54 protein-coding genes and 1 pseudogene (2 of these 55 running past the window's edge) are annotated in these 57,671 nt (G+C 44.9%); 9 read left to right on the plus strand and 46 right to left on the minus strand.

All coding sequences use genetic code 11. The annotated features are described in order from the left end of the window. Window positions 1-92: the 5' end (the start) of a GumC domain-containing protein gene (locus tag KXD93_RS21070; RefSeq protein ID WP_258139329.1), read on the minus strand. The gene continues 985 nt to the left of window position 1, outside the view; the window shows 92 of its 1,077 coding nt (coding positions 1-92); it begins with the start codon at window positions 90-92; its stop codon lies beyond the left edge, outside the window. 32 nt (window positions 93-124) lie between these two features. Further along, window positions 125-2,602: an SLBB domain-containing protein gene (locus KXD93_RS21075; RefSeq protein WP_258139330.1), complete on the minus strand. Its 2,478-nt coding sequence runs from the start codon at window positions 2,600-2,602 to the stop codon at window positions 125-127. 700 nt (window positions 2,603-3,302) lie between these two features. Here KXD93_RS21075 and KXD93_RS21080 point away from each other — a divergent pair. The 4 genes from KXD93_RS21080 to mobC all read left to right on the plus strand — a co-directional run bounded on the left by KXD93_RS21080 (window position 3,303) and on the right by mobC (window position 7,421). Next, complete coding sequence (locus KXD93_RS21080) at window positions 3,303-3,458, plus strand: hypothetical protein (RefSeq protein WP_258139331.1); 156 nt, start codon at window positions 3,303-3,305, stop codon at window positions 3,456-3,458. 182 nt (window positions 3,459-3,640) lie between these two features. Beyond that, window positions 3,641-4,066 (plus strand): mobilization protein, encoded by a 426-nt coding sequence (locus tag KXD93_RS21085; RefSeq protein WP_258139332.1) that lies wholly within the window; start codon window positions 3,641-3,643, stop codon window positions 4,064-4,066. Then, on the plus strand, window positions 4,033-5,325 hold the full coding sequence (locus tag KXD93_RS21090) for a relaxase/mobilization nuclease domain-containing protein (protein ID WP_258139333.1): 1,293 nt from the start codon (window positions 4,033-4,035) through the stop codon (window positions 5,323-5,325). The genes KXD93_RS21085 and KXD93_RS21090 overlap by 34 nt, the downstream gene beginning before the upstream one ends. 2 nt (window positions 5,326-5,327) lie before the next feature. After that, window positions 5,328-7,421, plus strand: a complete 2,094-nt coding sequence (gene mobC / locus KXD93_RS21095) for a conjugal transfer protein MobC (protein WP_258139391.1) — start codon at window positions 5,328-5,330, stop codon at window positions 7,419-7,421. A 525-nt stretch (window positions 7,422-7,946) separates the two neighbouring features. Here the strand turns inward: mobC and KXD93_RS21100 are convergent. Both KXD93_RS21100 and KXD93_RS21105 read right to left on the minus strand, forming a co-directional pair. Next, window positions 7,947-9,494: an IS630 family transposase gene (locus KXD93_RS21100; RefSeq protein WP_258139334.1), complete on the minus strand. Its 1,548-nt coding sequence runs from the start codon at window positions 9,492-9,494 to the stop codon at window positions 7,947-7,949. Continuing rightward, window positions 9,491-11,119 (minus strand): IS630 family transposase, encoded by a 1,629-nt coding sequence (locus KXD93_RS21105; protein ID WP_258139335.1) that lies wholly within the window; start codon window positions 11,117-11,119, stop codon window positions 9,491-9,493. Before KXD93_RS21105 ends, KXD93_RS21100 begins: the two co-directional genes overlap by 4 nt. 225 nt (window positions 11,120-11,344) lie before the next feature. Here KXD93_RS21105 and KXD93_RS21110 point away from each other — a divergent pair, with 225 nt between their 5' ends. From KXD93_RS21110 to KXD93_RS21120, 3 genes are all read left to right on the plus strand, one after another. Beyond that, window positions 11,345-11,860, plus strand: coding sequence for an FkbM family methyltransferase (locus KXD93_RS21110; RefSeq protein ID WP_258139336.1), 516 nt, complete (start codon window positions 11,345-11,347; stop codon window positions 11,858-11,860). A 56-nt stretch (window positions 11,861-11,916) separates the two neighbouring features. Further along, window positions 11,917-12,210 (plus strand): hypothetical protein, encoded by a 294-nt coding sequence (locus tag KXD93_RS21115; RefSeq protein ID WP_258139337.1) that lies wholly within the window; start codon window positions 11,917-11,919, stop codon window positions 12,208-12,210. 580 nt (window positions 12,211-12,790) lie between these two features. Next, complete coding sequence (locus tag KXD93_RS21120; RefSeq protein ID WP_258139338.1) at window positions 12,791-13,129, plus strand: hypothetical protein; 339 nt, start codon at window positions 12,791-12,793, stop codon at window positions 13,127-13,129. A gap of 98 nt (window positions 13,130-13,227) precedes the next feature. On the opposite strand, the gene KXD93_RS21125 is transcribed toward KXD93_RS21120, so the two are convergent. The 4 genes and pseudogenes from KXD93_RS21125 to KXD93_RS21145 all read right to left on the minus strand — a co-directional run bounded on the left by KXD93_RS21125 (window position 13,228) and on the right by KXD93_RS21145 (window position 17,721). Next, entirely contained in the window at window positions 13,228-14,814 is a 1,587-nt protein-coding gene (locus KXD93_RS21125; RefSeq protein WP_258139339.1) for a hypothetical protein, read from the minus strand. Between the two features lie 7 nt (window positions 14,815-14,821). Next, window positions 14,822-15,556, minus strand: coding sequence for a hypothetical protein (locus tag KXD93_RS21130; protein ID WP_258139340.1), 735 nt, complete (start codon window positions 15,554-15,556; stop codon window positions 14,822-14,824). A gap of 134 nt (window positions 15,557-15,690) precedes the next feature. After that, entirely contained in the window at window positions 15,691-16,254 is a 564-nt protein-coding gene (locus KXD93_RS21135; protein ID WP_258139341.1) for a WcaF family extracellular polysaccharide biosynthesis acetyltransferase, read from the minus strand. Further along, window positions 16,241-17,721 (minus strand): annotated as a pseudogene (locus KXD93_RS21145) (glycosyltransferase). Before KXD93_RS21145 ends, KXD93_RS21135 begins: the two are co-directional and overlap by 14 nt. Window positions 17,722-17,907: 186 nt before the next feature. Here KXD93_RS21145 and KXD93_RS21150 point away from each other — a divergent pair. After that, a complete protein-coding gene (locus KXD93_RS21150; RefSeq protein ID WP_258139344.1) occupies window positions 17,908-18,573 on the plus strand; it encodes a hypothetical protein in 666 nt (221 codons plus the stop codon). Between the two features lie 47 nt (window positions 18,574-18,620). Here KXD93_RS21150 and KXD93_RS21155 read toward each other — a convergent pair whose 3' ends face one another. From KXD93_RS21155 to KXD93_RS21345, 38 genes are all read right to left on the minus strand, one after another. Further along, window positions 18,621-19,244 (minus strand): class I SAM-dependent methyltransferase, encoded by a 624-nt coding sequence (locus tag KXD93_RS21155; protein ID WP_258139345.1) that lies wholly within the window; start codon window positions 19,242-19,244, stop codon window positions 18,621-18,623. Then, window positions 19,241-20,380 (minus strand): XrtY-associated glycosyltransferase XYAG1, encoded by a 1,140-nt coding sequence (locus KXD93_RS21160; protein WP_258139346.1) that lies wholly within the window; start codon window positions 20,378-20,380, stop codon window positions 19,241-19,243. Before KXD93_RS21160 ends, KXD93_RS21155 begins: the two co-directional genes overlap by 4 nt. Further along, window positions 20,377-21,783 carry an exosortase Y-associated Wzy-like protein gene (locus KXD93_RS21165; protein WP_258139347.1) on the minus strand — a complete coding sequence of 469 codons (1,407 nt, stop codon included), beginning with the start codon at window positions 21,781-21,783 and terminating at the stop codon, window positions 20,377-20,379. The genes KXD93_RS21160 and KXD93_RS21165 overlap by 4 nt, the downstream gene beginning before the upstream one ends. After that, window positions 21,773-22,942 carry a glycosyltransferase family 4 protein gene (locus KXD93_RS21170; protein WP_258139348.1) on the minus strand — a complete coding sequence of 390 codons (1,170 nt, stop codon included), beginning with the start codon at window positions 22,940-22,942 and terminating at the stop codon, window positions 21,773-21,775. The genes KXD93_RS21165 and KXD93_RS21170 overlap by 11 nt, the downstream gene beginning before the upstream one ends. Further along, complete coding sequence (locus tag KXD93_RS21175) at window positions 22,943-23,827, minus strand: FkbM family methyltransferase (protein WP_258139349.1); 885 nt, start codon at window positions 23,825-23,827, stop codon at window positions 22,943-22,945. After that, entirely contained in the window at window positions 23,814-25,037 is a 1,224-nt protein-coding gene (locus KXD93_RS21180) for a glycosyltransferase family protein (RefSeq protein WP_258139350.1), read from the minus strand. The genes KXD93_RS21175 and KXD93_RS21180 overlap by 14 nt, the downstream gene beginning before the upstream one ends. Window positions 25,038-25,094: 57 nt before the next feature. Continuing rightward, window positions 25,095-26,312: a glycosyltransferase family protein gene (locus KXD93_RS21185; RefSeq protein WP_258139351.1), complete on the minus strand. Its 1,218-nt coding sequence runs from the start codon at window positions 26,310-26,312 to the stop codon at window positions 25,095-25,097. Beyond that, complete coding sequence (locus KXD93_RS21190; protein WP_258139352.1) at window positions 26,309-27,337, minus strand: glycosyltransferase family 4 protein; 1,029 nt, start codon at window positions 27,335-27,337, stop codon at window positions 26,309-26,311. The genes KXD93_RS21185 and KXD93_RS21190 overlap by 4 nt, the downstream gene beginning before the upstream one ends. 89 nt (window positions 27,338-27,426) lie before the next feature. Continuing rightward, window positions 27,427-28,380, minus strand: coding sequence for a glycosyltransferase family 2 protein (locus KXD93_RS21195; RefSeq protein ID WP_258139353.1), 954 nt, complete (start codon window positions 28,378-28,380; stop codon window positions 27,427-27,429). Then, a complete protein-coding gene (locus KXD93_RS21200) occupies window positions 28,362-29,168 on the minus strand; it encodes a hypothetical protein (protein WP_258139354.1) in 807 nt (268 codons plus the stop codon). Before KXD93_RS21200 ends, KXD93_RS21195 begins: the two co-directional genes overlap by 19 nt. 145 nt (window positions 29,169-29,313) lie before the next feature. Next, window positions 29,314-30,372, minus strand: a complete 1,059-nt coding sequence (locus KXD93_RS21205; RefSeq protein ID WP_258139355.1) for an acyltransferase family protein — start codon at window positions 30,370-30,372, stop codon at window positions 29,314-29,316. An 18-nt stretch (window positions 30,373-30,390) separates the two neighbouring features. After that, window positions 30,391-31,326 (minus strand): glycosyltransferase, encoded by a 936-nt coding sequence (locus KXD93_RS21210; protein WP_258139356.1) that lies wholly within the window; start codon window positions 31,324-31,326, stop codon window positions 30,391-30,393. Then, window positions 31,319-32,533: a glycosyltransferase family 4 protein gene (locus tag KXD93_RS21215; RefSeq protein WP_258139357.1), complete on the minus strand. Its 1,215-nt coding sequence runs from the start codon at window positions 32,531-32,533 to the stop codon at window positions 31,319-31,321. The genes KXD93_RS21210 and KXD93_RS21215 overlap by 8 nt, the downstream gene beginning before the upstream one ends. A 7-nt stretch (window positions 32,534-32,540) precedes the next feature. Next, window positions 32,541-33,518, minus strand: a complete 978-nt coding sequence (locus KXD93_RS21220; protein ID WP_258139358.1) for a glycosyltransferase family 2 protein — start codon at window positions 33,516-33,518, stop codon at window positions 32,541-32,543. Further along, complete coding sequence (locus KXD93_RS21225; protein ID WP_258139359.1) at window positions 33,518-34,633, minus strand: alginate O-acetyltransferase AlgX-related protein; 1,116 nt, start codon at window positions 34,631-34,633, stop codon at window positions 33,518-33,520. The genes KXD93_RS21220 and KXD93_RS21225 overlap by 1 nt, the downstream gene beginning before the upstream one ends. Next, window positions 34,633-36,021, minus strand: a complete 1,389-nt coding sequence (locus KXD93_RS21230) for an MBOAT family O-acyltransferase (protein ID WP_258139360.1) — start codon at window positions 36,019-36,021, stop codon at window positions 34,633-34,635. The genes KXD93_RS21225 and KXD93_RS21230 overlap by 1 nt, the downstream gene beginning before the upstream one ends. Then, entirely contained in the window at window positions 36,011-36,949 is a 939-nt protein-coding gene (locus KXD93_RS21235) for a glycosyltransferase family 2 protein (RefSeq protein WP_258139361.1), read from the minus strand. Before KXD93_RS21235 ends, KXD93_RS21230 begins: the two co-directional genes overlap by 11 nt. Further along, window positions 36,946-37,770 (minus strand): class I SAM-dependent methyltransferase, encoded by an 825-nt coding sequence (locus tag KXD93_RS21240; protein ID WP_258139362.1) that lies wholly within the window; start codon window positions 37,768-37,770, stop codon window positions 36,946-36,948. The genes KXD93_RS21235 and KXD93_RS21240 overlap by 4 nt, the downstream gene beginning before the upstream one ends. Before the next feature lie 44 nt (window positions 37,771-37,814). Then, window positions 37,815-38,750, minus strand: coding sequence for a glycosyltransferase family 2 protein (locus KXD93_RS21245; protein WP_258139363.1), 936 nt, complete (start codon window positions 38,748-38,750; stop codon window positions 37,815-37,817). Window positions 38,751-38,764: 14 nt separating this feature from the next. Continuing rightward, window positions 38,765-40,312, minus strand: coding sequence for a hypothetical protein (locus KXD93_RS21250; RefSeq protein ID WP_258139364.1), 1,548 nt, complete (start codon window positions 40,310-40,312; stop codon window positions 38,765-38,767). Next, window positions 40,309-40,863: a glycosyltransferase family protein gene (locus KXD93_RS21255; RefSeq protein WP_258139365.1), complete on the minus strand. Its 555-nt coding sequence runs from the start codon at window positions 40,861-40,863 to the stop codon at window positions 40,309-40,311. The genes KXD93_RS21250 and KXD93_RS21255 overlap by 4 nt, the downstream gene beginning before the upstream one ends. Before the next feature lie 189 nt (window positions 40,864-41,052). Further along, window positions 41,053-41,913: a hypothetical protein gene (locus KXD93_RS21260; RefSeq protein WP_258139366.1), complete on the minus strand. Its 861-nt coding sequence runs from the start codon at window positions 41,911-41,913 to the stop codon at window positions 41,053-41,055. Further along, the gene (locus tag KXD93_RS21265; protein WP_258139367.1) at window positions 41,891-42,931 is read right to left on the minus strand and encodes a glycosyltransferase family 2 protein; all 1,041 of its coding nucleotides are present in this window, start codon (window positions 42,929-42,931) and stop codon (window positions 41,891-41,893) included. Before KXD93_RS21265 ends, KXD93_RS21260 begins: the two co-directional genes overlap by 23 nt. 12 nt (window positions 42,932-42,943) lie before the next feature. After that, window positions 42,944-44,059 (minus strand): glycosyltransferase family 4 protein, encoded by a 1,116-nt coding sequence (locus KXD93_RS21270; RefSeq protein ID WP_258139368.1) that lies wholly within the window; start codon window positions 44,057-44,059, stop codon window positions 42,944-42,946. A 42-nt stretch (window positions 44,060-44,101) separates the two neighbouring features. Next, complete coding sequence (locus KXD93_RS21275; RefSeq protein ID WP_258139369.1) at window positions 44,102-44,647, minus strand: hypothetical protein; 546 nt, start codon at window positions 44,645-44,647, stop codon at window positions 44,102-44,104. Then, the gene (locus tag KXD93_RS21280) at window positions 44,634-45,185 is read right to left on the minus strand and encodes a hypothetical protein (protein WP_258139370.1); all 552 of its coding nucleotides are present in this window, start codon (window positions 45,183-45,185) and stop codon (window positions 44,634-44,636) included. Before KXD93_RS21280 ends, KXD93_RS21275 begins: the two co-directional genes overlap by 14 nt. After that, the gene (locus KXD93_RS21285; RefSeq protein WP_258139371.1) at window positions 45,178-46,278 is read right to left on the minus strand and encodes a DegT/DnrJ/EryC1/StrS family aminotransferase; all 1,101 of its coding nucleotides are present in this window, start codon (window positions 46,276-46,278) and stop codon (window positions 45,178-45,180) included. The genes KXD93_RS21280 and KXD93_RS21285 overlap by 8 nt, the downstream gene beginning before the upstream one ends. Further along, on the minus strand, window positions 46,275-46,832 hold the full coding sequence (locus KXD93_RS30560) for an acyltransferase (protein WP_308726297.1): 558 nt from the start codon (window positions 46,830-46,832) through the stop codon (window positions 46,275-46,277). Before KXD93_RS30560 ends, KXD93_RS21285 begins: the two co-directional genes overlap by 4 nt. After that, the gene (locus KXD93_RS21300; RefSeq protein WP_258139372.1) at window positions 46,829-47,251 is read right to left on the minus strand and encodes a sugar 3,4-ketoisomerase; all 423 of its coding nucleotides are present in this window, start codon (window positions 47,249-47,251) and stop codon (window positions 46,829-46,831) included. Before KXD93_RS21300 ends, KXD93_RS30560 begins: the two co-directional genes overlap by 4 nt. Further along, a complete protein-coding gene (locus tag KXD93_RS21305; RefSeq protein ID WP_258139373.1) occupies window positions 47,241-47,645 on the minus strand; it encodes a sugar 3,4-ketoisomerase in 405 nt (134 codons plus the stop codon). The genes KXD93_RS21300 and KXD93_RS21305 overlap by 11 nt, the downstream gene beginning before the upstream one ends. Next, a complete protein-coding gene (locus KXD93_RS21310; protein WP_258139374.1) occupies window positions 47,645-48,907 on the minus strand; it encodes an ABC transporter ATP-binding protein in 1,263 nt (420 codons plus the stop codon). Before KXD93_RS21310 ends, KXD93_RS21305 begins: the two co-directional genes overlap by 1 nt. 2 nt (window positions 48,908-48,909) lie before the next feature. Then, a complete protein-coding gene (locus tag KXD93_RS21315) occupies window positions 48,910-49,770 on the minus strand; it encodes an ABC transporter permease (protein ID WP_258139375.1) in 861 nt (286 codons plus the stop codon). Continuing rightward, the gene (locus KXD93_RS21320; RefSeq protein ID WP_258139376.1) at window positions 49,763-50,881 is read right to left on the minus strand and encodes a glycosyltransferase family 4 protein; all 1,119 of its coding nucleotides are present in this window, start codon (window positions 50,879-50,881) and stop codon (window positions 49,763-49,765) included. Before KXD93_RS21320 ends, KXD93_RS21315 begins: the two co-directional genes overlap by 8 nt. Next, window positions 50,874-52,664 carry an asparagine synthase (glutamine-hydrolyzing) gene (asnB, locus tag KXD93_RS21325; protein ID WP_258139377.1) on the minus strand — a complete coding sequence of 597 codons (1,791 nt, stop codon included), beginning with the start codon at window positions 52,662-52,664 and terminating at the stop codon, window positions 50,874-50,876. Before asnB ends, KXD93_RS21320 begins: the two co-directional genes overlap by 8 nt. A 147-nt stretch (window positions 52,665-52,811) precedes the next feature. Beyond that, window positions 52,812-53,324, minus strand: a complete 513-nt coding sequence (locus KXD93_RS21330) for a UpxY family transcription antiterminator (protein ID WP_258139378.1) — start codon at window positions 53,322-53,324, stop codon at window positions 52,812-52,814. A 12-nt stretch (window positions 53,325-53,336) separates the two neighbouring features. Further along, window positions 53,337-55,772, minus strand: coding sequence for a GumC family protein (locus KXD93_RS21335; protein WP_258139379.1), 2,436 nt, complete (start codon window positions 55,770-55,772; stop codon window positions 53,337-53,339). 6 nt (window positions 55,773-55,778) lie between these two features. Next, window positions 55,779-56,570, minus strand: coding sequence for a polysaccharide biosynthesis/export family protein (locus KXD93_RS21340; protein WP_258139380.1), 792 nt, complete (start codon window positions 56,568-56,570; stop codon window positions 55,779-55,781). A gap of 24 nt (window positions 56,571-56,594) precedes the next feature. Next, window positions 56,595-56,918 carry a hypothetical protein gene (locus tag KXD93_RS21345; protein ID WP_258139381.1) on the minus strand — a complete coding sequence of 108 codons (324 nt, stop codon included), beginning with the start codon at window positions 56,916-56,918 and terminating at the stop codon, window positions 56,595-56,597. A 130-nt stretch (window positions 56,919-57,048) separates the two neighbouring features. Between KXD93_RS21345 and KXD93_RS21350 the strand changes: the two genes are divergently transcribed. Continuing rightward, a protein-coding gene (locus KXD93_RS21350; protein WP_258139382.1) for a glycosyltransferase family 2 protein crosses the window boundary here: on the plus strand, window positions 57,049-57,671 show its 5' portion. It continues 124 nt past the right edge of the window; the window shows 623 of its 747 coding nt (coding positions 1-623); it begins with the start codon at window positions 57,049-57,051; its stop codon lies off the right edge, out of view.

Below are 57,671 nucleotides of genomic sequence, written 5' to 3' on the forward strand. Positions count from 1 at the left end.
GTAAAGCGTTTTGATTTTTTCACAAGGTCATCAAGTGAAATCTCCCCGCCTGCCGTATTCGGGCCCACGTTATTATGTTGATTAACATCCATTATTTAATAAAAAATTTAAGCTGAGAGTATAGTTATTTATGCAAACTCAAAATCCCCAAAATAATTGCGCCCAATGAGACTATACCCGTTGTAAGCCCCAAAATATTTTGCAGGGCGTTCGCTTTACTTTCCGGCTTTTTAGGTACATAAATCTCGCTTCCTGGTTTAACAGAGGGGTGATTGTTAAAGAAAAGGAATTTGCGCGTACCTTTTACAGTGCCGTTTGGATACACTACATAAGCCCCTCTTCGTAATGCCCCTGGGGCGTACCCGCCTGCATTGGATACAAAATCATTAAATGATTTTGATCTGTCATAAACCACGGCGCTTGGATAAAGCACCTGTCCGTTAACCCTAACAATTTGTTGCTGTTTAGGCACCCTTAAAACATCGCCGTCCTCTAACAGTAAGTCACCTTTTGCCCCCGGCGTTTTTAAAACTCCACCCAAATCAATGCCTACATAATTATTACGCTGCTGGGAATCTTCTGTGTTGGTAGAATCTCTATAGGTTCTTTTAAGTCTGTTGGTTTGCGCGGTACGCTCCAAAGCAAGTGCTGCTGTATCAGCCTTAGTTTTGTCGATACCTAATATGGCAATATTTTCTCTTTTTAACGATCCGCCTTCTACATCTGCTGACGCAGTAAGGCCACCAGCCCGTGCAACCAGGTCAGAGATTTTTTCATTCTTATTTTTTAATGTATATGATCCGGGATATAACACTTCTCCTTCCACTTTCACCGTTTTTTGTTTTTCATATCCAGGTAAACTATATATAGATACGATATCAAATGGCATTAACACAAAGTTTGCATCATTTGGCTTTAAAGGGCCGTCTATATTTACGCTAAAAACTTGTGCAACCGAACTGCTTTTAGATGTGGGATCGGCATCGGATATTCTCCTGGCTACTTCAATACGTTTAGTACTGGCTCCTTCTGCAAAACCGCCCGCCCTTAATACTAGGTCCTCCACCTTCATGTTTTCCGAAAAAGCAAACTGTCCGGGTTTTCTAACACTCCCGTTTATGGTAACGACATAACGGTCTCTTAAATCAAAGATCGACGATATATTAACAATATCCTCGCGCTGTAAGGGAATGTTAACTATTTTAGTCATCACATCTTTTACACTAAAGCCTATCATCTCTGTGCTGTTGTCGGGCTTTAGGCGTGTGATCGTACCTCTTTCGGTGAATGCATCTTCTTTTAACCCGGCTGCCTTTTCAATTAACTGGTATAGTGTTAGACCATTTTGCAACTCATAATCACCGGGCTTAAAAACCGCCCCGTTAATAACAACCCTATTTTCAAACCTGTTGATAATTGACTCAACCGTATATTTGTCGCCTCTTAAAGGAATATAGTTTTTATAATCGGCCTCCAAAACATCTGTGATTTTTCTTTGCTGATCGCTTATCTGTGAAACCTTAATCCTTGAAGTATAAGCGCTGTCGGTAAATCCCCCTGCATAATTAAGAATATTATCAAGGCTTTCACCCGGCAGTACTTCAAATAATGCAGGAATTTTCACCTGTCCGGCAAGTTCCACCCTTGTTCTGTACGTGGGTACGCGAACAATATCCTGATCTTGCAATGTTATGTTGTTTTTTTGATCGCCTTTTACCAAAAAATCATACACGTCAAGATGGTTTATGATCCGGTTATTCCTTATTATTTCTACCTGTCTTAAACTACCATTGTCATTTGGGCCACCTGCCGAATAAAGCGCATTGAAGACAGTTGCAAGCGATGGCAATGTATAAGTGCCTGGTTTTACAACCTGCCCAATAATTATTACATGGATACTGCGTATGTCGCCAAGTGTTACCTGAACGCTTGTGCCGTGCCCAATGGCATAGTTATTAGCGGCAAGCTTGCTCTTTATTAACGACGTAGCTTGTTCTATGGTTTTACCGGCTACACTTAAAACTCCTACACCCGGAATATTAATATTGCCCTCAGGCGACACTGCAAGTTTCCAGTTAACCAGTGAACTACCATAAACATTGACATTTAGCTGATCATTAGGGCCAACAATATAATTTAGAGGTGTTGCGAGTTTGAGATTGGGTTCGAATGAATTATTTTTATTTTTAAAAATATCCGCTCCAAATATTTTGGGCCGAAGACTTTCAAATAAGTCCTTTCGCACAGCCGAGGTATCCGGGCTTTCCGGTTTGTAATTTAATTGCCGTCCTTGTGTAGTGGTGGTATCGGTGGGATTTCCCGAAGATTCTGCAGTCTTACTGCGGATATTCTTAATCCGTAGTTGCAGTTTCTGTGCCTGGTCGGCAGTCATGCCCTTGCTTTTTGCTTGTTGTATCAATTCTGCATCTGTTAGCCCGGCATTTTGGGCCTGCTGAAGCAGCTGAATGATTTGCTGATCCGAAATGTCATCAACGTTAATGGACGAGATATTTTGAAAATTGGTTTGGGCGGAAACAATTTTAATTGAAATACAAAAAAGGGTAAAGACAATTAAAAATATTCGAATCTTAAATTTATTCATATTAAAAAGCCATTATGGCATGACAAATAACACTAAAAATTACATCGTATTATTTTTGCAAAAGTAATTTAAATTAGGTTTTATTAAGAATAATGATGCTTTTTTAGTTAAAGGTTAATCCTTCTAAAAAAAAGTAGCGTCAAAAATGGTAGAGATTGTAATTAACACAATAAATTGTCATAATGTTTTGACATTGAAAAGTAAAACAATATCAGGCTTGCGATTAGTTCTGTATAAGATGTTTATTTATTAAACATCTTTATAATCAAAGCAACAAGGTAACTTTGTGCGCGAGGTATTGTCAAAAATCACTCGTCGAATCACGCTTTTTTTATTGAGAATTGGCGAGTATATGAGACTTTGACAAAAAACAAAAGCCTGCAAATTATTTAATTTGCAGGCTTTTAGTTGGCTTTTATACCAAGTTCAGTGGAGGAGAGGGGACTAAAATTGAACATCAGCCCAATAGGTTACTCGAAATAGAAGGCTTCGTTCTTCAGTTAAGTAGCATCATAGAAATCTTATCAGAAATGGATACCCACAAATCGAACAATACCGGTAGCAAGCAATCTTTCAATGATAAGTGATGCTTCCTTGCCGGCAACGAGGCAAGGCCATCCCTTTTTTCGGTAGTGACGGCTATGGTGCTTGTCAAAAGAGCGGGGGCAACTGATCCACCTTTGGCTAAAATCCAACAGCCATGAAAGATCAAAAGACCAAAGTCAAATTTGCATCAGGCGTTAAACGCCGCGACCAGCAAACCCGCAAAAAGATCCGTCACCTGCTCAATTCGTTTCCGTCCATACCGCCGGTGCGCCATTCGTTCCAAACTAAAGACAGTACCGGCAAAGATTAACCCCGTTCTCGGAATTTTATAATCCCAGAACCGGGTTTTTGCAGCCTTGGCAAAGCCGCTTTTCTGCATGCGCCAGCATGCAGCAAGATGGATTTTTGTCCACAAAAATCATCTTGCCCGGCTTGCGCCGGGGGCTTTTGCTCGGAACTCGCAAAACCCGGAACCCCTTAAAAGTCAAAACCATGCCCCGAAAGAAAGCAGCCGACCAGGACTCCTTATTCAGCTATCCCATCCGCACCCGGGTCACCCAAAAGACCGGCGAACGGCTCGAAAAACTACAACAGGAGAGTGCTTGCCAAAGCGTAGGAGAAGTGGCCCGTATGGTACTCTCCGGCGAGACCATCTTATGCTTTTACCGCGATATCTCGCTGAATGCCCCTATGGAAGAAATGGCGCTCATCCGGAAGGAGCTTAAAGCCATCGGCATCAACATCAACCAGCAGACCCGCTATTTCCATACCAGCCGGACGGAGGCGCAAAAAGCATTTTACGCGCTGAAAACCGCGGAATTGTTCAGGCAGGTCGGGGGCAGGGTGGAGGAATTGTTAACGGTCATTAACCGCCTGGCAGAAAAATGGTTGCAAGGTTCGTCAACGGCAAAAGTATAAGGGGCATGCTGCATTACAATGAAAATAAGGTAGCGGCAGGTGAGGCGAAGTTATTATTGGCCAGTGGCTTTGCCGGAGATGCCGCGCAATTTAGCCTGGCGCAAAAATTACAGCGTTTCGACCACCTGACCATGCTGAACAGTCATGTCAAAACAAACGCCATCCACATAACGCTGAATTTCGACCCACAGGACAAACTCACCAATGAAATGCTGCAGCAAATCAGCCTGTCGTACATGGAGCAAATCGGTTTCGGCGACCAGCCCTTCCTGGTTTACCGGCACAACGATGCCGCGCACACACATGTCCACATTGCCAGCGTGAATATCCGCACGGATGGCAGCCGGATCGACACACACGGCATTGGCTGGAAATTGTCCGAGCCGGCCAGGCAGCAAATAGAAAAGGAATTCGGGCTCATCGCCGCCAAAGGACGCCAGAATAGCAATACGCCCAACATCAAACCCGCGGATATTGAAAAGGCTGTCTACGGACAAACGCCGACCAAAAGGGCGGTTACCAATATCGTCAATGCGGTGATCGGTACTTATGCCTTTACCTCGCTTGCCGAATTTAACGCCGTATTGCAGGAATTCAACGTAAGGGCAGACCGTGGTGCGGAAGGCACGCGCATGCATGAAAAGAAAGGTCTCCTCTATACGATCATCAGCGCTAAAGGGGAGGCCGTCGGCGTGCCCATCAAAGCCAGCGCTATTTATAACAGGCCGACGCTGCCGAACCTGGAGAAACAATTTGCGAAAAACCTTGAAAAGCGCAAAGCTTTCAGGGAACACCTGAAAGCGGCCATAGATGAAACCATCGGGAAATACGCTGCGATCAGCAAGGCCACACTGATCCGGGAACTCCGGACGCAAAATATTACCGTCCTGTTCCGCACCAATGAGCAGAGCATCACTTACGGAGTCACTTATATAGACCATTACCAAAAAGTGGTTTTCAATGGCAGTGATTTGGGCAAGGCTTACAGCGCTAAAGGACTATTTGAACAACTTAGCCCGGCGGATAAATACCAAACACAGGAAAAGGAACGCGCACAGCAACGGGGAAAAACAATTGCGTCGCAACAAAAAACACTTGGTCAAGCAGTGCCGGCCAAAACTTATTTGGGGAAACCTGCGCCGACCAATTACCTGCAACTCGCTTTAGGCAAAAACAAGCCAGAGCCAATGCCCTCCATACCGAAGAAAAAGAATAAGAAGAAAAAAGGACCGGAGCAGAGCCCGTCCATGGAGATATAATGATGCAAACAGGAGAAGATATCGGCGGCCTGCGCCGGATCATGGATATGACACGGATGATCAGCCTATTTATTTTGGCGGTCCATTTTTATATCAGCTGTTACCAGGCCTTTGCCGGCTGGCACTGGACAGCGGGCATTACCGACCGTATCATCAGCAATATCTCGCGAACAGGCCTGTTTGTCACTTGGTGGCGGCCAAAACTCGCAGCGCTTATCGCCCTGGCCATCTCGCTGGTCGGCGTCAAAGGCAAAAAGGACGAAAAAATCAACTGGAAAAGCATAATTGCCTATTTATTATGCGGGCTGCTCATCTACTGGATCAGTATCCTGTGTTTTTACCTGCCGGTCGGTTTGGCTACTATCGCCATCAGTTATATGGCGCTGACCGGCACCGGCTACCTGCTCATGATGACAGGCGGCACTTACCTGTCGCGGTGGCTCAGGGAAAAGCTTCACAAGGATATCTTTAATACTGACAATGAGACGTTCCCGCAGGAGGAGCGCCTGCTGGAAAACGAATTCTCGATCAACTTGCCGGCAAAATATAACCTGAAAGGAAAAACACGGGACAGCTGGATCAATTATGTCAATCCCTGTCGCGGCCTGCTCGTAGCGGGGACCCCAGGCGCGGGTAAATCTTACTTCGTGATCCGGCATATTATTGAGCAGCATATCCGGAAAGGTTTTTCCATGTTCCTCTATGATTTCAAGTTCGACGACCTGAGCATCATCGTTTATAATACCTTACTCAAATACTACAAAAACTATCCGGTAAAACCCAGCTTTTGGGTGATCGATTTTGACCGCATCATACACCGTTGCAATCCGTTGTACCCGGAAAGCATGGTGGATATCACCGACGCCACCGAGGCGTCGCGTACGATCATGCTGGGCCTCAACCGAGACTGGATCAAAAAACAAGGTGACTTCTTTGTCGAAAGCCCGATCAATTTCCTGACGGCCGTCATCTGGTACCTGCGGAAGTACGAAGATGGCAAATACTGCACGTTGCCGCATGTCATCGAGCTCATCCAGGCGGATTATGACCAGCTGTTCGCCGTATTGCTCAAGGAACCTGAGATCGGCGCGCTCATCAATCCATTTATTTCTGCCTATAACCAGGGCGCGAAAGCCCAGCTGGAGGGGCAGATTGCCAGCGCGAAGATCGGGCTGGCACGGCTGGCATCGCCCCAACTTTATTATGTCCTGTCGGGCAATGATTTTACGCTGGACGTCAATAATCCTGAGGCGCCCAAGATCGTTTGCATGGGCAATAACCCGCAGAAATTGCAGACCTATGGGCCGGTGTTGTCGCTATACATTTCCCGCATGATCAAGTTGGTGAACCGGAAGGGCCAGCTCAAAAGCAGTTTGATCTTTGATGAGTTCCCGACGATTTTTTTTAACAATATCGACAGCCTGATCGCTACGGCTCGATCAAATAAGGTAGCGACGACGCTGGCGGTCCAGGATTTCAGCCAGCTGAGCAAGGATTATGGCAAGGAGCAGGCGGATGTCATTACCGGTATTATCGGCAATATCATCAGCGGACAGGTAACCGGGGATACAGCGAAGACGCTATCCGAGAACTTTGGCAAGATCGCACAGGATAAGAACAGTATGACCATCAACAGCAGCGACACCTCACTGTCGAAGGCGACCCAGCTGGATTATGCCATACCGGCGTCCAAGATCGCAGCGCTTTCCTCCGGCGAGTTTGTGGGGATGGTTGCCGATAATCCAGAACAGCGCATATCTCTGAAAATGTTCCATGCTGCCATCCAAAACGACCATGCAGCGATCGCGAAGGAAGAGGCGGCTTACAAAGCGATACTTATCAGGCAGCCTGTCAGCGAGGAAATGGTGATGGAAACTTATAACCGGATTCGGAGCGAGATCACTGACTTATTGAAGGCGGAACTGGCGGCATTGTCCGTTGAAAAGGAAAACGAAGAACCACCGGACACGGCCCGTAAAGGTCAAAAGCATGGTAAAACTCAACGCTGGAAAGAGGCCAGGCAGGAAAGACAGCGTCAGCGGAAAAGCCTGTGGCATAGGGCCAAATCGGGTATGCAGGATGATGATGAGCGGTAAACTACTTTGTCTTTTTAAAACGGGGGTGCGCACATACAGACGCCGGTTGTCTTACCGGCGGACAACGGTACTGTACAGCCGACCGCCGAAACGGGAAGGTAGTTCCGCCAATTTGGTGATGGCAGTATTGCCGGGATCTGCAAATAATTCCTGCAGCTGCTGAAAGGGAATGGGATAAGGAACCCAGTGACTAGCGCAACTGGTGTCGTAATCGACGATCCTGTAAGCGGGGTGGCGGGCAAAATAGGTTTCGAGTTTTGGGATGAGGACTGCCTTGTTGCGGACGTAATGCACTGAGCTCTGCGGTAATATATCAGGGAAGAATCCTTGGTCCTGCGGCTTGTTGATTATTCTGGATTTTATTAAAAAGCGACTTTACGTTTTTACAGGCGATTGGATCGCCGGTAAAACGACGAGTTTATTTACATGTTTGTCACAAGAATTTAGTAATTAACCTTAGAGATCGTTAATGATGTCGAAGATACGATAGATTGAAAAAGCAAGTGGTACCTAACTGAATTTGTTTTATTTTAGTTTTTTGCTGTTGTTAAGTTCATTAAAAACGGGGACGATGGTTTCCTTGCCCCAGATTTTGTTGCCGGCATGCTTTGGGTTTTCCCGGAAGTGTCTGTTCCTTTCCAAAAAGTAGCGTTCAATAGCCTGTTTGCATTCTTCCGGGCCCGAATAATCGCTGTTGGAAATCGTTGAGCGCGCCATACCGACAAAAACAGATTCGATTACATTTAAAAAAGTGGCACAGCTCGGCAATGGCACCAGTTCAACTGCGGGGGAGTTGTTTTCCGTGCGATAGGTCTCCGTATTTAATAACACCAGATGTTCCTTTACGGCCTTGCTTTTGTGAAAGCTAACGTCGTCCCAGGACAGGTATAAGGTACGCTGGTCTTTGTATTGGAGCGTTAATAAATCTACTAACTTTATTATTTCCGCGCTTGTCTTTTGCAGCGCAAAAAAATGGGTTACCTGGTTTTGGGAAAGTTCCAGTGCGGCTATGCAGATGATAAAGCCGCGGCACCTTTGGATCTGTGAAATGGTTTTTTGCTGTTCATTATCCTTCATGTATGACCAGCCTGGCTTTAATTTCATCCCGACAGGGCCGTATTCGTCGATGGAGAAAAACTTTTCATCGTTCTCCAGGCCGCCTAAAATATCCTTTATTTTTTGCAGCTTTTCTGTATAATGCGGGTCATTGCTGGTCAGCGCCCGCCTGCTTGACTTATAGGTATACCCCAGTCTTTTCAGATAGCGCGAAGCATTCGAACAGCACATTTTAGACCCATGAAGATTACGATAAGCGGCTGCCAGCGCAGTGGTCGTCCAGGCAGTTTTGTTGAAGCCATGTAATTGGGGTGTCTCATGCATGAGCTGCATGATCCATGCCGATCTTTGGGTTACGGCAGCGGCGGCCTTCGCGCTTTGATAATTTGGCTTAGTAACAAGGCCGGCGAGCCCGCCTGTACGGTAGGCGTCGATCCAATGATACAGCAGTACCAGGTGGGCTTCAATTTTCCGGCTGATAGCAACCAGCGCCTTCCGGTGATAAGCAGCGTCCAAGGTTACTGCCATTTGCCATTTTTGTTTGTCAGACCCTTTGCGCCATTTGTTGATGATGATCCAGTCCTCGTCGGGTATGGTAACGATCAGCTTGGTATGGTAAGTGGCGATTTTGTTTGCTTTGCACCACTTGCCAAAATGTTTTCTGAAAAGATAAAAGGCATAGCCGCCGGGACACTGTTCCCGGTAAATGTTCCAGATATAGACCGGGTCTAATTGACGCAGCCGGTGCGTGCTGATGATACCGGGGAGCACCGCGGTCATTTCCAGGTACAAGCGCTCAGCTTGCTGCTCTTCTGTATTAACCGGCATGAAAAAGCCCATATCCTCCAGCTTTGATGGATGGTGCTTTTTAACCTGTTCAAATTGGGCAAGGTAACAGTGGACTGTTTTCCTGTTAATTTTTAACAGGACTGCTGCCGCACTGGCATTCACGGGGCCGTTTATAAACATCCGTCTTAATTTGTTGACCTTGTCCGCCGGAATATGATCTCTGTTCATCGTTTTCTGCAATGTTGTGTATCTGTGAATACCGGCCTGACGATTTCCTTCCCCCATATTTTATCCCCCGCTCTTTTCGGATTTTCCATAAAGTGGCGGTTTCTTTCGAGAAAATAACGGTCAATAGCCAGTTGACATGCTGCTGAATTTTCGTAATCGCTGTTGTGAATTACGGATCTTGAAAGCCCGCTAAATACGGATTCAATTATATTCAGGTATTGGGTACAGGAGGGTAGCGGGGCCAGTTTTATCAGCGGCGTATGGTGGGCTGACCGGTAAGCCTTGCTGTTCAGTGTTTTTAAGTGAGCTTTAAGCATCATGGAATTATGCCAGCTTGCTGCATCCCAGCTTAAATAGAGATTTTTTTCTCCGCTGTATTTTGTGCTGAGCAGGTCCACCAGCTGGATCATTTCCATGCTGCTTTTACGTCCGGCGTAAAAGTGGCTTACCTGGTTTGTGGATAATTCCAGTGCCGCGATACAAGTGAGCGTTCCCCTTTTTTTTTCGAATTTTGGTATGATCCTTACTGTTTCGCTTTTATGTACAAATGACCTGCCACCTTTGGACCTGATATTCACCGGGCCGAGTTCATCGATGGAAAAAAACTTTTCATCGGGTTGAAGTTTTTTCAAAATATCCTGTATCCGCTTGATTTTCTGGTCAAATTTCGGATCCGGACTGGCCAGCATTTCGCGCGTTTTTTTGTGGGAATACCCCAGCTTTTTCAAATAACACCCGACACAGTTTGTGGATATATAATAGCCATGAATCTGCTGATAGGTTTCTGATAGGGCGGCCAATGTCCAGGCAGTTTCGTTGATGCCATAGAATTTGGGGTTGCGCTGCAGTAATTTAATAATGTTAACAGATTTATTCCGGACCTCCTTTGCTATAGCCGCATTCACTATTCTCTTTCTTATCTCAAGGGCGGCCAGGCCATGCTGGTTATAGGTCTTTATCCATCGTTTTACAGTCACAACATCGACTTCCACCCGCTCGCAGATCTCGCGCAGCGATTGTCTTTCGAAGGCTGATTCAAGCACAACAGCAATGCGCCAATTCCGCAGGATATGAGAATTTCGCCAGCTTCTGACAATTACCTGGTCTGCATCAGTAATATCCCTGATAAATTGCGGGTAAACCATTGGAATATGCCTGGCATTGCGCCATGCACTATAGATTCTTAAAAATGGCGAATAGGCGTAACCTTTAGGATATAAGGCAATGTACTTCTTCCATATAACTGCGGTTGAATTGCCATTTTTACGATTTTGCTCAAGCAATCCCGGAAGGACGCTGGTAAAATGGATATACATAGTTGTTTCCCGGTGCTTCTTTTCGGGATTCGGCATAAAAAAATTCATATCAGCCAGTTTTCCCGGGTAGCTCGCCTTGATTTTTTCAAATTCATCAAGGTATTTATAAACAGTTCTGGAGGATATTTTTAACAATGCGGCGGTTGCCTTTTTGTTAACCGGCCCGGCAATATAGAGCTGCCTTAGTTTGTTTACTGTTGCCTTTGGGATACGGTGCCTGTACACTTGGCTGTTTTTTTTAATACTATTGATTGTCAATACGTTATAAATATAACCATAATAAAGGTGATTTTGCACGATGTCCCTCATTTAGGCAAGAATTTGGGTTCGTTATAACGCACTTCAACTACTTGACTTTGTAAGATTTGAGGAGGCGGTTTATAAACGATTCTTTTAGTTACAGGATCCCACCGGAATATTATTATGCGGGGCTTGAGGATTACGAACCGGTGACGGTCCGGCAACTGGTTAGCTGGGTGGCAGCGCATCCGGATTGTTTAGTATTTGATCTTGGTTGCCTCGGATCGGGCGACCGTGATCGGATTTGATTCCGATATTTCCAGCCTAAAAGCAACTTTAAATGTGTGTAAATATGCCGTTGGGGAAAGAATAAATGTGATCTATGGATTGATAAGTGAGCAGTCCCTGCAAACAACAACGCTGGAGGAGGCGTTTGTTCAAACAAGACAAACGCTCCATGCTTCCGGTGCTACCGGGGAGTTGGGTACCGCTACTTATGCTAACCTGGATACTGTTGCGAAAGACACCCCCATTTATGCTATAGATGATTTGTTTTCAGGGGAACTGGTACCAGATAATGTTTTGATCAAGTGTGATATTAAAGGGGCTGAGCTGTTTGCCATGCGGGGTGCAAAAAACTTCCTACTGAAGCATCAGCCGGCGATGCTGATCAGTGTACATCCGGATATCTTGCCTGTTTTTAACTGCAGTGTTGAAGGTGTAAGGGCTTTTTTAACTGAAATAGGATACCTTATAAGCGTGATTGATATCGACCACGAGGAACATTGGTGGTGTATGCCGGAAGAATAATTGTTGATTAATTTAGGATTATTTGTATTTTCGAAAGTATATAACAGCCCCTGATCATGTACGATGGTTCTCAATCATTTTTTGTAATACATTCTGAGTTAGTCGGGGTAATATATCTGGTTACTGTTTTTTCAATTGGTGCTTTCCTTGGGCGGAAACGAGATGTCGGCTGGCTGATGGGTGGAATGATTTCCTTTGCCGTGCCTGTAATCGGATTACTTGTTGTTTTTTTTGCCCCAAAAAAAGAAACTTTGACGGCCCGGCAACAGCGCTATTATGATTTGAATGCTAAAGGTTTGATAGATGATGACGAGTTTAACTTGCTTTTAGAAAATACGCGCAAATCGTGATATTTTCCTTTATTGACTGACAACTTAGGGCGTGACGTTTCTCCCTTTTTTAGTGGATCGATTTTTACCCCGATAGCAAAACAGCTGGAATTTCGATTGCCGTTTTTTACAGTCGTTATAGCCATTTTCCTTCAACAGAAAAAGATGTTGGTTTATTTAAAATTAATGTATTTCTTTATTATATTATATAATTACATCAATTTATTATCTAATTACTTTAATTTATATTTTTGGGCGCCGGTTTAAATTTAATTGTTTTTACTGGTATTGAAGTGTCCAAAGTTAAGTCCTGCTATATTCTGGCGGACGATTAAAAAAAAATAGTGGCGGGGCGAATTATAGCGAGATACGGGGCAGCCCCAACATGTGTTTTAATTCCCGCCGCTTATTAAATAAATTTGACCAGGGAAAATTGATTTGTAGCATAGTTCAGCTTTACTTAACGATTAGAACCTGTCATTTCATTGATTTATTCTTGAATTAGATGACCGTTTTTTTTATCTTATTTGCGAGGTTGTTTGTAGACAGACGGATATATTTAAATTTTACCTGCATGGTTTGATTCTTATTTGTTTAATAAATGGCTATGGCGCAAACTGCTACCGATGAATCCAGGCAGGTGGTCAAAAATTTTCTTGAAGATGTCAGATCTGGCAAAAATCCGCAAAACGCTTCATTATACCTGGCGGACACGGTAAGTGTTCATGAAGTAAAGACGGACATGCCGGAAAACTTCAACGCTTCGCCGAACATACCGGAATCCGGTATTCGGGAACGCAAACAAATTTACGGTGATTTTAAATTAGAAATTAAGGAAATAATTTTGGAAGGTGAGCAGGTTTTTGTGAGATGGGAGGTAAATGGCAAACAAATCAGCGAGGTTAAAGGTCAACCCTGGCAGGTTGTGTTTACCTTGTGAAGCATAAGAAAATTGTGGCGTATTGGATCCAGGTTGATTATTGGGGGTTCAACCGGCAGCTGCAGGAATCAAAAAATAAAATTCCCACGCCTTAATAGCTATCTTTTCAACTTAGCGGCATACAGTACATACTTGTCGCTCAGCATAGATAAGTTAAACCCAGTATAGCCGGGGAATGATTTCATGATCAGCTTTTCTTTTGGTCCATTGTAGCTTTCGGGCAATACAATAAACAGCGGACCTGCAAAACCATCATATGTGTAGTCATCCATATCTATTTTAAAATCATCGGCAATGGGCGACAACGTGATAACCCGGTTGTGCATGATCTCGAGTCCTAAATCGTTTGAAATAAAAACGAATACTGCATTCTTATTCTCCCGGTCGAGTTTCATCACTGCGTTAAGTGAGTGCTGATCAATATTGATTTGCGAGATGCCTGTGCTGCCTTTGGCGCTCAGGTTTTTATTAATGCTGAATCCTTTAAATAGATAGCTAAAACTATACGCAGCTATGCAAAGGCACAGCATAGTAAATGCCACCTGGTAAATGCGTTTTGATTGGGTTATTAAGTAGATAATTCCCGGTACGACTAAAATGCCGATGATCCGGAAATGCCTTGCCTCGTAGGAGATATTCAGCTGCCTCAAATAAATTACCCCGAAAAAGAGGAATGCCGCACCATAAAAAACAAGGACAAATAATTTGTAATTACTGTTCGGAACCTTGCGGACGATAGTAATAACCAACCATACACTTAATATTGCCAGTACTACAACTATCAATACAGCCCATTGATGTGCCACCATCGGCTTGCCAAAATTGAAAAGTAGCCCGTGGAAAAAATCGTCCAATGAAAACCCGGAAAGTAATGGGGTAGCAAGCGGGAATGTAAAGGTTTCGGCAGCAAATTTAATTCCCTTTGAAACACTGGCAGGGCTCTGGCCTTTGGAGAGGAAAAATATATAAATGCTGCCCACCGATAGTGCAGCAGGAATACCTATCCATAATCCTTTTTTTAGCCATTCGATAATGCCGGCGCTACCTGATGATAGCCTGACCCACAAACAGCAAAGCCCTGCGGCGTACATCCATAAAAAGGATGATTTGCAGAAGAAGCCGATCCACCCCGATAGGAGAACAAAAAGTAAAAGCTTCCAGTCTGTTTTTCGCAGGACGACGCAGCCATATAAGAACCAGCCCTCAAAAGCAAAAATCAGTACCTCGCCGCCGCTGTAAAACACATAAGGAACAAAGAAGGCAAAGGCCAGCTGGCAAATGATAAATAAAAGACTCAACACAGAAACAAATGGCGTAAAGCCGATCTTTTTAAAGAACGTATAAAAACCGGCGAGCCCACAGATTTGAGCGAGCGCAACCGTTATTGAAAGTGCCTGCCCTGTGTTAACACTTGAAATTAGCTTAAAAAAGTAGGGCACTAAATATTGACCGGGCGACCACCAGACCATATATTCATCGTAGTTTTGAGTAATATCACTCTGATCAGGAGCTGTAAAAACGTTAAACGGTCCGCCTAAATTCATGCAGCGCAGTACATGCAAACCATTCGCCGCATCCGGAAAAAGGGCAGGAGGGATAAAGAACAGGACAGTGCCTAAAACGAACACTGTAATTCCTGTCCCTAATAATATTAATTTATGTCTGTTGCCTGAAGGCGGTAACATGATAAGTTTATGGCCTGATGAGTTTTTTATAGGGTAGTGGGGTACCAAAAAAATATTTGAACCCTATCGTTAGTTCCCTGTATTGGTTGATAACGCTACTATTACTGCCTGAAATGGTATTGGTATAACCGTCGATGCCATCGCCAAACACAATGTGCTGAACATAGCCAATGTCTATGGCTGATCTGGGCTGATCATAGGAATCAAATAGCTTAAATTCATAACCTATCCGCAATGGAATTCCCAGGTTTACGCTTTTGTCTTTACCAGGACCTGGCAAAGGGGTGCCAATTGCGCCATTTTGAGGGATGACATTTGTACGCTGGGCCTTTATGCTGTTCGAAATAAATCCTGCACCGCTGCCAAAATAAAGATTTTTAATGGCGTTCAGGAAGGAGCTTTCACCATAGTTGATCAATTCTCCCAGGTGGATGTCAGCCTGTAGGTAGATACCAAAAAAATTATTGGAAAACTGGCGTCCGTACTTGTCCTTATCAATGGTAAGGCCGCCGCCGGATAATTGTCCCTTTTGGATTTCCAGGGAGACCGGTATATATGGGCTATAATTATAAATTAAATTTAAATTGGCTCCCAGCTTATTGTCCTGTCGCGGGACATGGCTGTAGGCGCGCATATAGGACAGGTCTGCACCTATTCCAAACGGATAATAATTAAAGCCGGTCTGGGCATTTGAAACCATGGCCGCACAAAGAAGGGCGAGGGAAAATAAAATTCTTTTCAAATCGAGTAAAATTGGTTAATTAGGGTGGTTGTATATTGGTGTTAAATATAAAAAATATTTAATATATTATTTATATTTAATAATGCATCCGTGATATTTTGTTAGCGGGAGAACAGTTGCAACTCGTATTGGAGTTACCCAGCCTGATGGGAAACCAGCACCCTGTCGCGGATCTTCACCGCCGGGTTTCCCTGGTAAACAGAATAGGCATCAAGGTTTTTAGTAGCCACCGAACCACTGGTGAGCACAGCGTGTGATGCCACGGTTACACCAAGGTTGATCATTGCACCCGCACCGATCCAAACACCATCTTCCAGTGTCACGCCGGCGGTTATATTGAATGTTGTTTTTTTATAATCGTGGCTGCCGGTGAGTAAAACTGCCCCCTGTGACAGGCAGACATTACTGCCGACGCTAATTGGCACAAGGCAATCTATCCAAACATTTTCGCCTATCCAGGTTTGGTTGCCAATAGTAAGGTGCCAGGGATATTTGACGTTCACCCCCGGTTTTATAGTAACAGCCTTACCGATTCTCGCCCCAAATAAACGCAGTAAAAATACCTTGAAGTTACTTGACGGTACTAAGCTTGTCTTTAAAAACACAGCGTTTACATAAAACCAAAGCAGCCTTTTAAAAGCATTGCCCCCTGGATGAAACGGTGCATTATTATATAATGACAGATCAGTTTTTTGCATCACTTAGCGCATCAGTGCGTTTTACCCAAAAGTAAAGGGTAATGGCGATAATTACATATATTATGATATTAAAAACGGTATGGTGGTCAACAATCCGGTTATCTTTTTTATGCCAGAACAGGGCAAGCAGCACAAAGCGTAAAACATTTAAGAGCTCAATACCAAATATGCCGCTGACCAGGAAGATGATCTTCGATTTCAATTTTGCGGGATATGCCAAAACGAACGCCGCAAAAAAACTGATCACACCCAGGCCGAGGCAGGAGTATACCAGTTGTATAACGCCCCTGCCGGCTACCAAAAGTTAAAACTGATCACACCCAGGCCGAGGCAGGAGTATACCAGTTGTATAACGCCCCTGCCGGCTACCAAAAGTTCGTACTGATTGGTTACGGCAGTAAATCCAAACCAACCCAGTACAGCCGCACTGGCTTTTAACAAAAGCCATCGTAAGCCTTGTATATAGTTCAGGTTATCGGCAAGAAATGCGCTGTAATGATTGCCTGGCGATGTAACGCCGAAAAAGAAGATGTTGAAATAGTAGAACGCGGCGAAAAGTATCACGAATGACAGGATGAACCTTAACGGAGAATGCGCGGTGTCCACATTTTCGGGATTCTTCTTTTTAAGGATTTCATCAATCTTAACATCAACAATAAGCCGGAACCAGAAGCCTTGCAGAAAGTGGAATATCACACCGGTTTGCCCGTCAAGAATCCCCAGCTGAAAAAATATACGATAGAGAAAATATAACAAGGGCCTTACGTTGCGGGGCAGCTTCCACCATAGCTGTTTTAACCTGGCGGTACGTTCATCGGGCGAGCCCCAAAAATGCGGCTTTACCGTTTGAGACCGCATTTCCATCATCCGTTCCACTTCTTCCTGCGCAACAAGGTCGCTGTAGCGGTTGTGCTTTTCGATCCAAAAACTGATATTATTTTCCTTTAAGTTTTCTTCAAGGATAAAGCCGTTCTTCCAGATCTCAGTTTTGCCCGGCACAATAAACCGGTGGTCCATGTTCTCGTTCAAATCAGAATAGCCAACGCCATACCGGATCATTTTAAGCAGGTAGAAAGGGTAATATCCGCCATGTTTTATCCACCGGCCTTTAAAAAAGTTTTTGCGGTTAAAATAGATTCCGTCAATTTTCTTATATTCTTCATCTTTAAAACTGCGTAAACGTTCATTTAGTTCGGGGGTTACCGTTTGGTCGGCGTCAAGGCAAATTACCCAGGGCGTTTTTATATCGAAGTTTTTTAAAGCAAAATCCCATTGCTTTGGATGGTTTTCAAAAGCATGCTGTAAAATAGTTGCGCCATGTTCTTTTGCTATCGCGATGGTACCATCGGTGCTGCCTGAATCTACTATAAAAATAGCTGCCCCGAGGTTTTGGATAGAGGCAAGCAGTCGCGGCAAATGAATTTCTTCATTATAAGTGATTATAATAAATGAAAATTCGCTGTTCACAGGTTAAAATAGATTAGTGGCATAAGATGTTCAGCGATCAATTCAATGGTAGCGCGCTCCGTAAAGGTAAAAAAGATACCGCGGGTGGAAATGCGAATTTGTTTAACCCGATATTGGACACTGTGTTTTTTAATTTTTGTTTAATAAAACAACAGTATATAAAAAAAATGAGATATTTTAGCCAATATGATGAATCAGTCTTTAGTTGTAAAAAAATACAACGAGTTGTGCCTGTTAAAAAGCGACATCAATGAATTGCTGCCTTTCTTAAAGGATTATGCCGGGAAGTCAAAGCATATCACCGAAATGGGCGTAAGAGACCCAACCTCAACCTATGCCTTTCTTGCAGGAGGCACTGAAAAACTTGTCAGTTATGATATTAAAAGAAATGCTAATATATCAGAAGTGGAAGCCCTGGCACCGGGCGTTTTTACTTTTATTCTGCAAGACGTCCTGGAAGCAGACATCGAAGAAACCGATTTCCTGTTCATCGATACTTACCATACTGCAACGCAGTTGGAAGGGGAATTGGCCAGGCATTCAGAGAAGGCGCGGAAGTATATTGGCCTGCATGATACCAGTACATTTTGGGAAACCGGCGAAGCGCCTTATGAAGGAATGGACCTGGACAAAGCTTGTGGCAAAGGATTAAAACATGCTGTTTTACCGTTTTTACGGAGAGGCGGATGGCGGGTGGCATTTATGACGGAAATTAATAACGGCCTGATTATTATGGAGCGGCGTAATTCCAATGTTTTTTCTGCTCAGGCGCTGAACCACTGGAAATATTTGTTCTACTTACGTTCTGTCAGGTTCAGAAATTTATTGAAAAGGCTTTTTAACCGCAGCTGAAAAGCAAGTATAAGGAACTCCGGGTTAATACCTGAACTTGAATTTATTTATTTAATAAGTTTGGCTTTAATAATCATCGACATCCAAAAATAGGGAATACGACCACATCCGGTAAAACTGTTGAGGCTGAATCCTTTTTCTGTTAAAAGACGGCATAAGGTTCTTTTTGACCACAACTTTATATGTCCTCCAAGCCAAAGAGGATTCATATGGTTATCCCATTTATCAAATAAACTCAATGCCAGATTCTTTAAGTATCCATGGTAAGGCGTCGTAACGATGATCTGGCCACCGGGTCTCAAAACGTTTCGGCAAAAATCGATAAATCCTTCCGGATCATACAGATGTTCAATTACTTCCGTTGAGATAATGGTATCGAATGCTAAAGCTTGCAATGCTTCCGGTAACCGGCCGGAAGAAAGGTCCTGAACAAAGAACCTTCCAGGGTTCGTCTTATTGGCGAGGGCTATCCCATTTTTAGAGGCATCTGTTCCATATGCATCAAAACCTTGACTGATCAAATAGTTGACCAGGTATCCATTGCCACACCCTAAATCAAGAATACACTGGTTTGCTGATTTGTCCAGCATTCGAAGCAGGGGAGCTAATTGGTAACCGAAATTATGAGTTGGTTTCGCGTTATAAAAACCATAGTCTTTGTATCCCGTCATTTTTTTATACTTTGCTGATACATTTCCATATATTTTTTTACCAGGTTGCCCTCTTCAAAGTCCGTAAAGATAATCCCCGGGGCTATGCGCCTGATTTCTTCAACTTCCTTCACGCGCTCGTTTATAATTAAATTTATGACAGAGGCTACCGAACTTTCGCTTGTCTGGCAAATCCAGCCCAACCTTTTACTGTTGACATAGGCTGCAAGCCCGACTTCTTCGCTAATCAGGACAGGTGTACCCACGCTTAAACTCTCGATGACGGCATTTCCAAAATTTTCGTCATAAGACGGCAGCACGAAAAGATCGTGGTTTTGGAGTACCTCGAATTTATGCCTGTTCTGGAAACCGATCCATTCAATTTTGCCTGCAACATTTCTATCAATTGCAAACGCCTTCAAATGTTTTACATATGCCTCATCACCGCTTCCTGCGATGGTAAGCTTACAAGTAACAGGCAGCAGCGCGAGTGCACCGATAAGTAATTCCAACCCTTTCTTTTCTTCGATTCGTGAAAGAAAAAGCAGTTTGAAACAGGATGTCCGTTCTTTAAAGGTTGGCATGGCAGGGGCAGGTAGCTCAATGAAATTTGGAAGGGTAACCATGATTCTTGGATGAATCAGGATTTTAACGGCATCATTTTCCCGCTGGGACGTCACATGCAGGAAACATGATTTTAGAAGCGGCTTACTTACCAGGTGATGAATCAACGCTTTGATTCCTGAATTTTTATTACGGAACGAATAAGGGCTTAAAGTGCCCCTGGGCGAAACGATAACAGGAACCCGTTTCAACAGGCAAATAAAGCAGGATAGTACGGATACTAAATTCCACCAGGCATGGATATGTATTACATCAAATTTTTGCGCATCTACCCACAACTGTTTCAGCAAAGCCGGAGAAAAATGGGTGTGATCACCAGTAACCCTTTTGAAATAAGTTACTGGTACGCCGTCAACTTTTACCTTTTTACCATTTTTGACCGGTAATTCGCTGCTGCCATTCGCCGTCGTGGTAAACACTTCCACCCCAATTCCCGCCTTCACCAATTGTTCGCTCAACGCAGAAACCGACCTGGTGGGACCACCGTAAACAAAAGCAGGCTTGTAAGCGGCGCAAATCTGTAAAATTCTCAAATTTCTTCCAGTATGTTTTTAGATCTCAGTATTTTAAAAATAAGCAGCATCGTTATGTAACTCCAAAAAACAGAATTAAATAAAAATTCAAAACTTAATCCCCGCCACATGATCTGGAAAAGGCCGCTAAATATCAAAGCCGTACCCAAAACATACCCGCCGAATAATCTTTCTGCCTTAATGGCTATTATCTGCGCTGCAGCACCGTATGCAAAAAGGAAAATAAAAACGCCCCAGCCACCAAAAGACAGGTAGGCATCCACAATAAAAGCAGGCTTCGCGGAAACATTAGAGAAGCGGTTCACGACACCCGCATTATAAACACGCTGCATAACCATATCTTCCGTGACCGGCTTACCAGGCCAAAATATGCGTGGCACCAGAGCGATCGCCGATTGCTTTAATAAGACCGTACCATAGAAGTCGATCCTTTGCGGCGTTGAAGAGACATACCAGGTAAACATTTCAATTTCGCTCAGTCTGGAAACCAGAAAAGCCCAGTTGGTATTTTCTGCATCATCGTTATTCAATGTTGCATCCAAAGCGATCTTGGATGCATTTTCCGACGTTTCATCTCCCGACCATGCATTTTGTCTGAAAGAGGAAACGTAGGCTGGTAGAAAAACAAATAAAAGCAGGAGGGCTGGAAAAAAGATAATCGTTACCAATTTTTTGTAATTGGGGTAGAGAAAAATACCAAGGACCAGTACGCTAAGAATAATGGGCTCTTTAAAGCCGGAAATGAAAGCCTGGTAGAAATTAAAAAGATATAGCGAAAGACAAATCAGCGTGTTCGGGATTTTTTTCAGGGGGATCGCCAGCGCCAGTGCGAGTGTTCCCGAAATAAAGCTAAGGGATGAAAATTGAAAATAAAACTGAGACAGGCCCGGAACTTTCAAAAACAGCAAAGAAACGGGGAATGACAAGAGTGCAATAATCATTAACAAATTGGCCAGTTTACCTTTTTCCACATAATATTTTTGTTTAACAGGATATTTCATAAAATATAAAATTCCTGATACGAATGCTGCATGGCCGAGGCAGTAATATCGCTGGCATTGGGCGGTAAGCTCCAGCACTTCATGGTTTACCGTTAAAAAAGGGTTTGTTTTACTCGAATATTCATACCCCAGGACATTAATAAAAAAGAATATTGACGTACAACACATGTAACCGGCAAATATAACCTGCACTATGATGATCGGACGCATGATCTGTTCGGCTAAGCTTCTGTCGTTTGGCAGGGGTTTTATTTTACCGCTAAGGGTAATATAAAAAATAAAAAACGATCCCAGCCATGCAATAAAATAGGAAATTTCGGGCGAAGACGCCAGCAATGAAGAAAAGATCCATGGAAGGTATAATAAAATATATTTACCGTAATTTTCCTTTTCAGTCATCATTTTTTCTTAAGCAAGTCAACTTTTCTTCTATCGCCTCTGCCATTGCGGTGAAATTCCAGCTCCTGATCCTGTTTACAGAATTGGCCCCTAAAATAGATAATCCGGCCCTGGACCCTGTCAACTCTTTAAGGTACTGTACCAATTGTTTCTCATTGCCACTTTCAAATACTTTGCCGTTGTTGTTGTCAATTACTAAGTCTGCAAAACAGCCCGCTTTATCAGAAACCAAAACCGCTTTTCCACAGGCCATCGCTTCATTAACGGCCAATCCCCAGGTCTCTCCCGGCCCGTTGGAAGGGAGGCAAAATAAATCACAGGCCTGGTAGATTGCAGGCATTTTAGATTGATTCTGAAAGTCTAAAAAATGAATATTTGGCTCACCGGCGGCTAAACGCTTTAAGTGTTCTTCCAGGCGCCCATTCCCGACAAATAACAAGTGGATCCATGACCTGTTTTCCAGCAATAAAAAAGCTTTTAGCAATTCTTCCGGCGCTTTTTTTTCTTCAAGCTTACCCGCAAACAAAATCAATACGTCATTTTCGCCAAGACCTAAGTTCTTTCTTAAAGCTTCAACTGCCCCCGTATTTTGTACGGCAAACCTTTCGTTGTCAACCGCATGGGGAGCAAAGGACAGCTGTTTATCCGCTAATCCATAGCTATTAAAGTACGCATGATTCAGACTTCCTACATAGAACGCATGGTCAATGTGGCGGTAAACCCAGGATAAAAAAGTTTTTTTAATAAATGACCTTATGTATCCTTTTTCGTCAAGCAAAGTTGAATCGCCCCTGAAAAATACCGGTCGCCGGCCATGGAAATATCGAATGGCTTTTAAATGAGCCTGATAAGCCCATCCGAATACAAGAATGGCATCTGCATTCCAGCCGTTAATCCGGTCGATCAGATCGGGGTTAACAATACCGCTAAATTTATGCGAGCCCGGATTTTTAGAACTATTTGCCATCCATTCGTAATCATATCCCTCCAGTAAAGGGATATCCCATTTTATAACTTTCTCAAAGCCCGGATCGAACTTATTCAAAGCTCCTTTTCCCCAGGTGTAAAATACTTTTACCGCTACTTTTTCCCGTTTTGCCAGCAGTTTGAATACCGGGGCATAATATTGAATCGGGTGCGTAGTTATAATAGCAAGTTTCATTTAGATATTTTCCCCCATCACCTTAAACTTATTTGCCATTTTTAAGCGCAGTTCAACGATCTCCAAATTGCGGCAATAGATTGTATTATGGGAGCCAAAACTCTTTAAAAGGCTAAGTTGACGGCTGAAAGGGTCATAATGAAATGGTCTGAAATTATGGCGCAATAATAATTGGTGGATGCTTTGGTCATCAAAACCATAACGCTGGCCACTGCCGTTCAATTCTATAATTATGGCGTTTAGTTGCTTTTGATAAAGTGTTTTTTCCATGCCCTTTAAAACCTCTGTTTCAAAACCTTCAACATCGATCTTTATTAACGAAGGCCGGTCCTCCCCGAGTAATGAATCAATTGTGATAACAGGAACGTGTATTGTTCCTATCGTTTCGCCATCAACGATTACATGGTTGGTGGTATCTTCATTTGTTGAAAAGCACAGGCTTCCGGGCTCACGGCCAGCACCCGCATTGATCAGCCTGACATTTGCCTGAAGGTCATTTAGCGCGATGTTTTTTTCCAGCAACTCAAAAGTTGATCCGACCGGTTCGATACTGTAGCTCCTTGCCTTACATATCCCTGAAGCCAGCAGGGTATAGGAACCCACATTTGCACCCACGTCATAAAAAGCATCTCCCGGCCTGAGGTAATGCAGTAAAAAGGCCATGTCAAAAAATTCATGAAGGCCGCTGTATATATTACCTGTGATACCTGTCAACCCCTTTTTTGCAAAAAAACGGGTGTTAGCAATAAACGATTTGATGATCAGTCCTTTCGAGAGCCTTAACTGGAGCTGCCATAAAATCAGCCTGCCAAACGCCCTGGCGAGGTGTCTGCTGCTTAGCGGGTGAGAAAAGATAAACCCAAAGGTTATTTTAATTTTTTGCATCTAAAACCTTGTTAAAAAGTAAACATTGTTGCTGCGCCATGGTGCGCGCCGAATAGCGTTCAATGGCATGCGCGTCATATGCGACCGGACCAGGAACTTGTTGCAGCACCATCTCAAAAAAATCAGTAATTCTTTCCATGTTTTGCTGCTGGAAATCAAATGCATGTACGGCGCCATATTCCTTTAAAATAGTGAGTCCGGAACTGGTGCTGCTGAATATCGCCAGCACTGGCTTCCGTGTTGAAAGATAGGGATAGATCTTTGATGCCGTATAGTTTAAATCATCCGAGCCGGGTATGAATAATGCATCCGCGGAAGCTAACACGGTCAGGGCATGATAAAATCCGATTCTGTCCGTGATTTCGATAACCTGGTCGCCAAGGCCCATGTTTTCTGCAAATGGTTTGATCGTTTCGGTCCCATGCCCATTTGCGGCATAGCTCGTCCCTATGAAATACAATTTAATGCTTTTTAAATTTATGTTTCGTTCTATTCCATTTTTCAGTGCGTTCAGCGCCAAACTTATGGCCGGGAGCATGTCCGCCCCCCCTCGTCCAATATACACAACGTTTTTGAAGGCCGGGTCCAACAGCGGTTCGAACTTGTCTTTATGTTTCAAGGCTATGTCCAGGTCGGTGTTAAATGCGCCGAATGTGATCACAGACGAAGCGATACCGGCAAGGCGGGGGTAGCGTTTTTCAAGCGCTGTGAGATAGCCTTTGGAAACACTGATCAGGCCATCGACTTGCTTAAGGGCCAGCGGCTCAAGAAATTTGTTTAGCCTGTAGGAGATCCAATATTTCGGCGGTCGCTGTGATTTTGGCTTATCCTGGTAATATTCAGAATGCCAGGGATCTTGCAGGTCTATAACATAGGGTATGCCGAACTTCCTTTTCCAGTACGCTCCTAAAATACAAACCGGAAATTGCGTGGTCGAAAAATAAATAAGGTCATAGTGGCCTTTACTTAGCAGTACATTTACTTTTTTTCGGAAGAAATAGATTGACCGGAGGGCAATGCTGCCAAGACCTAATTTTGAAGTGATGTTTTTAGGTAAAGCTTTTACTTTGTGAACTTTTGTGCTAGCAGGGACGGATTCCAGCAGCAATTCATCTTTAACCAAATCTGCATACTGATCATCAACGGTTACAACCTCTGCATTCCAGCCAGATTGGTGATAATAAGGCAGGCTCATCCTGATTCGTTGCATATCCGCAGCATTTGTGGGAGGAAAATAGGGGGAAATGATCAGGACATTTTTCAATTGTTAAACGTTTTCTATCAACTTAATAAATTGCAAACTTTCGTGCTCCCAATTCAATTTGTCCTGGCCCAGCGCATAGTTGAACTTTTTTGTCTGAAATAAAAGGTACCGGTCTTTGTCGTACATGCTTAATAACGTTGCCAGCGTACGCGGATCATTTTTATTGTATAATTGACCAGACAATGGATATTGCTCCAAAAATAATGTTTGCGCCCGGGTATCACTCGCAAGAATACACAACCCACATTGAAGGTAGGTGAATATTTTGTTGGTCAAACAAATGTCCCTGTTTAACGGGCTTCCTGTTTCACTTGCCATTCCAATATCAAATCCGGCCGCAATTTTAAGAATTCCTTCAGGAGATACCGCCTTATGGATTTTGAGCTGATCCTCGCCCAGCCCCTTGTTTTTTGCGAAATCCTTGATATACGCCAGGTAAGTAGCGGAACAATGTCCCAGCAGCTCAAAAAGGATATAACGTTTGCTCAGGCCAATTGCTTCGATGACCTGTTCTAAGCCGCGATCCGGGCCGACAGTTTGAGAAAACCAGAATAACTTCAAAGGCGCACTTTCGTCGGGATTGCGAACGATGACCTTACCGGTTTTTGGAAAAACATTGTTAATCACCGTTGGTTCCAGGTACCTGTATACGTTTTTATAGTTTTCGGCTATCAAGGGGCTGGCTGCAGTAAAATAGTCGATTTTAGTAAAGTACTTTTCCTCGATATATTTGTTTAGCCGATAGCCATCGTCCTGCTCGGATATAAATTGACCGGAATGCATATCCTCTGCGTCATACCCAACCTTTGCCTTATTATGCCCTGCAGCAATGACAGCTACCGGAAGTGCGCCCAGGTTATGCGCAATGTAAAGCCCGGATCGCTGCAGGCGTGCGACGCTTTTAGCCTCTTCATAAGTACGATTGATGGCATTTTCCGCAATTCCAGGCCAATTGATGAATTTAAATATAATTGAACAGATTTTCTGACGCAGCCTCGTTTTAAAATAATGCAATTTATCATTTTCGGGATGACCGCCGCAAATGGTATACATTCCAGGGTTTCTGCTTACTATTTCCAGGTCATATTTTTCCGCCCATGCCTGGTAAAAACAATAGATCACATGAACATCATATCCCAAAGCCTTTAGCAATTCCGCTTCCTTAACGAGCCTTGGATTAGTTGTGGGCTGGCCCGTGGTTATAAAGGTAACCTTTTTCAAGATTTGCAACTCACCTTATAATAGAGCTGTTCATACTGTTTGCTGATGCTAACAGCGCTAAATTTATCCGCTGCAACCTGTCTGCATTTTTTTCTGTCTATCAGTTGAAGCTTACCGACGCACGCTGCCATTTCTGTGACCGAATCTGCCAGATAGCCATTCAAACCATCGACAATAACCTCTGGTAATGCGCCCCTTCTGAATCCAATAACAGGGGTGCCGCAGGCCAATGCTTCTGCCATCACAATTCCGAAAGGTTCGTCCCAGGTAACAGGCATTAGCAACGCGGCTGCGCTTCCGAGCAGTTCATTCTTCTGCAAGTCATTGACCGGGCCAATATAAAATACGTTTTTTTCGTCAATATATGGTGCTACCATTTCCCGGTAATAACGCAGATGGGATTCTTCTTCGGGAATGTTTCCGGCAATTATTAATTTTTTTCCGCTTTCACGGGCAACCTGGATGGCGAGCGCAGTTCCTTTTTCTGCCTGTATCCTGCCCAGGAAAACCAACGGTGCCCCTGGTCCGACAGCAGCGCTGAAATCATAATCGCCGAGATTAACGCCGTTGTAGATCGTGCTTACTTCGCAAAGGGCGGTCATTTGCCGGGCAATAAAATCACTGCAGGCCGTGAAACTAAGTGATTTTTTCCTGGCCAGCTTCACTGCCCTGCTTACCTGGGATAGGGTAGGTGGTAACTGGTATGAAACGATCTTGGGAAGGTTGGAAAACATCAACAGGGCAATGTTGTTCATGCGTCCAAAAGTATGTACGAGATCAAAGCCCTGGAATGCTATTTTGACGGTCAGCAAGTTAATAGCAAGGAAGTTTTTTAAATTGTAGGGTGCGTTCTCGGTATAGCCTCTTAAAGCTGTTCCAGGTTTTGACTGTCCATTGGCAAAAAGTGTAACCTCATGGCCATTTTTTTTCAGTTCCTGAATTATCATATAAACGATCCGTTCAATACCTCCGTATTTTTCAGGAGGAACAGGAATCAAGGGATTAACGATCAGCGCTATTTTCAAATATCTTTAGGGATTGGTACTTACAAAAGTACGAAACACTTTCCATAAACCTTTTGGACTATGCGGGAATGCTGCTGCCGGAAAAGGTACTAAAGATAAGACCTTATTTTTTTGAGCAGTTTCCATCCGAAAAATATTGTTAGCAGGCTGGTGATTTTTCCGGAGGGAAATGGCAAATCGGCACCCCCAAGTATTTCGATCTGTTTTTCGGCCTTTTTAATCAGTTCAGGATTTGCCGGATAGGTGCTGTAGACAAATAATTGCCACATATTCGCGCAGCTTCTCAACAAGAGCGGGTCGTTATCATAAGCTGCAACCACCCTATCAACGGAAAGGGCGATCGAATTATAAAACGATACATGCGCTTCGTGGCTGTTGCTTGCTGACAGGCCGGCTACCCCGGAGCGATAGTAAAATTTCGCATCACTATTAAAGACAATTTTTCTTACGCTTAAAAAAACCCTTGTGAAAAACTCGAAATCGTCGTTCAGGGAAAGACGCTCATTCCAACGTCCGGCTTCGCCGAGTAATTGCCTTGGGATCATTACCCGGCCGGGGTTGGTCATCGGGTTGGCATTGTACCAGTAAAATTTTATCCATTCTGTAAAACTCATTGGACCCGGGGGTATTGGTTCCTCGCCAAACGCAGCTAAGTTATTATTGTAGAAACGCCCCCAGCAGGCCATGACGACAATATCGTCCTGATCTTTAATTTTATGGTATTGCTGTGTGATGTAATCAGGAAATACATAGTCGTCAGCATCAAAGTAAATAATGTACCGGCCTTTACTATGGTCAAAGCCGATGTTACGGGCCCTTGCAGCTCCTCCATTATCGGTATGGATCAGGTTGATCCTTGAGTCAGAAACCGTTTTGATCAAACCTGCAGTGTCATCAGTTGACCCGTCATTGACCACGATTATTTCAATATTCGGATAATCCTGCATGCAAAGGCAGGTCAGTGTTTGAACAATAAAAGCACCCGCATTATAAACCGGCACACAAAGGGATACTAATGGATATATTAAATCATTTTCTCCCATAACTCCGTAAAATACATTTTTTTTGAAAGGTCGACATAATGATGAAGTGAGCCGCGTTCATTCGCTATGGCATCTTTATCCGGATTTACAATATATTCATCCGCCGGCAACATTATTGACACGCTATTTCCAATTACCATTGCTGTGAGGGCTTGCTCCAGGTAATAGGATGTTCCGGCCGCATCTTCCAGTTCTCCGATCCACTTTTCCAGCTTTATCCAGTCGATTTCATTGCTTTTCAAACCGACGGCACCGACATTTAACAGCGGTTTGATCGTGGTACTGCTCAGTCGCTCCATCAGTTCAACCGGATACCCGTAGGATTGAATGCAATCAACCAATGTCAACGGAATTTCAGGGTTCCTTAACCAGCGGATCATTTCGAAAGGTTCCTGCCAGAATAACATATCGGAATCCAGCACAAGTTTCCAGTTTTCACCGCCCAGCATATGTATATCGGTGAGTTTTCTGATATGCGGATAAATCCTGCGTTTTAGATTAATGTTGGGAAAAGATTCGGAGGGAAGCCCGCGGTTAATACACTTGTCAATGCTTCCGGTGGGGACTACGGTAGCCTTTGGCAATAGCCTTTCAATAGCATTCAAAATTGTTGCATCAAAAGTCCCGTCATCGACCAGGATAAATTGAAATTGCTCGCTGGTAACGAGGCTAAGGGAACGGATGCAAAATAAAGTTTGATAAAGATATTTTTTTCCGGTAAGGAAATAAACAGGCAACCCGCCGGGAAAAGAGTGCACAGGAGGTAACTGATAGGCTGCTTTTTCCATTCTTTTTGCTCCCCTGAGCATTCGCAGGTAAGCCGGATATCCCCCAAAACGCCTGTACTTATGTAATTTTGACTTTGGATAACGGTAGCAGAAATTGATGAGTTGCTGGATCAGGGTTGTCAATGAATCGTCGCTGTAATTTTAATTAGTTTTTGAAAGAAGCCATAAGCGGGTCCGTGTATCGCCGAAATTTAATAAAAGGTTTTTCGACGGCAATAAAGCTGAGCAGGCCAAGCCCGGCAGCGGCGAGAACAGATATGCCAACGAAACATAAATAATTAACGCGTTGACCAAAAAGCACATGCACGAGATGCTGTACCGGGAATCCATAAATATAAATGCCGTAAGATATATCGTATTTAACCTTATATTCAAAAAGCTGGAAGGCGTTGACCAGGACCAGGGCGATTAATAAAGGGGAGATGATATTATATCCGCCGAATTTTATAAGCAGCAGGGTAAAGAACAAGGCGTAAACGGTTCCGCGTTTGTCTAAAGTGAAGCTGTCTTTAAAGACATGCAAGAGCATTCCTGCAAGATAGGCAGTGTAAAGCTTCAATGCGGGGCTCAGGATCAGAATCGTAGGACCGAATGTTTTTGAAAAATTGAAGTTGATGGCAAAAAAAATAAAGGTAACAATTGCAGTGATCAACAAGAGCACCTTATTTTTATCAAATAGCCCCAGCATTCCGGCGATCAGCGTGAAAACATAACATTGAATCTCCGGAAGCAAACTCCACAAGCTGCCGTCCAGCGATTCTTTATAAGCTGAATAATTCAGTACGTCCCTGATGCTCCATTGCCGGATCCCAAAAAACATATTCCGGAAAAAGAAACTTGCCGCGCTTTCCGGGCCGGTAAAGGCAAACGCCGCGAGCGCGCGTCCCGTGATCATAAAGATGAGTGGTGAAATGATGAAGCCGGTCACCAGCAAGCTTACCAAAAATCCCGGAACGATGCGTAACAGCCGGTGGCTTGCAAAAAGCAACAGATTATGGGTACGTTCAAAGCTTGCTGTGATCAGGAATCCGCTCAGTGTGAAAAAACCCATTACACAGAACTCTCCCAGGTTTGACTGGTTTTTGGATAACAATGCAAGGGGGTCGATCAGCCTGTATCCTCCAATTACGATGGCATGGTTAAACAATACGCCTATGGCTAATAATACCCTGAGGAGGTCGAAAGCATTTTTTCTGTTGGACATTTTTAAGTGAAAATAATATTAGGTGTTGCTATCCTCGTGGTAAATATCAGCCAGCCCGTCAAATGTGCCGCAAGCCCCGCGCCACTTAATGTAATTCACCGGGCCGGCCCAGGCCCGGCCAGTAATCCATGCCTTAATCTTTCGCAAGCCTACTGTCCATGGAGCGATGCCTTTCCATGGATTTATCTTATGTTTTTGCAGCACGGCAATCCATGATTTATTCGTATTGTTGACCAGGCGGGCCAGGTATGCCGGCTGCATACGTTGCGCGGGAATAATGTGATGGAGCACCAATGACGGAAAATAGCCGATTTCCCATCCTGCATTAAGGATCGAAAGCACCAGGTCATTGTCACCGCCGGAAGCTAAGGAATAGCCCTGTCTGTCAGCTATCAGGCCCTTTTTGCTTTGAAGTCCTTTTATATAGGGCAGGATGGCCTCCGCCCGGAGGGCCATGCCGGCACCGATCGGGGCTGCCGCCGGATATTCACCATTCATTTTGTTTATGACAATCTCTTCTCCAAGATCCCTCAATGCTAAATTTCCGTAAAATTCCTTCAGCCAGAGCGGGGGGGGCGAATCAAAACTTGGAACCGACTTTCCCCCTATGGCGCCTATGCCTTCCTTTTCCCGGAAAATGCGCAGCACCTGGTCAAGATAGTTAACTTCCAATATATTATCGTCGTCCACCATCACGATCACTTGTCCCCGTGCTTCGAGAAAGCCTTTTAACCTGGCATGTGTAAGTCCCTGCCTGGACTCTGCAAGAACCTTTGCTGCCGGATTCCAGCTCAGGTCCGCCGTCGATAGCATATCATTTGTCGAATTATTATCGATGATTATAAGCTCCCAGTTACTTACAGGCAGGTTTTGTTTTCTCAAACCATCAAGAGTCCGGTTAAGCCGGTTTTTATCCGGGTTGTAGGTCGCTATAATAACGGAAATACTAATCACGGGTAGTACTGATTAAGCTAGCGTAATATATTGCAGAACTTTCTGCCAGTTGCCTGCCGGTAAATTGGTCTTCCACAGTTTTCCTGGCGTTAACGCCCATAGCCATCCTTAACCCAGGATCCTTAATAAGTTGCTCTATGCGTTCCGCCAGGCTTTCGGGGTTCCCGTTTTCGGCAAAAAGACCATTGGCACCGTGGCGGATAATCTGGGAAACACCGCCAACATCGCAGCCGACGACCGGTTTGCCATAACTCATCGCTTCGATGAAGATCAGCCCGAATGATTCATACCTGGAAGGTGCGACGAAAATATCGCATTCACCATAGGCTTTTTTCAGCGCGTCCTGTGAAGTTTTTCCCATGAAAGTTACTTTTTGGGACGTTTCTGCATTGTTTTTTGCCAAAAACTGTTTTTCGTATGCTTTCCCCGGGTCGTTACCTATTATTTCAAAATGGACACCGGTGTTTTGTTTCAGGATCACCGGAATTGCATCCAATAGCACGTCGATCCCTTTGCGGAATTCAAGCCGTCCGACGAAAAGAACCTTTACCGGACGGTGTTCACTGGTGCCGGTGCATGGCAACGGGGGTACCCGGATACCGTGGGGAATAATGGTAAAGGCTGCGCTGTCAATACCATAAAGGGCCTGCAGTTCCTGCGCGTGGCTATGTGCATGGGTAAGGAGAAACTGGCTTTTTTTAAGCATTTGAATTTCCATCCGGCCAATTAATTGCAGTAGCCTCGAACGGAAGGGATAATAGTCATTCATGATCTGCGAGAATGTCGTGCTTACCCTTACTGCAACAGGCACAGGGCGGTTTTTTTTCAGGAAAAAATAACAAAGCGAAAAATAACTTGAAGTTTCCACAACCTGGATCCCGTATTTCAAAATGCTGTTTTTCAAAATTTCCCCCGTTCTGATCATACATTTTATTTTCAAGGCAAAATCCCTCGCAGCCCAGTTTTTGCCCAGGATCTTTTCTGCTGGTTCAGAAAGAGCTACCCGGAAAGTAAGCACCCGGACATTGCCCAAGGTATATTCCAATTCAAAGGTTTCCTCAGCAGCATACGATGGCCTGACGTGCATCACGATTACCTTGTGCTTTAATTCAGCGAGGCTTTCGGCCAGCAACAAGTAATGATTCGCGATACCACTGTCAATGGTTTGCTTATCCGGAAAATATGGGGTAACCAGGCCGATCGTCATTACCAGTTCACCGGATAGAATTCCATTTAAGTACTTTTTTTAAAAGATAAAGCATTTTGAATTTTAGCCCTGCACCTTTTAGCTGCGCCCTATGGGACTGCGCGTTTTTCTGTAAAAGCATTTTGAGGTACGCTTCCAGTTTTGCAGGATGATAGATCCCATGAATCTTATTCTGCTTTAACAGTAAGCTGGTCCATGCGTTCAGCTTTGGTAAATAATCAGCCGTTAAAATTCCAAGTCCAAAAAACAGCGCATCGTGTATCCGCAGATCCGCATCGGTAGCCTGAATTCCCAGCGCCTTGAGCTGCTGTTTGATAATCAGAAACTTATTGGCGCGCTGCCGCTCATTCCGAAGTGCCGAAACCTGCGTTTCATTCACCCTGTATAATAACACGGCGGTATCTAAATTTGCCATTTTATGTGTTTTGGAAAGCCGTGACCATAATTCATAGTCTTCGCTGGGTTCATAGTCTTCCCGGTACATGAATTGGCCTTCTTTTAATACATCTTTTCTCATGATCACCGAAGGATGACATATCGCACAATCAAACAGCAGGTTTATCTTAATATCATCAGGATCGAAAAAACTGACCCAGTTAAACGGTTTGTTTCCGGCAGTGTTCAAAAACTCAAAACGCCCTCCGCAAACGATGATGTCCGGGTTGTCCTCCATGAACCTATATTGCCGGTCGAACCTTTCGGGAAGTGACACGTCATCGCTATCCATACGCGCAATATACTTGCCGGTGGCCGCTGTTATCCCGTGGTTAAGCCTTACTGTATAGCCAAGATTGTCATCATCATCAAAAAATCTTATCCGCGGGTCATTGTAGGAACGGATAATCTGCTTTGAGCTGTCCGTAGAACCGTCATTGTAAATTAAAAATTCAAAATCCGTGAAAGTTTGATTAAGGACGCTTTCGATGGCCTCCCTTAAATATTCGCCCGCATTATAAACCGGCATAATAACAGATATTAGAGCCATTACAGGTTCCGGTAAATTTGTTTTTTATTCACTTCCGTAATCCAAGAGTCCATACCAGATGGGTTCCAGTGCGTATCGCTTCTGTAATATAGGTTTTGTGGCGCCTTTTTAAAGTCATCCCATATGCTGATCACCGGGAGCGTGGTTTTTTTTTCCACCCGCTCCAGCAGGTGATTGTAGGTCATTCGCTTTGCATCATAGATGGATACCGGGTTGGGGATAATGGCCAGCGACACGGTTTTAAATCCGATGGCCCGGTAATATTGTTGTGCCTGCTGCAGGTTACCCAGCAGGCCATCCAATTCTTCGCTGCCGATCTGCCTGAAGGCAGACTGCTTGTTTCCCGGGTCGATCGTTGCATTCATTAATAACCTGCTTTTGTCTGTGCTCACCGCTACTTCCTTTGGCAGGCTGCCGGTGATTTTGTAATTAAACGCCGCTTTCATTTCCTTTAGGGGGGTAAATGCCCGGTCATCAAATAAGAGCAATTCCAGGTTCCTGCTCAGGTCTTTGTTAAAAAGTATGCGGTTTATACGTTCCCAAAGATTGGCCGGCAAGCCGGCAGCGCCAGACACAGGTTGGTAACCGGTCTGAAAGTTTAGCTTTCCTTCCAGGTCTGCAGAAGTCCATTTGGCTTCACTGGTTTTCTTAAAATCATAACCATTCAGGTTGCGCTCTGCAAATTCCAGGATCAGGAAATTTTGTTTATTACTATCAAGCGCGAGCGGACCGAACGGAAAGCGGTCATCCAGGAACACAACCCGGTCAAAACCCTTAAATGCGCCGTCCAGTTCTTTATCCGCCAGGTAGCTATCACCAATTATATATAAGACCCGGTTTGTACCAGCCAGTTTGTCGTTATGCGGATATTTGCGGAACGGTTCCAGTTTGAACTTATATGCCGGTAAAAAACATAAACCATATAGATCGCCGTACCGCCAGTGGTCTGAGCGGACAAAGACCTTGTGATAGAAAGAATGATTAGTCGCTTCCTCCGGGGTCAGGTGATCAAAATAACGGTCTTGTTTGACTTTATTTATAAATGATTGGTTCATAGCGGTTAACAGGATCGCCACGCTTCCCATCAACAATACGGTTAAGTATATCCTGCGCATTAAAACTGAAAATAGATAAATTGTGCTTCGTTAAAGACCCCTAATAAGTAGCAGGCCAATCCAAGGGCCAGCGCGATGAACACTTTTTTTGAGGTTTTAAATGTGCTCACCCCACGCAGTGACCATTCCAGCCAGATAAGTCCTGCGATCAGTATGACGCAATAGTAAACGCCTTTTAGGGGCAGGATGTCGCCGGCGGAATAGGCCAGTTGCCCGGATGAAAAAATCCGGCTCAGAATGACCATGGCGTCGCTTACCGAATTAGCCCGGAAAAATACCCATGCGAGGCTGACCAGGTTAAACGTGATCAGCCATTTCAGCCAGCGATAACCTTTCAGGTTCCATTTTAATTTTTTAAAGATCTGGTAACCAACCAGGAGGCATCCGTGGATCAGTCCCCAGATCAGGTATTTCCAGTTCGCCCCGTGCCACAGGCCGCTGATAAGAAAAACCACCATTAGGTTGATGCAGGTTCTTAGAAAATTACCCCGGCTTCCCCCAAGGGGAATATAAAGATAGTCGCGAAACCATGTTGATAACGAAATATGCCACCTTTTCCAGAATTCTGCGATATTACTGGCCAGGTAAGGCATGTTGAAATTCTGCATCAGCTTAATGCCGAGTGTCATGCCTGCACCAATAGCAATATCCGTATAGCCGCTAAAATCACAATAGATCTGGAACGAAAAAAAATAGGTAGCAGTCAAAAGATCCGTTGCAGAGCGGTGGGCGGGGCTTGAAAAAATGGGATCTGTCAAAATCCCCAGCCGGTCAGCTACGACTACCTTTTTGAACAAGCCGAGCATCATCAAAAATATACCGGTATAAAACGTTTTTTTATCAAATATTTTCTCTTTTTTTAATTGCGGTAATAATTGTTGCGGCCGTTCGATTGGCCCCGCTACCATTTGCGGATAGAACATGACGTACAGGCTGTAAATTCCAAAATGCCTTTCCGGTTTCTGATTGCCGCGATATACTTCGATCGTATAACTCATGGCCTGGAAAGTGTGAAATGACAATCCGATTGGCAATACCATGCTCAGCAGTGGCAGCGCCGGGCCATGCAGCCGTTCTGATAATAAATTAAAATTCCCGGCAATAAAATTGAAATATTTAAAATAGCAGAGGACGCCGATATTAGTCACTAAACTGATAATTAAAAATATTTTTTTATTCCTCCCTGTAGCCCCGTCGATCATTATCGCGGCAAGGTAGTCCACTATAATGGTGAAAAATATGATTAAAATATACTCAGGCTTGAAGTACATGTAAAAATAACAGCTCGATAGCAGCAGCCACATCCACCTGAAGCGCTGCGGAAGCAAATAATACAGGGAAGTCACTACAATAAAAAAGAACAGGAATAACAGCGAGTTAAATAACATAGATCTTTTTCATGAGTGTTTTAAAAAGCTTCATCCCTATATTGTAATCGGTAAGCAGCGCGAAACGGAGAATGCCCAGGTTGTCCCTGTTCAGGAACTGCCTCAAAGATGGATTCCATGCGGCGTACAGTTCACAAAATTTATCTTTGCAGGTGCCGTTGTCGGGCTTTCGCCCTGCAAGCCGGCCGAGCCGGTAGATTGCGCGGTAGTGTTCCTTTACATTTTGCAGTCTTCCCGCGCTATCGGATCGTGTTGTTCCCGCATGGTATCTGAAATAATTTAATGGCTGATGGAAATAATATATTTTTGAGTTTTGCATTATTGAAAACCACATCATCCAGTCGCCGGTAAATTTTAGGTTTTCGATCAGCTGAATGAAGGGAGACTCCAGGTATGCTGCTTTTTTAAAAACCGCACAACTTGCATTAGGTATCACATTTGCAATCTGCTGATAGTTTTCATTAATTGTTTTTCCGCTTGCCAGAAAATCCGATTGCCATAAGTTTTTGGATAAGCCAGACTGCCATCTGCTCCATTTGCCCATCACTTCGTTGTTTTCATTAACTTCATAGGAGTCACAATATACGACTCCGACAGCGGGGTCGTTTGTGAAAACGGTCATACAGGTATCGAGAAAAGCAGGGTCTGCATAATCATCACTTTCTGCTATCCAAATATAATTCCCTTTGGCAAGGGCCATGCCTTTATTCCATTGTCTGAATACGCTGCCACTATTGCTATCGTTGTAAACAATATGGCTCACCTTGGGATGAGAGGTATACGCAGCGATTATTTCGCGGCTGTTGTCCCTGGAAAAATCGTCGAGCAGGATGACTTCAATATCAGGATAGGTTTGGTTTAAAACCGATTCAATGCGCTGCTTTAAAAACGCAGCATGATTATAATTGGGAATGATTACGGAAATCAATTCGATCTTACTATTTTCCTGATCAGATTAAGCGGTTTGACCACCATGCTGCCAATGCGCCAGGTAAATGACGATGTAAACCGGGCTGCAATGTCGGCGGCGAGTATATTATACCATTCATCTGCGGTAAAGATACTGTCCGCAACCTCCCGGATCCTATCGTCTGATGCAATAACCAGGTTATATACCGGTGTGAAAGGAACGACGCTGTTCAGCTTTTCGTATTTACCGGAATGGACCTCCATGGGTAACTCCCTACGCTCAGCAGTAATTAAAGAACCGGCTAAAAAACGCTGGTTTAAAAACGCTCCATGTTTGAAATACCTGCTGATCAGCGCCCTGAATTCATCTGCATACAACTCCCGTACATGGAACTTATTGACATAACCCGTCACATCCGTATAATATTTCTTATCAGGGGAAGACATGATCAGCAGGCCACCGGGTTTCAGGACGCGTTTTATTTCTGCCAGCATTTCCTCATGCTTGTCATGGTGTTCGAGGGTTTCAAAGCTTACGACGACATCAATCGTTCCGGTCTCAACCGGGATCTCATCTGCTGAACCTTGTAAAAATGAAATTTTGGAAGATCCATATTTTGCTTCTGCTGCGGCGACGGCTTCCGCATCGATATCGACGCCGAAAACGAACTGCGCCTCACGCGACAACAGATTGCTGCCGTAACCTTCACCGCTCGCAATATCGAGCACCGTTTTATGTTTGACGTATGGGATTGCGATACTGTAACGGTGGAGGTGTTCGATCATGTTCTCATTATATACAAAAGTTTCGAGACGCTCTCCTGTCCATTTATTTTTCATATGCTCCAATTTTATGTATTGGCCCGGTTAATTGTAGCAGGCGCTTATATTAGTTTGAAAAGTTTATACAGTTTGACCCTGATCCGGTTCAAAAAGACAATTTTTTTCCACTCGTACACTTTTCCGTGGGCACGTTCGGACCATATTTTCAGGTGATCTTCTTCCCATTTCTCTTTCATTTCAGGATTGAATGTCTTTGCCGCTTCATGTACAGTTGCCACCGACAACGGTTTTTTTATCAGGATTCTTTTTTTTCCTTTTAACAGCCGGAGCCAAAGTTCGAAGTCCAGCGCGCATTGCAGCTCCTCCCAGATCGGTTGGTGGATCGCCGCATGCCAAAAGGTGGAGGGCTGTATTAAAGTCGGCATCTTGATGAAATAATCCAAATGAGGCATTATTTTTACCAGTTCAAACTTTTGATTGTCCGGCTCGTAATTGAGGCCATATCCATATACGAAATCAACGGTTTTATGGAGGAATGTTTCGGCTATCTCAAAAAAGACATGCTTTAGATAATAATCGTCACTGTTAATCCATGCGTAAATATCCCCTGTTGCAAGGCTAAAGCCCTGGTTTATCGCGTGGCCCTGACCCCGGTCACGCGCACTTTGCCAGTAACTTAACCATGGGGCATATTTTTTCAAAATATTTGTCGTGTCGTCGTTACTCCCGCCATCGATAATAATGTACTCGAGGTTCGGATAATTTTGCAGCAGCACGGAACGGATCGTTTGTTCAATAAATTGCCCCTGATTATAGGAAGGCGTAACAATCGTTATTTTCGGCCACGCAGCCCTGCTCCCGTAAACCGAAGGAGAGGTCTCCTCCGTCCATGCCCATCCTGTCTTTTGCCCTTCCGGCGGTGGCAAATGCACAAGCAGTCCATCTTTTGGCGCAGGGACAACCGTAAGCGGGAGCGCTAACCCTTTTGCGGAGAACTGTTTTTTGTATTGTAAAAGAGAAGGAAGCGGAATATTCAATTTGTAGTTTAAGGTTATTTAATAGTGAAATTGTTTATTAAATGCGCCTGCAGGTATTGCCGGTCGCGTTCTTTTGCTGTGTTGTCTGTATGGACTTCGCCGACATAGTCTTCACCTGGCATTAAAGGAATAACCAAAGGAGATTCGTCAGGGTATCTGGGATAGCTGTCGTGAACCAGGACATCATTTTTTATTAACGGAAAGATCATGCGTTCCAGGAAGATCTGGTCGATCCCGTATGCGTCAGTTATGAATAATTTACGGGTCTCCTTCCGGATATTGATCTGGTTCCGCCTGATTCCCCACATTCCGGCCATTATCCTTGTGTGGTGATTAACATGATCCCTGATGATGTGAAAGCCTTTGCCGGAATCAAGCCATTGGTCGACCATGATTTTTTCCCGTTGTGTAGCAAAAGAATCCAGGTCCCGGATGACCACCGCTTCGGCATCCCGGTCTTCGATTGCCAGGAAACGCCATTGGGTATACGATGCGTTTACCCCCATACTATCCATCATGATGACCTCGTTGCCGCTTTCAGATAAGGAGCGAACTACTTCCGGGCGGACATCTTTTGCCGCATAGATCCTGCATACCCATCCGGGGTACCATTTGTGATAGGACTGAATTACTTCTTCCAGCCGGCTGGTGTACCTCGGATCATCACCATACAGGCTAAAGGCGATGATTTTATTTGAAGATCCGCCGGCAGGCAGCCGGCCGGCAATAGCGTACAGGTCCTTCCTGAAATGATTTTGATTGAGCAGCCTGATCGCGTCGTAAGCCGATTTTACCGGCTGTTTTAGTAAATGAAGTAAATATTTTTTTCCTACAGATCCCTGCTCAAGATAGTCTGCAATATCTTTTAATTCCTTCATGTTTTCATGCAGCGGCCGGAGGCAGTGCGCATCGATATAACGCTCTGTAATCAGCCCCATTTTAGCATAGCGCCAGCCAGCCCGGTCAATCCTGTTTTTCGCAAACGGCTTCCATCCGCCGCGGTCCAGGAATACGGTTTCCTTAAACAGGGAAGATTTGTGCAGCTGTTCTGCAAAATACAGCTCATCCGTATCCCAGTTTTTGTTCAGTGCAAAAAGGTCTGTTATAAAGGCGATGATCGTTTGAAGTTCCAGGTCGCGGAGGCCGATGATCTGCTGAAAGTATTTGCCCTTGGCCGCTATGTAGCACATAGGATACCGGATCTCATTTTTATAGGCATCAGCCGAATAGATGACGATACTGTCATTGCTACAGGAGGAGATCTGCTGCTGAAAATAATTCCTGTTTAGCGGGATCATATCCATGTCGCCTGTCACCGATACCTGCTCAGGAAAGAAGCAGGGAATAATAAACCGGATTACCTGCGCTATAAAACCGCTTGGCAGACCGGCAATTTGCGGGAATTTGATGACCGAACCGAAGGCGTAGTTCAAGTTAAGTTCGCCTATTACCGCGGCGGTTGGCTCAATCCCTATATTTTTCCAGCCTTTTGCCACCAGGGGCCAGAATTCGTAATAAATCGGATTATGGTCTGTAGCAACGATTGCCCTGTCTATCGTCATGTTAAGTCAATACCCTGGTGAATAAATAATTCCTGCATCCTCCGGATATCGATGTTCCTGTCATCTGACCGGAGCCTGATGTGGTATACCTGTTCACCATCTATTATATTGACAGCCTGATCTCCAACCTGGAATTCCTTGCCCGAACCCGTATAGCTTAACCGTATAGCGCTGTTATCAATGCCGATATTTTCCCCGCCAAGGAATTTGCCGATTGCAACATCGTCAATGATGTCATGATCAACGATTGCCCGTTTTGAAACAATCAGTTCAACGAGGTCTTTTGACAAAAAAAAGCCGGACCCGGAGGCAAACCTGATTGAAAGGCCATCTGTTTGAAAAAGGCCCGGAATGCCGCAGTAAAAGCAATTATTCGGTTTGTCTTTTAGAAATTTCAGGATTTTTTCAGGGTAAACGAATGAACCCAGGTTGGTCCTGAAAATATAATCGAAAGTAAAGTTTGCGGTAATGTATGAAAAAGCCTGCAACGTTTTTTCCGTACAATTGATATAGCCATCGCGACAGGGGAGGACCAGGTCATCGCCTGTCATTACTGGTCTTTTTTTCTTAAAAAGGGTTCGCTGGTTGTCCGTATAATACAAAATCTTTACCCCAGGGGTTACAAAAGAACCCCAGGTCTTTTTGATTGCCCGCTCCAGTTTTCTAAAATTTGATGCGCTGGAGCACATCACTAAAATCAACAAACGGTAATGCATAGCAAATGGCTATCGGAAACGAAGCTAACAGCCAGGTTTTCCGGAAATGAACTTTAAAATAGTGGAAAAATAGGGTTTCTTTTTTACTAACGGCTCAGGAATACCGGACATTATCCGTTGCTGCCAGTAACCGAAATCAAGTAATTCCTCCGAAACCGGTCTTTCCTTAACTGCAATGATCCGTTCTTTCAGTTTTTCTGTATCTTCCAGTTCTTCAAGGTGGTCAAGGATCACGACCGGTAGCCTGCTGTATAATTCATCATAGAGCGGGGACACCGCAGTCCGGAAGGTAACTGCAATACGGCCGCAATAAAGTACTTCGTAAATCCTGTGGGTGTCCAGTCCATTGCCTGCGGGACAAAGTACCGCCTGGTGATCAAGGACGCTGTTGATAAAGCCGCGGTATCCCAGCGAAGGCTCTTCCCAGGTGATATGAGCGAGTTTTTTGCTTATTTCCTTAATCGGTGCACGGTGTGCAATATTTGTTGATTGATTGAAATTACTGTACAGCAATTTGGACGGGACAACCATTGCTAAGTCATTACCGATCCGGGCCAGCAAGTCGAGCTTTTCTGCAGCATGCGGCCAGGCTGTGCCGTGCTCCTTCCTGCGGCAGGCTTGGGTGTTCTCCAGCCCGAGTGGGATCACCTTTAATTTATCATGTTTTGTCAGCACGTTCTGACCGTACCACATGGCAATATTGTCGGGCATTGCAGCGGTGTCACCGGGCAGAATGCCCAGGTCACTATTGCCCGAAATAAGGATCACTTCGTTTTTTAATTTTTTAATTTTTTTAAACTCCTGCCGGACATGTTCCGTCCGGCAAAACAGGATTTGCCTGCCGTCATGTAAATTCGCAAATTTATTGATTTGCAGCAGGTCCATTTTGAAGTGCGGCTGAAGCCGTTAAGTGTATTGTTGAAAGCGCCTGAAAATGCCTGAGGATCTTGTTTTTATTTTCCAATATTCCAAAAAATGTTCCCCGGTAAGCTTTCATCGCCGCCTGTTGTTCAAATGTCAGTGCTTTCCGGCCGAACAGCCGCTGGTTCCAGTTCCTGATTCCTGTTACAAGGATCGACTTAAGACTACTCATCAGGGCATTCTTTAGCGTTGTACTGAGCAGGGTCTCATCCCGGCTGATCAGCTTCCTGTATCCGCTTAACAATATAAACGAATAGCTTTGCCTGTAAATCAGGTCCAGAATATATTCCAGGTTTTGTCTCTTTACCGGTACGAAGTGCTTAAATAACAAGCAAGGTGCACTAACGATCCTATAGCCATTTAGGTAATACATAAAACAAAGCTCTACGTCTTCTCCACATACCATTTTTGAGCTGCGTCGCCCGGCGGCGATTTGTTCCCATCCCGTTTTAAAAAATTGCAGCAAAGCAGCTCTTCTGCATATGCTGCCGGCGCCATACACCCAGTGGTCGCTTTCTGCCCAGGTTTGCGGCCCGTTTACATAGGCGATTTGATGGGATTCGATTTCTTTCCGGCAGGGTAGCTCCGGCTGAAAGATGCCACATCCGCCAAGGACGCCGATCGTGGGGTCATTATTTATGATGGCGTATGCCGCAGCGATGTAATCGGGGTGAAGCCAATTGTCATCATCACAAATCAGCACGTAATCGTAGGCGGCCGTACTGATGCCTTTTTTTAAAGCATAGCTTTTTCCCGGTGTCCGTTCCTCTGTTATTGTAAATTTTATTTGGGGACGGTTGAGGCCTTGCCAGCATTGCGCGGCAACTTCCATGGTATTGTCGGTAGACGAATTATCGACTACAATGACCTCCCAAAATGACACATCGAAACCCTCCTGCAAGGATATATGTTTTAAAGTATCCGGAAGTCTGGCGGCACTGTTGAAGCAGCAAATAATAATAGAAATACCCGGATTTGACATTAAATCCTGCTGTTATTTGTAAACATTATTCATTTTGACCTCAAAGGTTGAGTAGGTAAACAGCTTCCTGTAGGCAGCATAAGCATTCCTGCCATACTTTATTCTCATCTGTTTATCGTTCAGCAGCCGTGTCAATGCCGCTACATGTTCATCATCATCATTCGGGTTTACCAATAGGCCATTGTAATTAGCTTCAACAGATTCGGGCAATCCGCCGACTTCGGAAACGACACAGGGCAACCCCAGCGACATGGCTTCCAGGACGCCGATACCCTGGGTTTCGTACAGGCTTGGCTGGTAATAAACGGATGCGGCGCGGAGGACAGGCAGCGGGTCTGACTGTTTCCCGATAAAAGCAATTCTTCCGCCAGCAGGCTCCCTGGGTTTGAATTCATTCCAAAGAGGCCCGTCACCCATCCAAATAAAATTAACGTTGTTCATCGTTTGGATGATCTTACAGGCTACACGAAACCATAGCTCCGGATTCTTGTAGGCGATCAGATGTCCCATTGTGACCACGATGAGCCGGGTCGATGGTAAAACGGCATCTTCTTTTATGTCGTTCCCGGCATCCGGCACGCAATTAGGAACAACGCAGACAAAAAGCGCAGCAGGGGCAAGGATGCCCCATTGTTTAATAAGGGTTGCCTTGTTGGCGTTGGATACGGTGATGATCTTCCTTTTTGCACCAAGCAATTTGTTGCAGGTAAAAGTTGTAAACGAGGTATAAGCAGTATGCGGGGTCGTATGTAGTATATAATATACCCTGGAAAAAGGAACCCATAAAAGATAAAGGTATTTTTCCGGCTCAACGGCGCTCACCGTGATCCTTGCAAAGCCGTGTTTTATGCTGAGCCACTTAATGATGATAATTGACCGGAGCACCCTGATAAATTCGCGGACATTCGAACTAAATTTATATTGAAAATGCGCATACTTATGCAACCCGGGGGCCACCACCATAGTAAGCTTATCAGAAAACCCTATCTTACAGGTCAACTCCCGTTGTTCCGCATTTTCCAAAACTAAAACGGTGTTCTCTTCACCAAAGTATTTTACCAGGGTTTTCAAGTGCGTATTACTACCACCGAAATCAAATATTGTTGCAAGCACAAGATGTTTGCTCATGCGGCAGGTAACGAGATGCGGTATAGTGGAAAACGGATCATTTTATGCTGGATTCATTGCCTGCCTGAGGAATGCCCTGTCCTGGTCGTCGAGCAGGAATCTTTTTTTCATCAGGAGGTTATCGGCTTTAACCTGTTCTTCAAGGCCGGCGGGATCTTCGCAGATCGAACTTAGCAAGGTGACCAAACCAGCAATATTTGCGCACATGGCTACTGATTTGTCTGTTTTTTCATCCAGTTCTCTGTCCGTATTATAAAAAATGGTTTTAAATCCATAATCCAGGCTTTCGACACCGGAGTACCCCATGAAATTTCCAATTGTAAAATTAAAGAAATACCCCGCACGGACCTCACCGGGAAGATCTGCAAACCGGATAGACTTCTTCGTAAATGATACATGTTCTGAGAGTCCGAACAAGCCGATGAGGCGTATCATGTCCTGGTACACAGTCCTGCTGAGGATATCACCGATGAACAGTAACCGGAATCCCGTCAGGTTTTTCTCTAGCAGCTTTTGCGCCACAAAAAGCAGGTCAAAAAAGAAATTCTTGTCCTCGTTGATCCGGCTGACTATATTAATTTGAATCATCGGCCGCTACGAATAGTTTAAAAAAAGAAAGCTTATTTTTTATTTTGTCTTTTCCATACTGTTGCTCGATTTCCTTACCCTGGTAAGTGTTTATGAAAACCAGGGTGTCCTGCTCATTTGCAAAAATGCTTTCGGGGAAAGGATATACCCTGTCAAAATATTGAACGGCGTTGCCCACATGCCAAAAGTAACGGTGTTGGTGCAGTACGTTTGAAAATATTTTTTGCACATTATACAGTCCTATCACATGTACGCTGTTAAAATATTTGTCTGCGAAATACCTGAGCTTAATTTGCCAGTATAGCGCCTTTAAGAAATTTACCGGGTTCCGCAGTTTCATAATTCCCTGTAGTGTCGTGCGGACAACCGGAACTTGTAATTCTGCAAAGACAGCGTCGTAATATTCGATGTGATAATTGTTCGCTATTAATATTACAGGCTGCATATGCTCGCTGCGGGCAAATTTGACCATTTCAAAGATTAGCCGTTCGGCCCCTGCCATGATCAGGTGGTCGCTGATTATCAAAAGTTTATCCATAAAATGCTTTGATAGATTCCGTGACCGCATACAGGTCTTTTTCCGGCATTCCCGGATAAAGCGGTAAGCTTAAACTGGTTGCCGCAAGCCGCTCTGCCACAGGGAAGGCCCCTGGTTTAAAACGATGTCTGTAAGCTTTTTGCAAATGTGGCGGCACCGGGTAATGAACCGAAGTTTCAATTCCTGCCCGGCCAAGATATTCCTGCAACTTGTCTCTTTGTTTTGTCTGTATTACATATAAATGGTAAACATGTCCGGCTCCCGCGGCGACGGCAGGTAACAAAAGATCCCCTGTTCCTGCCAATAATTCATCATACTTTTTGGCGAGTTCTTTGCGCTGCCGGTTCCAGGTATGGAGAAACTTCAGCTTTACCGAAAGAAATGCCGCCTGCATTTCGTCCAGCCTGGAATTCACGCCGATCATTTCATTATAGTATTTCTTCTCCGAACCATAATTGCGCAAAACCGATGCCTTCGCGGCAAGCCCGGCATCGTCGGTTGTCAGGGCCCCGGCATCTCCGAAGGCACCAAGATTTTTGGTCGGATAGAAGCTGGTCGCATTTATCTGGCCAAAACTGCCGGCGAGCCGGCCATTGAACGTGGCACCCTGGGCCTGCGCATTATCTTCAACCACGAGCAAGCCACTCGCCCCGGCAATTGTCATGATTTCCTCCATCTGGCAGGGCTGACCGTATAAGTGCACCGGCATGATGAGTTTCGTCCGGGACGTTATGGCGCCGGGGATTCCTTGTGGATCCAGGTTGAAAGTGGTCGAAACAGGTTCGACAGGAATGATTGTTGCACCTACGGCTGAAATCGCCAGCCATGTCGCAATGTATGTATTTGACGGTACGATCACCTCGTCGCCAGGACCTATGCCCAATGTATTTAAAGCGATCTGTAAAGCATCTAAACCATTGGCCACACCAACACAATGACCCACGCAATTAAATTTCGCATAATTCGCTTCGAATTCCTGGAGTTCCTTGCCAAGTATATACCATTTGCTGTCAAAAACCCGCTGGAATGCTTCTTTTATCTCTGCGGCGATGGTGTTGTTCTGGTAATCGAATGATAAAAACGGAATTTTCATTTTCTGACAAGTAGGTTATTATGTAAAAACCAAACGTTACCTGCCTCATCTGCAAATTGACCTTTACTTATTTCAGCCAATTTTGCTCCCTTTTCGTTCACCCAACCGCGGACCCTCCCCGGAGTTCCGTAAAACAGGGCAAATGCAGGAACGTCTTTTGTTACGATAGTGCCCGCGCCAATGATTGCAAAGGAACCTATCGTGACGCCTCCCAGGATAGTGGCGCCGGCGCCTACCGAACACCCCGTTTTGAGTATGGTTTTTTGAAACGCCCCCAAATGCTGTTGAGACCTGGGGTATTTATCGTTTGTAAAGGTGACATTTGGCCCGATAAATGTGTGGTCCTCTGCGACAATTCCGTCCCAGAGGTATACGCCGGATTTTACGGTTACGTGATTGCCAATAATCACATCGTTCTCAATAAAAGTATGGCAATTGATGTTGCAGCTGCTGCCAATTTGAGCGCCTGCTAACACCACTGCAAATTGCCATATATTGGTATTTGCACCAATCTTTGTTGTCCTGACGTCTGCTAAGGGATGAATACCGCTCACAAAAATTTATAATTTTTAAATGCTGTATAATCCCGTAAATAACCATTTTCATTGTAAGGCAAGGAGGCGAGTACAAGGCAAATGGCGCCGGATGAAAAATTCGAAATATCGCACCAGATCACTGGCTGGATATGGATTCCCAAATAGGGCCGGTTGAGCTGGACCGTTTTTTTATTAACACCGTCATCAAGACTGATATCAAAACTCCCGCTTGCTGCCACAATAAATTGGTGCAGTTCCTTATGTCCATGGGCAGCTCTTGACTCCCCCCCGGGAATGTCGTAAAGATAAAAAACCCTTTTTACATCGAAGGGTACATGGATATTGTTTTCGACCGGTGTAATGTTTCCGGCCCTGTTGTGGATCTTTTGCAAATGAAAAACATTGCAATCAAAAACGGTCAGTTTTTTATCCGGCATTTTTTTCCTGTTTAAATTGTTCGAAATCCCTTATATAATCGTTTGCATCATAACGGCCATCGGCAAGGATAAGCGCCAGAGAGTTGGTAGAAAAATTTTCTATTTCGCGCCACATCATCGCCGGAACATACAAGCCATAGTAGGAACGGTTCAGATGAAAACGGTGTTCCGACTGTCCGTCATGGAGCACGACGTCAAAGCTGCCGCTTAGGGCGACGATAAATTCCTGAAGCTGCCTGTAACCGTGCCCGCCCCGCCGCTCTCCACCCGGAACATCATAAATCCAGTAAGTCCTGTTTATCTTGAATGGCACTTGAACATGCTCTTCAATAAACGAAAGGTTTCCCCTGTCGTCAAATATCTTTGGTAATTGTATGATCTCCGGCTTGTTCATCAGTGCTGAAAAGTTATTTCATATTTTAAATTTGGGCTTATCACACCTGGGGCGAGTTGGCTGTTACTGCCTACCGATTCATTCTCAACTTCAAAACTGATAAAATCATCCACGGAAAATAACGCGTACCGCTGGTTTTCACCAAAGATCAGCTTGAAGGTGTACAGGCCGGCATTGAGCAAGTATTCCGGGATGGTCCCTTTCACTGTGTAAACACCTGTTTTGGAATCGTTACTTGTCGTAATCAGCGCACCGTTGTGAAATACCGGGATCTGGTCACTGTTTTTCAATTCAAAAGTGGCATCAAGATTAATTCCGGCTTTTTGGTTGAAAAATGTAATTTCAAAAGTAAGTCCGGTTGAAATCGAAATGTTTGCTCCCTTAAGGGGTTTGATGTAAAAACTCAGGATCCGGATATTTTCGTTCCCTGGCGCAGAACTGGTATCTCCTTTGTGTTCAAAGACAGACCTGTTATTTTGATCGGACTGGTAAAAGCTTACCGCCTCGAGTTGTTTGTCCTCGAATACCAGCTTACCGTTTGAAAGAACCAGGCCGCGGTTGCATAATGTTTTTATCGCAGCCATGTTATGGCTGACGAACAGCACCGTTCTCCCTTCACCTTTGCTCACATCACCCATTTTGCCCAGGCATTTTTTTTGGAATTCCGCATCGCCAACGGCCAGTACTTCGTCTACGATCATGATTTCGCTTTCCAGGTGGGCAGCCACAGCAAATGCTAACCTTACATACATGCCTGAAGAATATCTTTTAACCGGCGTATCTATATACCTGTCAACCCCGGAAAAGGCAACAATTTCATCAAACTTCCTTTTAATCTCCGATTTACGCATGCCCAGGATAGCTCCATTTAGATAAATATTTTCCTTCCCCGTCAGCTCGGGGTGAAAACCGGTCCCCACCTCCAGTAAGCTGGCGATACGGCCGCGGACTTTGACCGATCCCCGGGTTGGCGCCGTGACCCTGCTCAGAATTTTGAGCAATGTGCTCTTTCCTGCGCCATTTCTGCCAATGATACCGACCGCATCGCCTTGTTCTATCTGGAAATTCAAATCATTCAGACTCCATACAATATCCCCGCCTTTTATGGTCCGGTCATTCACTTCCCCCACCTTTAAAAACGGATCTTCCTTTCCCCGGATCTTTGCCCAGTACCGTTCCAGGTCCCTGGAAATGGTCCCTGTACCGATTTCTCCCAGCTGATAGGCTTTGGAAAGCCCCTCGACTTTAATTGCTCCGGCCATTTTTATACAGTATCAATAAACGTTCGTTCAACCTTGTTGAAAATAATTATGCCTGCCACGAGGATGCATAAAGTTGTCAGGGTGGTAATAGCCAGGGAGAGGAGGGTGAAGGTTCCTTTGCCTAAAAAGCCATACCTGAAAGCTTCAATAATTGAAGTGAGCGGGTTGTACGTCACTATCCACTCATACCGCGGGTATTTCTTCTTCACCACAGAGAGTGGATAAATTACGGTGGTCAGGTACATCAGCAACTGTATGCCAAAAGTGACTAAAAAGCTAAGGTCCCTGTATTTTGTTGTCAATGATGAAATGATCATTCCAAGCCCCAGTCCCAGAAATGCCATCAGTAAAAGTAAAAACGGGAACAACAACAGGTATGCATTGGGGTGAAAGGATGCACCCTGAAGCCAATAAATACCCATCATTACAATGAACAGCACCATTTGGACCGCGAAACGAATGAGATTGGAAACGACGATACTCAACGGCATGATCAGCCTTGGAAAGTAAACCTTTCCGAAAAGCGCTGCGTTAGCAGTAAAAACGGTGGATGTTTTGGTCAGGCAGTCGGAAAAGTAGTTCCAGGCGGTGATCCCCGCCAAATAAAATAGCGGTTGCGGAAGCCCGTCCGTCGGAATTGCCGCCAGGTTGCCAAAAATGTAGGTATAAATTAAAGTAGTGAAAAGCGGCTGAATGAAAAACCATAATGGACCTAAGATAGTTTGCTTATAGAACGAAACGAAGTCCCGCCTGACGAGCAGGACCAGTAAGTCCCGGTAATGCCAGACGTCTTTTAATTTAAGGTCAAAAAGGTTGTTTGATGGGGTTATTTCAAAATCCCAAAGCGCTTCAGTATCATTCATTGATCAGCTTTTCCAATTTATTTATATAATCTGCTTCATTAAAATGGCTCAGGCATTTCGCTTGTACGCCCTTTCGATCCTTCGCGGTTACCGGACTTTCAAGGTAATCGGTTATTGCATTTTCAAGCTCATTCAAGTTATCGACGTTGATAGCTTTCCCCAATTCTCCGTTGCAAATGGCATCGATACTACCGTCTGAATTGCCGCAAATCACTGGTAATCCACAAGCCAATGCTTCGATAAATACGATGCCGAATCCTTCCTTTTTACTCGGCAGTACAAACAGGTCGGCGAGCAGAAAATGGTCCGCGATCTCTGCTTCATCGATAAAGCCGGTAAGGATGACCTGTTCGTCAACCTTCGCTTCACTGATCAGCCGCTGGATCCGGATTTCCTCTTTGTGGTCGTATTGCCCGGCAAGGATATATTTAATCCCGGGGAACTTCGCCTTCAAATTAGGGAGCGCCTTGATCACCTGGTCGTGTCCCTTATACTGTTCGGTCGACGCCAGCCGGGTCAGGGTAAAAATCACCGGGACCCCTGCAGGTATCCTGTAGCGCTTTAACAAGGCAGCCGGCTTTGTGAACAAGGTGGGCAGTTTCATAAATGAATCAACCGCATTGTTTAACACTTCGCACCTCAGGGTTTCAACACCATGCCTGCTGATCATTTGTGCTTTTGTAAATTTGCTGACACAGACCACCTTGTCGCAATACCTGAGAAATGCTTTTTTTAGCGGTGACAGCGGTCGCCATACTTCGATGCCGTGCGCGATGAGCCAGACCTTACATCCGGGGTTGGTAACTTTTACCAACAAGCCGATGATGGCCAGGTTGATATGGCTGATGATGATCACATCGGGCTTTTTTGCAAGGAAAAGTGTTTTTAAAACAAAGGAAATCCGGTTGACGCCAAAGCCCGTAAATTTTTCGGCCGGCAGGTATTGCTTCATCAGGTCGCTGTTGTTGTCATATGCAGACCATAGCTTAAAATCCCAGTTATTCCGCACGGAAAGCAAGTGCAGCGCGTGCGCAAGCGTTCGGGTCATCTTTTGGATCCCGCCCGTGCTGCTAAACGTTTGTAAACTATACAAGACGATCCGTTTAGTCATGTAACTGGATTTGGTAAAGGGCGAATACTTTCGACCAGTGTAGCCTTCCCTGTTTGAATTTTTTGACGGTGTCCTTCGCGATACGGCCCCTGTAAAGTACCTCGTCGCTGATTTCGATATGCTTGCCCATCCATTCCTGAAGCGGAAAGGTGAACCCCATCTTCGGCCTGTTCCAAACCGCTTCCGGCAAAAGACCGCCGAAGCTTTCGATGAGTAATTTTTTTGGCTGTTTTTTACTGAACCTTATTGCCGGATCTATACGCCCGACCAATTGCCGGAAGTCCTCATCCAGGAATGGTACCCTCACTTCAAGCCCGTGGTGCATGCTCATGACGTCGGTGTCCCGGAGCAGCTGGTTCTGCATATAAATATTGGTCTCGAACCAGGCTGCATGCTGCTGGTTGTAGGGCCCCAGATCGGGAATGAGGTTTTCGCCGAACAGGATGCGGTTAACTTCGTCCTCGTCTATGTCCAGGATTTCTGCGATATCATCCGGGGTAAACAACCCGCGCAGCAGCAGGTAATCGGCCAGCGGGTGGTCGTGGGCCAGGAACGAGATCTTTTTGTATTTGTCGGCATTTAAATAACGGGCCAGCTTAAAAAGTTTTGATGGCATTGAGCGGAGGTAACCCAGGTAGCTGATCCTGTTAAATGATGGATATCCACCAAACAGTTCGTCAGCCCCTACGCCTGAAAGCACGGCTTTTAAGCCATCCTCATGTGCATATTTACTAATGAACCAGGTGTTGATCCCGTCGGTCGTTGGCATGTCCATGCTGCTGACAATTGCGGGAAAGAGCCTGTCAAAATCTTCCTGGCGGACAAGATGCGCAAATTTTTCTCCCTCAAGCTCATTCAGTACAATATTCTGGTAGGAACGTTCATCATAACTGCGCTCATTAAAATAAATGGAAATGGTCTTTAACAACTGATGTTTTTCCTTGTTGGCGAGCAGCGAAATCAGGCTCGAATCAATGCCGCCGCTCAAAAATACACCGATCGGCGCATCTGCCATTAGTTGTCGCTGCACCGCTATTTGAAGGGCGTCACGTATGTGTTCCCTTGCGCTGGCCAGGCTGGTGATATCGGTTTTTACGGCGGTTTCGCCGGCGAAAGACTGAATCCGGAAGGAGCCTGCGCGGTTGTCCCAAACCAGGAAATGCCCCTTTTCTATGCTAAACACGTTTTTTAGCGTCGTGTACGGTTCAGGGATGTGACCCAGTGCGAGAAATCTTACCGGCCAGGTTTCATCGGCCTCGGTAACCATCCCGGTTATTTTCAAGGTTTTAACTTCCGACGAAAAAATCAGCGTGCCATCCTGTGCGTAATAGTACAGGGGCTTGATGCCGGCACTGTCCCTGACGAGGAAGGTGAGCGATTTTTCAACGTCATACAACGCAAACGCAAACATCCCCCTGAGCCTGGAAAAGACGCCGGTTCCCCAGTGCAGGTAGCCGGTAATGATCACTTCGGTATCCGTGTCGGAATGAAAGGTCAACCCGGCACCGGCCAATTCCCGCTTCAGCTCCGCATAGTTGTAGATTTCACCGTTGAAGCTGATCCAGGCCCTTTTCCGGTTATCGGACATGGGCTGGTGACCGTTCCTGCTCAGGTCGATGACCGACAGCCTGCGGTGACCGAGCGTAATATGATTTTCCGCATCGGAAAATAGGCCTTCATCGTCGGGCCCGCCATGCGCAAGTGTCGCGCACATGCGGCCCGTTTTGGCCTCGCGTTCTGATGCCTGGTATTTAGCCGAAATTATTCCTGCAATCCTGCACATAGTAATCTGTATTCATAGCTTCGCCCCGTAAGTCACATGTGTTATGTGCAAACTGTTGTTTGTCAGCCGGTTAAATATTTCCCCCAGCCTTTTATTTTAGCCGTAATCCGTGGCTGCCCATCGTTTACGCTGTTGTTTATTAAGCACTTAAAAACGTTCAATCATCGATGCGCCAATGTTAACGATGATGGAGCACCCCATGTTTTCCAGGCGGAGCACCAGCTGTTTTTGTGAGCGATAGGAAATAATTTCTCCTGTGAGCCCCTTTAAAACGCCTCCCTTTACCCTGATTTTTTCCCCTGGCTGCAGATCTTCAGCGGTGACCTCCAGCTCATATGGGCTTGCCAGCAACAATTTAAGACCTTGCATCTGCACGTCCGGCATAGCGGCTATCTTGCCGGAAAAGTAAATGAACCGGGAAATTCCCCGCGTCATCAGCACCTCCGTTTGTTCGTGTGGCCTGATATAAACAAACAGGTACGATTTGATCAGCGGTTCTTCCACCCATTTTTTTCGGTCACTCCATTGTTTGAGCTGCCGCTGCAGCGGTAAGTAGCTTTCGATCCCTTTTTCCGTCAATGTCCGGTGTGCCTTTTTTTCATTCCGGGGAAGCGTGCAAACCGGGTACCATTGGTATTTTTCCTTATCTGCCAAGACCATAAATTCCCGCCTTTATTTCTTCCGAAACCAGGTGCTTATATTCCACCATTTATTTTTCTCCTTGTCAACATAGTACCCGGAACTTTCATAACCGCTAAAGTCAGAATAGTAATAGTATTTATTTCCATAATTATCACCGGTAAATTTAGTGCTGTAGTACCTGGAATGAAGCAGGTCCGGTGCAAAGGCATTCAGCACAATTACCGTATTATCCAAATTGTACTCCTGCGCCACCCGTTGGGGTACAGAGGCCGCGTAAAATTTGGACTTTCCCGAACGGATCACGAAAAGGTTGATGTCACTTGACCTGATCAGGGGTATGGCATCGGAGACCAACCCGATCGGCGCGGTATCGATCATGACAATATCGTACAGGGTTCTTAATTCGGCAATCAACCGGGTCATCCGCGCGGAGTGCAGCAGTTCGGACGGGTTGGGGGGAACCGGCCCTGATACGATAAAATCCAGGTTTGGCTGCCCGGAATGATTGATGATATCCTCCGCCGTACACTGGTTTGCCAGGTAGTTGCTCAGCCCCAGGTCATTTGGTACATGAAAAGTCTTGTGCAGTTTGGAGCGCCGCAGGTCGGCCGCGACCAAAATAACCTTTTTGTCGATCAGCGAAAGCGTACTTGACAAATTCACCGCAACAAATGATTTTCCTTCCCCTGCAACCTCTGAGGTGATACAAATCACCTTGCTGGTCTTTTCGGACGCCAGGAAACTTAAGTTTGTGCGGACAGAGCGGACCGATTCTGCAAATATAGATTTTGGCTTACTGATTGCCAGGATCTGGGTGCTGTACTCATCGATCTCTTCCGGAAATTTCCGGATAACGCCAATTATCGGAATGGTTGTCAGGCTTTCTATCGTTTCCTTGTCGTAAATAAATGGATTCATTATCCGGATCAGGATGATCAGGCCAAGTCCGATCGCCAGGCCCAGTATTTCAGCTGAGCGTTTGACACTTCCGACATCAGGTGAGATGGGGTTGAAGTTGGGCTGTGCCAGATCGATGATGGACGCACCGGGCAGGATCCCTGCACTGCTGATCTGCGCATCGAGCTTTTTCTCCGAGAGAAATGAATAGACCTTGTCATTGATCTCGAAGTCCCGCTGAAGGCTCAGCATATCGCGCTGCGCCGAAGGCAGTTCCGAGATCTGTTCGTTCACAGGCCCCAGCTGGCCTTTTATAAATTTAAGTTTATTTTCGATCAGCAGGTGTGTTGCATCGATGCTATTGAGGATGTTGTTTTTAATTTGAAGGATCTGCTGGTCGATGTCTTTAATATAATTTGAATTGCTGGTATAGGTCTTCAGCGCAGTCTTTCTTTCGACGATAAGGGCATTGAGGCTTGATATCGCCGATGTCAGCTGTTCGTGATCAACGGCTCCCATGCTGAAATTCGGAAGCTGGTTATCGTTTGCCTTGATGACTTCCTCTTTTAGTTGTTCAACGGCTATCAGGTCTATTCTCAGCAGTGACCCCTGGGATTCCAGGTCTGTTGCCCTGGCCAGTACGCGGGTGGAAGCCGAGGGAACATCCATGATCTTTTTTTTATTCTGGAAATCCTTGATCGAATTGCCTGAACCCTTGAGCTCGTTGGACAAAAAATCCAGCTGCCTGTCGATAAACCTGATCATTTGCGAAGCTGACTTTGTCCTTTGAGCGACGTCATAGAGCAGGTATTCCTTCATGATGGCATTGAGGATGTCGGCAGCAAACTGGGGATTTGAATCCGTTTGCTGTAAGGATATGATATTCGAATTTTTGGCCGTTTCGTTCGTGTGCAAACCCGCCCTGATCCTTCCGAGAAAATCCTCAGGGGAATTCAGCTTAAATAAAAACAAAGCCGTTTTTGGCAGATGACCCGGATTGCGTATACTAAATGCAGTTGGACCAATCGAAAAGGGCTGCCCGTATCGGTAAGTGTTCACCACTTCCTTTCTACCCGCATTGTAGCTGATGCTAAATTTGTCCTCAGCCACCGGTTTAAAGGTGATGAGGTCACGGAAGAAGTTGAGGCTGTCAAATTTTACCAGCTGCACATCCAGGGGACGTTGCGGGTAAAGCTCGTTTGTCCGGTTGAGTACCCGGCCGACCACATAAAAGCTTATCCTGTAATCCAGTTCCCGTATAGCGCTTGTTAAGAGAGCAGTGCTTTGAAGAACGATCGTTTCACTTTGGATCTTTGAGAGATTGCCCCTGTCATTGGCGCCGGGGACATTGATCAGGTCCGATATTTCGGACTTTTTCTCCTCGAACTTCAGTGTAGCCGAGGTTGCAAAGATTTTTGGGGTGTACCATAAATAAAGGTTGGCGACGATAAAGCAAATGGTTACCGAACCCGCCACCCAATACCACCGGCTCAGGAGAATTTTCAGGATTTTGACGTAGTCGATCTCCTGGGTGGGAAGTTTTGGTTGATTCTTTACTATTTCTTCCATTGAATATTAATGTCGAACGAGGGTAAATATGATCAACGCGGTATTGAAAAGTAATAGCACCGGCTGAAAAAACGATGCTGAGAAATTCTGGAAATTGTCGTTTCGGGTAGCGCGCTTATTCTGCGCAATATAGATGATGTCCCCGTTCTGGAGCATTGTTTTCGGATCATTGATCGACTGGATATCACCCAGGTCAACCACGATCACTTTTGGGTTTTTGCCTGTTCCTCTTATTATCTTAATGTTTGTTTCATTGGCCTTTTCCGTAATGCCGCCTGCCGTACCGAGCATTTCTACGAGTGTGGTGTGTTCCTTGATAAGCGGAAAGCTTCCCTGGGACTTGATCTCCCCGAAAATAGTCACCTTCAGGCTGATAATCTTCAGCTCAATGATGGGATTCACCAGTACATTTTTCCTGTAGGCATCCTCGATCAGCTTTTGCGCCTCGGCACGGGTATAGCCGGCCACCTTGATCCGACCCAGCGCAGGGAGAATAACCGTACCGGCTTCTTCTACCTGGAACCCCAGGTTATCTGCACTGCCGGGTGCCAGGATCACGCTCTTGGCAGCATTGCCACTGGTTGTGCTGCTCAGCAGTACATTACTGTCCTGCAGGTTTCTGATCTGCAGGATATCCTGCGGCTTGATACGGTAGCTGCCCATGGTATCCACATTTGCATAGCTGCTGTCGTTTAGCTTGTCCTTTTGCTGGAAAAGCACCTGGTATTGTTTTGTGGAACAGGAGGCGCAAAGCAGCAGCAGGCCGGAAATGAAATAACTATAAATTAATCGACGCATGTGTACATCCTCTTACTTTATCATTTATGAGGTAAGCACTTCAAATTTACATAAAATTGTGACTTTAAAAATCATGTTCTTTTTCCTCCGGATGGCAAAATTCCTTTGTTTAACGGCGTCTTTCTTACCGAAAATGCCTTTTTTTTGCTGTATAGAATCATTTATGGCCTTAATTACACCTTTATCGGATACCATTTCACCCGCCCGGATCCTCCTGATAAAACTATCAACATTGCCGGAAATTATAAACATTTTATCCGGTACATGAGTTGGATCCGGATAAGGCGTCCGGCCCGTGGCTGCGCCGCGCTCTACCCTGGATTGATGAATTTTCGGAAAACGGGACATTGCTGCCGGTCCGGCCGTACCAATTGCCCTGCATGCGGACAGCTACCGTTTTGGTTTATCGGCCACTGATTTTTTTATTAGCTAAGCGAACCAGATTTACATAAATTTGCGCCTGTAAAAACCACCCAACGTGCAGGACCTCAAGATCTCCTTGATTACCGTTACTTTTAATGCCGAAAAAACGTTTCTTAACTGTATAGAATCGGTTATTGCGCAGGATTACAGCAATATCGAATATATAGTAATCGATGGAGGGTCAACGGATAAAACCATCAATATTGCCGAAAATTATAAACATTTTATCAAATACCTGGTTTCGGAGCCTGATCACGGAATATATGATGCCATGAATAAAGGGATTTGCCTGGCGACGGGGGAGGTCATTGGGCTATTAAATGCAGATGATATGTTTGCGAAAAAAAACATATTGTCGCAGGTAGCTCATTCCTTCAGGCAGACGGAGACGAATGTGGTTTATGGTGACCTTGATTATATAGATGAAAAGGGAACGGTTGTACGCAAATGGCGCTCGGGCAGTTACAAGCGTGCCAGATTTAATTTCGGCTGGATGCCACCGCACCCAACATTTTATTGTAAACGTATTTTGTTTGACCAGCTCGGCTGCTATACCCTGGCATACGGCACTGCTGCTGACTATGAATTGATGCTCCGTTTTCTATTTGTCCACCAGATAAAGCCTTATTACCTCGAACAGGTAATGGTACTGATGCGGACCGGCGGCGCAAGTAACCG

The organism is Mucilaginibacter phenanthrenivorans, assembly GCF_024721155.1.
In the GTDB taxonomy this organism is placed as follows: domain Bacteria; phylum Bacteroidota; class Bacteroidia; order Sphingobacteriales; family Sphingobacteriaceae; genus Mucilaginibacter; species Mucilaginibacter phenanthrenivorans.

Coding starts and splice junctions, on each gene's coding strand:
- KXD93_RS21115 (WP_258139337.1), top strand. CDS start 11,917: ATGTACGATGGTTCTCAATCATTTTTTGTAATACATTCTGAGTTAGTC.
- KXD93_RS21320 (WP_258139376.1), bottom strand. CDS start 50,881: ATGACTAAACGGATCGTCTTGTATAGTTTACAAACGTTTAGCAGCACG.
- KXD93_RS21240 (WP_258139362.1), bottom strand. CDS start 37,770: ATGAAAAATAAATGGACAGGAGAGCGTCTCGAAACTTTTGTATATAAT.
- KXD93_RS21100 (WP_258139334.1), bottom strand. CDS start 9,494: ATGAACAGAGATCATATTCCGGCGGACAAGGTCAACAAATTAAGACGG.
- KXD93_RS21225 (WP_258139359.1), bottom strand. CDS start 34,633: ATGCGCAGGATATACTTAACCGTATTGTTGATGGGAAGCGTGGCGATC.
- KXD93_RS21075 (WP_258139330.1), bottom strand. CDS start 2,602: ATGAATAAATTTAAGATTCGAATATTTTTAATTGTCTTTACCCTTTTT.
- KXD93_RS21205 (WP_258139355.1), bottom strand. CDS start 30,372: ATGTCCAACAGAAAAAATGCTTTCGACCTCCTCAGGGTATTATTAGCC.
- KXD93_RS21310 (WP_258139374.1), bottom strand. CDS start 48,907: ATGGCCGGAGCAATTAAAGTCGAGGGGCTTTCCAAAGCCTATCAGCTG.
- KXD93_RS21180 (WP_258139350.1), bottom strand. CDS start 25,037: ATGCAACGAATCAGGATGAGCCTGCCTTATTATCACCAATCTGGCTGG.
- KXD93_RS21215 (WP_258139357.1), bottom strand. CDS start 32,533: ATGACGATCGGCCTGGTTACCCCATATTTTCCGGATAAGCAAACCATT.
- KXD93_RS21270 (WP_258139368.1), bottom strand. CDS start 44,059: ATGAGCAAACATCTTGTGCTTGCAACAATATTTGATTTCGGTGGTAGT.
- KXD93_RS21125 (WP_258139339.1), bottom strand. CDS start 14,814: ATGTTACCGCCTTCAGGCAACAGACATAAATTAATATTATTAGGGACA.
- KXD93_RS21135 (WP_258139341.1), bottom strand. CDS start 16,254: ATGCAAAAAACTGATCTGTCATTATATAATAATGCACCGTTTCATCCA.
- KXD93_RS21170 (WP_258139348.1), bottom strand. CDS start 22,942: ATGAAACTTGCTATTATAACTACGCACCCGATTCAATATTATGCCCCG.
- KXD93_RS21175 (WP_258139349.1), bottom strand. CDS start 23,827: ATGCAAAAAATTAAAATAACCTTTGGGTTTATCTTTTCTCACCCGCTA.
- KXD93_RS21080 (WP_258139331.1), top strand. CDS start 3,303: ATGAAAGATCAAAAGACCAAAGTCAAATTTGCATCAGGCGTTAAACGC.
- KXD93_RS21255 (WP_258139365.1), bottom strand. CDS start 40,863: ATGACAGGCGATGACCTGGTCCTCCCCTGTCGCGATGGCTATATCAAT.
- KXD93_RS21230 (WP_258139360.1), bottom strand. CDS start 36,021: ATGTTATTTAACTCGCTGTTATTCCTGTTCTTTTTTATTGTAGTGACT.
- KXD93_RS21165 (WP_258139347.1), bottom strand. CDS start 21,783: ATGATGACTGAAAAGGAAAATTACGGTAAATATATTTTATTATACCTT.
- KXD93_RS21200 (WP_258139354.1), bottom strand. CDS start 29,168: ATGGAAAAAGCAGCCTATCAGTTACCTCCTGTGCACTCTTTTCCCGGC.
- KXD93_RS21265 (WP_258139367.1), bottom strand. CDS start 42,931: ATGTCAAATCCGGGTATTTCTATTATTATTTGCTGCTTCAACAGTGCC.
- mobC (WP_258139391.1), top strand. CDS start 5,328: ATGCAAACAGGAGAAGATATCGGCGGCCTGCGCCGGATCATGGATATG.
- KXD93_RS21330 (WP_258139378.1), bottom strand. CDS start 53,324: ATGGTCTTGGCAGATAAGGAAAAATACCAATGGTACCCGGTTTGCACG.
- KXD93_RS21345 (WP_258139381.1), bottom strand. CDS start 56,918: ATGTCCCGTTTTCCGAAAATTCATCAATCCAGGGTAGAGCGCGGCGCA.
- KXD93_RS21300 (WP_258139372.1), bottom strand. CDS start 47,251: ATGCCGGATAAAAAACTGACCGTTTTTGATTGCAATGTTTTTCATTTG.
- KXD93_RS21335 (WP_258139379.1), bottom strand. CDS start 55,772: ATGGAAGAAATAGTAAAGAATCAACCAAAACTTCCCACCCAGGAGATC.
- KXD93_RS21340 (WP_258139380.1), bottom strand. CDS start 56,570: ATGCGTCGATTAATTTATAGTTATTTCATTTCCGGCCTGCTGCTGCTT.
- KXD93_RS21150 (WP_258139344.1), top strand. CDS start 17,908: ATGATGAATCAGTCTTTAGTTGTAAAAAAATACAACGAGTTGTGCCTG.
- KXD93_RS21220 (WP_258139358.1), bottom strand. CDS start 33,518: ATGGCTCTAATATCTGTTATTATGCCGGTTTATAATGCGGGCGAATAT.
- KXD93_RS21090 (WP_258139333.1), top strand. CDS start 4,033: ATGGTTGCAAGGTTCGTCAACGGCAAAAGTATAAGGGGCATGCTGCAT.
- KXD93_RS21195 (WP_258139353.1), bottom strand. CDS start 28,380: ATGGGAGAAAATGATTTAATATATCCATTAGTATCCCTTTGTGTGCCG.
- asnB (WP_258139377.1), bottom strand. CDS start 52,664: ATGTGCAGGATTGCAGGAATAATTTCGGCTAAATACCAGGCATCAGAA.
- KXD93_RS21260 (WP_258139366.1), bottom strand. CDS start 41,913: ATGGACCTGCTGCAAATCAATAAATTTGCGAATTTACATGACGGCAGG.
- KXD93_RS21250 (WP_258139364.1), bottom strand. CDS start 40,312: ATGACGATAGACAGGGCAATCGTTGCTACAGACCATAATCCGATTTAT.
- KXD93_RS21280 (WP_258139370.1), bottom strand. CDS start 45,185: ATGGATAAACTTTTGATAATCAGCGACCACCTGATCATGGCAGGGGCC.
- KXD93_RS21315 (WP_258139375.1), bottom strand. CDS start 49,770: ATGAATGATACTGAAGCGCTTTGGGATTTTGAAATAACCCCATCAAAC.
- KXD93_RS21120 (WP_258139338.1), top strand. CDS start 12,791: ATGGCTATGGCGCAAACTGCTACCGATGAATCCAGGCAGGTGGTCAAA.
- KXD93_RS21085 (WP_258139332.1), top strand. CDS start 3,641: ATGCCCCGAAAGAAAGCAGCCGACCAGGACTCCTTATTCAGCTATCCC.
- KXD93_RS21105 (WP_258139335.1), bottom strand. CDS start 11,119: ATGAGGGACATCGTGCAAAATCACCTTTATTATGGTTATATTTATAAC.
- KXD93_RS21305 (WP_258139373.1), bottom strand. CDS start 47,645: ATGAACAAGCCGGAGATCATACAATTACCAAAGATATTTGACGACAGG.
- KXD93_RS21275 (WP_258139369.1), bottom strand. CDS start 44,647: ATGATTCAAATTAATATAGTCAGCCGGATCAACGAGGACAAGAATTTC.
- KXD93_RS21155 (WP_258139345.1), bottom strand. CDS start 19,244: ATGACGGGATACAAAGACTATGGTTTTTATAACGCGAAACCAACTCAT.
- KXD93_RS21285 (WP_258139371.1), bottom strand. CDS start 46,278: ATGAAAATTCCGTTTTTATCATTCGATTACCAGAACAACACCATCGCC.